Annotated in this window: 30 protein-coding genes and 3 pseudogenes; 20 read left to right on the plus strand and 13 right to left on the minus strand. The window is 45.9% G+C overall.

Annotated elements, in window-relative coordinates; translation table 11 throughout:
• Window positions 1-281: 281 nt before the first annotated feature.
• Window positions 282-1,649, minus strand: coding sequence for a TldD/PmbA family protein (locus tag QUB25_RS25165; RefSeq protein ID WP_333187358.1), 1,368 nt, complete (start codon window positions 1,647-1,649; stop codon window positions 282-284).
• 460 nt (window positions 1,650-2,109) lie between these two features.
• Between QUB25_RS25165 and QUB25_RS25170 the strand changes: the two genes are divergently transcribed.
• The 4 genes from QUB25_RS25170 (at window position 2,110) to QUB25_RS25185 (ending at window position 11,656) form a co-directional block, all read left to right on the plus strand.
• Complete coding sequence (locus QUB25_RS25170; RefSeq protein WP_333187361.1) at window positions 2,110-6,372, plus strand: PAS domain S-box protein; 4,263 nt, start codon at window positions 2,110-2,112, stop codon at window positions 6,370-6,372.
• 188 nt (window positions 6,373-6,560) lie between these two features.
• A complete protein-coding gene (locus tag QUB25_RS25175) occupies window positions 6,561-7,418 on the plus strand; it encodes a DUF1361 domain-containing protein (protein ID WP_333141213.1) in 858 nt (285 codons plus the stop codon).
• A gap of 210 nt (window positions 7,419-7,628) precedes the next feature.
• Window positions 7,629-9,593: an ABC transporter ATP-binding protein/permease gene (locus QUB25_RS25180; protein ID WP_333187364.1), complete on the plus strand. Its 1,965-nt coding sequence runs from the start codon at window positions 7,629-7,631 to the stop codon at window positions 9,591-9,593.
• A gap of 419 nt (window positions 9,594-10,012) precedes the next feature.
• Window positions 10,013-11,656 carry an NB-ARC domain-containing protein gene (locus QUB25_RS25185; RefSeq protein ID WP_333187367.1) on the plus strand — a complete coding sequence of 548 codons (1,644 nt, stop codon included), beginning with the start codon at window positions 10,013-10,015 and terminating at the stop codon, window positions 11,654-11,656.
• 67 nt (window positions 11,657-11,723) lie between these two features.
• On the opposite strand, the gene QUB25_RS25190 is transcribed toward QUB25_RS25185, so the two are convergent.
• Together QUB25_RS25190 and QUB25_RS25195 are read right to left on the minus strand one after the other, a co-directional pair.
• Window positions 11,724-13,454: an NAD(P)H-quinone oxidoreductase subunit 4 gene (locus QUB25_RS25190; RefSeq protein WP_333187369.1), complete on the minus strand. Its 1,731-nt coding sequence runs from the start codon at window positions 13,452-13,454 to the stop codon at window positions 11,724-11,726.
• Between the two features lie 247 nt (window positions 13,455-13,701).
• A complete protein-coding gene (locus tag QUB25_RS25195; RefSeq protein WP_333187372.1) occupies window positions 13,702-14,631 on the minus strand; it encodes an ADP-ribosylglycohydrolase family protein in 930 nt (309 codons plus the stop codon).
• A gap of 210 nt (window positions 14,632-14,841) precedes the next feature.
• On the opposite strand from QUB25_RS25195, the pseudogene QUB25_RS25200 reads away from it, so the two are divergent.
• The 8 genes and pseudogenes from QUB25_RS25200 to QUB25_RS25235 all read left to right on the plus strand — a co-directional run bounded on the left by QUB25_RS25200 (window position 14,842) and on the right by QUB25_RS25235 (window position 22,965).
• Window positions 14,842-15,798, plus strand: a pseudogene (locus QUB25_RS25200) (IS630 family transposase).
• Window positions 15,799-16,229: 431 nt separating this feature from the next.
• A complete protein-coding gene (minC, locus tag QUB25_RS25205) occupies window positions 16,230-17,033 on the plus strand; it encodes a septum site-determining protein MinC (RefSeq protein WP_333187375.1) in 804 nt (267 codons plus the stop codon).
• 424 nt (window positions 17,034-17,457) lie between these two features.
• Entirely contained in the window at window positions 17,458-18,264 is an 807-nt protein-coding gene (gene minD / locus QUB25_RS25210; protein WP_190737982.1) for a septum site-determining protein MinD, read from the plus strand.
• Window positions 18,265-18,480: 216 nt separating this feature from the next.
• Window positions 18,481-18,852 carry a cell division topological specificity factor MinE gene (minE, locus tag QUB25_RS25215; RefSeq protein ID WP_333187378.1) on the plus strand — a complete coding sequence of 124 codons (372 nt, stop codon included), beginning with the start codon at window positions 18,481-18,483 and terminating at the stop codon, window positions 18,850-18,852.
• 616 nt (window positions 18,853-19,468) lie between these two features.
• Complete coding sequence (locus QUB25_RS25220) at window positions 19,469-20,044, plus strand: TerD family protein (protein WP_333083448.1); 576 nt, start codon at window positions 19,469-19,471, stop codon at window positions 20,042-20,044.
• Between the two features lie 12 nt (window positions 20,045-20,056).
• A complete protein-coding gene (locus tag QUB25_RS25225; protein ID WP_333041586.1) occupies window positions 20,057-20,659 on the plus strand; it encodes a TerD family protein in 603 nt (200 codons plus the stop codon).
• A 123-nt stretch (window positions 20,660-20,782) separates the two neighbouring features.
• Window positions 20,783-22,147, plus strand: a pseudogene (locus QUB25_RS25230) (TerD family protein).
• Window positions 22,148-22,263: 116 nt separating this feature from the next.
• Entirely contained in the window at window positions 22,264-22,965 is a 702-nt protein-coding gene (locus QUB25_RS25235; protein WP_333187382.1) for a zinc-dependent metalloprotease family protein, read from the plus strand.
• Window positions 22,966-22,992: 27 nt separating this feature from the next.
• Here QUB25_RS25235 and QUB25_RS25240 read toward each other — a convergent pair whose 3' ends face one another.
• A complete protein-coding gene (locus tag QUB25_RS25240) occupies window positions 22,993-23,448 on the minus strand; it encodes a TerB family tellurite resistance protein (RefSeq protein ID WP_333141511.1) in 456 nt (151 codons plus the stop codon).
• Between the two features lie 218 nt (window positions 23,449-23,666).
• Complete coding sequence (locus QUB25_RS25245) at window positions 23,667-24,836, minus strand: DUF58 domain-containing protein (RefSeq protein WP_333187384.1); 1,170 nt, start codon at window positions 24,834-24,836, stop codon at window positions 23,667-23,669.
• Between the two features lie 147 nt (window positions 24,837-24,983).
• On the opposite strand from QUB25_RS25245, the gene QUB25_RS25250 reads away from it, so the two are divergent.
• The 3 genes from QUB25_RS25250 to QUB25_RS25260 all read left to right on the plus strand — a co-directional run bounded on the left by QUB25_RS25250 (window position 24,984) and on the right by QUB25_RS25260 (window position 30,256).
• Window positions 24,984-26,264 carry a PilT/PilU family type 4a pilus ATPase gene (locus QUB25_RS25250; RefSeq protein WP_333041576.1) on the plus strand — a complete coding sequence of 427 codons (1,281 nt, stop codon included), beginning with the start codon at window positions 24,984-24,986 and terminating at the stop codon, window positions 26,262-26,264.
• A gap of 564 nt (window positions 26,265-26,828) precedes the next feature.
• Window positions 26,829-28,460: a polysaccharide biosynthesis protein gene (locus QUB25_RS25255; protein WP_333187387.1), complete on the plus strand. Its 1,632-nt coding sequence runs from the start codon at window positions 26,829-26,831 to the stop codon at window positions 28,458-28,460.
• Between the two features lie 590 nt (window positions 28,461-29,050).
• Complete coding sequence (locus QUB25_RS25260; RefSeq protein ID WP_333187390.1) at window positions 29,051-30,256, plus strand: glycosyltransferase; 1,206 nt, start codon at window positions 29,051-29,053, stop codon at window positions 30,254-30,256.
• A 408-nt stretch (window positions 30,257-30,664) separates the two neighbouring features.
• Here the strand turns inward: QUB25_RS25260 and QUB25_RS25265 are convergent, their stop codons facing one another.
• From QUB25_RS25265 to infC, 6 genes are all read right to left on the minus strand, one after another.
• Window positions 30,665-30,961, minus strand: a complete 297-nt coding sequence (locus tag QUB25_RS25265; RefSeq protein ID WP_333187392.1) for an IS66 family transposase — start codon at window positions 30,959-30,961, stop codon at window positions 30,665-30,667.
• A 34-nt stretch (window positions 30,962-30,995) separates the two neighbouring features.
• Window positions 30,996-31,331, minus strand: a complete 336-nt coding sequence (locus QUB25_RS25270) for an IS66 family transposase (protein WP_333187394.1) — start codon at window positions 31,329-31,331, stop codon at window positions 30,996-30,998.
• Window positions 31,328-32,050: a hypothetical protein gene (locus QUB25_RS25275; protein ID WP_333187396.1), complete on the minus strand. Its 723-nt coding sequence runs from the start codon at window positions 32,048-32,050 to the stop codon at window positions 31,328-31,330. Before QUB25_RS25275 ends, QUB25_RS25270 begins: the two co-directional genes overlap by 4 nt.
• A 170-nt stretch (window positions 32,051-32,220) precedes the next feature.
• Window positions 32,221-32,697, minus strand: coding sequence for a Crp/Fnr family transcriptional regulator (locus QUB25_RS25280; RefSeq protein WP_333042796.1), 477 nt, complete (start codon window positions 32,695-32,697; stop codon window positions 32,221-32,223).
• A 122-nt stretch (window positions 32,698-32,819) separates the two neighbouring features.
• A complete protein-coding gene (locus QUB25_RS25285; protein WP_333187400.1) occupies window positions 32,820-35,864 on the minus strand; it encodes a HEAT repeat domain-containing protein in 3,045 nt (1,014 codons plus the stop codon).
• 107 nt (window positions 35,865-35,971) lie between these two features.
• Complete coding sequence (infC, locus tag QUB25_RS25290) at window positions 35,972-36,508, minus strand: translation initiation factor IF-3 (RefSeq protein ID WP_006635262.1); 537 nt, start codon at window positions 36,506-36,508, stop codon at window positions 35,972-35,974.
• 417 nt (window positions 36,509-36,925) lie between these two features.
• Between infC and QUB25_RS25295 the strand changes: the two genes are divergently transcribed.
• From QUB25_RS25295 to QUB25_RS25315, 5 genes are all read left to right on the plus strand, one after another.
• Window positions 36,926-37,948 (plus strand): alpha/beta fold hydrolase, encoded by a 1,023-nt coding sequence (locus tag QUB25_RS25295; protein WP_333064755.1) that lies wholly within the window; start codon window positions 36,926-36,928, stop codon window positions 37,946-37,948.
• 478 nt (window positions 37,949-38,426) lie between these two features.
• Window positions 38,427-38,921 carry a hypothetical protein gene (locus QUB25_RS25300; RefSeq protein ID WP_333187403.1) on the plus strand — a complete coding sequence of 165 codons (495 nt, stop codon included), beginning with the start codon at window positions 38,427-38,429 and terminating at the stop codon, window positions 38,919-38,921.
• A gap of 441 nt (window positions 38,922-39,362) precedes the next feature.
• On the plus strand, window positions 39,363-41,159 hold the full coding sequence (locus QUB25_RS25305; protein ID WP_333187406.1) for an N-acetylmuramoyl-L-alanine amidase: 1,797 nt from the start codon (window positions 39,363-39,365) through the stop codon (window positions 41,157-41,159).
• A 145-nt stretch (window positions 41,160-41,304) separates the two neighbouring features.
• Window positions 41,305-42,144 (plus strand): glutamate racemase, encoded by an 840-nt coding sequence (gene murI / locus QUB25_RS25310; protein WP_333187409.1) that lies wholly within the window; start codon window positions 41,305-41,307, stop codon window positions 42,142-42,144.
• A 180-nt stretch (window positions 42,145-42,324) separates the two neighbouring features.
• Window positions 42,325-42,879 carry an NYN domain-containing protein gene (locus QUB25_RS25315; protein WP_242722119.1) on the plus strand — a complete coding sequence of 185 codons (555 nt, stop codon included), beginning with the start codon at window positions 42,325-42,327 and terminating at the stop codon, window positions 42,877-42,879.
• Window positions 42,880-43,580: 701 nt separating this feature from the next.
• Here the strand turns inward: QUB25_RS25315 and QUB25_RS25320 are convergent.
• Window positions 43,581-44,303, minus strand: a pseudogene (locus QUB25_RS25320) (transposase); the annotation flags it as partial.
• A 23-nt stretch (window positions 44,304-44,326) separates the two neighbouring features.
• Window positions 44,327-44,605, minus strand: a complete 279-nt coding sequence (locus QUB25_RS25325; RefSeq protein WP_333187411.1) for a hypothetical protein — start codon at window positions 44,603-44,605, stop codon at window positions 44,327-44,329.
• Between the last annotated feature and the right edge of the window lie 82 nt (window positions 44,606-44,687).

Consider the following 44,687-nt stretch of genomic DNA (forward strand, 5'->3'; position numbering starts at 1 on the left):
GATTTTAAATCACCCTAACCTTCCTTCAGTCTTGTCTTATGGTACTTTGGCTGCTTAAAAACTGTCCGGAGTATTGTGGTAAAGTCTATAATCCCGATCGCACTTCCCCAATTTCTCTGTAATTTCTGAAGTCCCCCAAACACCGAACGACCTAGCTGAAGCCCTCAATAGTAGATTTTGAGTGGTTTGTCAACTTGTCAGTGTCCCGGACTGGTTAAGGTGAGGGCGCCCTCACCTTAACCAGTTGCGTAACTCTTGAACTAATAACTAATCACTAATGATTACCTTCCTCCGACTACAACATTTTTAATCCGCAGATGGGGGCCACCGACGCTTACGGGCAAACCACTCTGGCCATTTTTACCGCAACCGCCGTAGGCATAAACCGAGTCGTTTCCTATAGACTCAATATCCTTTAAAGTCTGAAATACATTGCCGCTTAAAGTGACATCGCTCACCGGTTCGGCTAATTTGCCGTCGCGAATCATGAACCCTTGAGCCGCCGCAAAGGTAAACATTTCGCCGTTGGTTTGTCCTCCCAACATCCGGACTGCATAAACTCCTTCGTCAATGTCGGCAACCATTTCGTCAAAAGAATTTTCCCCAGACTCGATCGCAGTATTAGTCATCCGCACCAAAGGCATAAAAGTAGCACTCAGAGCCCGGGCATTTCCCGTCGGACTTTCGCCCATTTTGCCCGCAGTCTCGCGATTGTGCATTCGAGCCGCTAAAACTCCATTTTTAATTAAATGCTTGCACTGAGCCGGCACGCCTTCGTCGTCGTATTTCAACGTTCCCGGCAATCCCGGCACAGTTGCGTCGTCTATTACATTCAATTGTTCGATCGCCACAGGCTTGCCCAAAGTCAACAATTCCTGCATTTTCGGGTTTTCGTAAATGCCGTCTGCTTCCGACAAATGACCGAAAGCTTCGTGAATAAACACCCCCGACAAATAAGGGTCTAAAATCACCGGATACTGACCGCCTTTCACCGATTTTGCCTCTAGTTGCCCCACAGCTCGAACGGCCGCACTCTTAACACGATCTTCAATATTTGTCAAAACATCGTAATCCGATCGCGAGTGAATCGACTCAAACCCTTGGCGGACGACACCGCCCTCGCCGCGAGCGATCGCTCCGAAACGGCCGGTCACGTCCAAGCGCTCTTGAGCGATGCAAGTACCTTGAGAATTCACAAAATAAGTAATCCCAAATCTGTCGCTGTAACCTGCCATTGTCGTCTGAATTCGCGGGTCATAATCTAACAGCAACTGATTGTAAGATTCGAGCAATTTCCGCTTTTCGGCTAGAGTAATAGAGCGCGGGTCGCGGCCCAATTCCACCGCTACATAATCTTGAATCGGGGTGACATCTGCTAGTTGAGTTTTTTCGCTGCCAACCAAACGAGACTGCACTACAGCTTCTTCAATGCGGTCTTTTAACTCATCTAAACCGTTAAAAGTTACAAAACTCCAGCCGCCTTTGTGACAGGCGCGGATGCCACCGGCGAGACTAAAACTGCGGTTGACAGCATCTAACTGAGGACCGCGAAAACTAATCGCAGTTGACTCGCTTTGTTCGAGGCGAACTTCCAGATAATCCACGCGATCGCGGTAAGGTGCGATCGCTTCCATCAACTGTTCTTGCATCAAATTGCCCCTATAAATGATTAGCCGTAGCGCTGAAAAAAATTATTGCTAAACCTATTTTAGCTAATAACTCCCGTCTTTCGGGTGCGCCTTCCCCCACCGCTGTGGTGCGGGAGCATGGCGCGCCCTACCCGATTAAGGGGGAGTCAGTCGATTTGAGATTTGAGATTTGAGATTGATCCGTCCTGAGCCTGCGAAGGAATGAATCCGGGGGCTTATGACCACATTACTTTCGGTCAGTCGATTTGAGATTTAAAACTTTTTCCATAGAATTGATGATGAGAGGCTTGGCGATCGCCGACGCTCGGCGGGCGTCCTAGAACACAAGAAACTCGCGCTCGCTTGTGAAAAGCCCGGTATGCCGAAAATCTGGCATTGGCTTAGAGAAATCAAACTAAACTAAATCTATCTAAAGCTCTAAAAAATATACCTTAACCGCCGGCAAATGGAATACTTTAAGGTGAAAAAATTCCAAATTTCACCGTATTTAGCAGCAATTTCGGCATCAATAGCAATTTTGGTCGGAGTTGGCATTTTAGATCGCTCAGAACAGCGGCGATTTTTTCACTACAACCGCGCTAGCACCCTCGAGCGCCTCAGCACAGTCCGTTCTAAGCTCGAAGGCGCTTTGAATTCCCGCGTGTTTTTGACGCGGGGTTTGGGGGCTTACCTTTCCAACAACCCAAACATCACTGAAGCCGAGTTTACAGCGACGGCGAGAATTCTGGTGGCACAGCAACCGGGCATTCGCGCCATAACTTTAGTTAAAGGCACGACGATCGCTTACATTTACCCACGGGAGGGAAATGAAGCGCTGATCGGGGTTGACTTGACGGCGCTACCCGCACAGCGGCAAATGGTCAAAGAGGTTATCTACACCAGAAAAACTTTGCTAGCCGGGCCCGTGAAATTATTGGAGGGGGACGAGACGTTTATCAGCCGATCGCCGATTTTTCTCACACCTTCGGGCGCTGAGCCTGAAACAGGAGTTTACTGGGGCTTGACAGGTTTGATCATCGACAAAAATTCCCTGATTGAGGAAGCAGGACTCAACGACTCCTCAGCGAAGCTGCAATACGCTCTGCGGGGCAAAGACGGGAAGGGAGCAGCCGGCCCTGTGTTTTTCGGTGACGGGTCAATTTTTCAGCACAATCCCGTGCTGCAGGAAGTGACTTTGCCGCACGGTTCCTGGCAGTTGGCAGCAATTCCGGCGGGAGGATGGCCTGCGAATTCGCCGTTTCGGGGGTGGCTGATCTTTGGAGGCGGCTTGCTGGCTGTTTTCAGCGGGGTCGTGGCGTTTAGCTGGGTGTATGGCCCTGTGAAGCTGCAGGCAAGCGAAGCTAAGTACCGACAATTGGTTGAGAATGCTAAGAGCATAATTGTGCAGTTAGACAGTGAAGGCAAAATTACTTTTTTTAACGAGTTTGCTGAAACTTTTTTCGGGTATTCAGAAGCAGAAATCATCGGCAAAAGTGCGATCGGCACAATTATACCGAAAACAGATTTATTTGAAAGTGACCTCGCGACAAAGATTCGAGACTGTTTGGCACAGCCGGAAAAATACTTCCAAAACGAAAACGAAAACATCCGCAGCAATGGAGAAAGGGTGTGGATAGCGTGGACAAATAAACCTTTACTAGATGCCAAGGGAAATGTGGCAGGACTGCTTTGTATCGGGACGGATATTAGCGATCGCAAACAAGCTGAAATCGCCCTCCAAGCTTCTGAATCGGAACTTCGAGCTTTGTTCGCTGCCATGAACGACGTAATTTTTGTGATTGATCTTGAGGGACGTTATCTGAAAATTGCGCCCACAAATCCCGAACTTTTATACAAACCGTCGGCGGAACTTATAGACAAAACTCTGCACGATATCCTGCCACAAGAAACAGCAGATTTTTTCCTCAGTCAAATTCAATTTACCGCCGACACAAAACAGACCCATTCCATAGAATACAGCTTGCAAATAGACCACCAAGAAGTTTGGTTTGTCGCTAACATTTCTCCAATGCAGGAAAACACTTTTATTTGGATAGCCCGCGACATTACGCAGCGCAAGCAAGCTGAAAGTTGGTTGACCGGTCAGAAACAAATTTTAGAAATGATTGCTAAGGGCGCAACTCTTGGCGAGACTTTAAATACTTTAGTTAAAATTATCGAGCAGCAATCTAGAGATGTCATCGGTTCGATATTGCTTCTAGCTCCAGACGGCAAACATTTGCTGCACGGAGCCGCGCCCAGTTTGCCCGACAGTTACAATGCTGCTATTCATGGCATAGCCATCGGCCCGGATGTCGGTTCCTGTGGCACTGCTGCTTTTAGTCGCAAACAGGTGATCGTTACAGATATTGCCAGCGATCCTTTGTGGAAAAATTTTCGAGATTTAGCCTTGAGTTTTGGACTGAGAGCTTGCTTGTCTACTCCTATTTTCTCATCTCAGGGTCAAGTTTTGGGAACTTTTGGAATGTATTATTCCCAACCGCGCCACCCCCATATTTTTGAGCTGCAATTGATAGAGGCGATCGTAAACTTAGCAGGAATTGCGATCGAACGCAAACAGGCAGAAGACAGTCTCCAACAACTCAATCAAGAACTAGAAAATAGAGTCAAAGATAGAACTGAGCAATTGATGCAAACTGAAGAACGCTGGCAGTTAGCACTCAAAGGCAACAATGACGGCATTTGGGACTGGAACTTGCAAACAGGGGAACTTTTTGTCTCCGAGCGCTTTAAGGAAATCACTGGTTACGAAGATAGTGACATTCGCGATTACAATAACAAATGGAATAGGAGTTTACATCCAGATGATTTAGCGATTTCTCAGCAACTCCTTCAAGAACACTTGCAGAGAAAAACGCCGCATTACATCACCGAATACCGCTTGTGGTGCTACAACAGCACCTACAAATGGATATTGAGCCGGGGACAAGCTTTGTGGGACGCATCTGGAAAAGCAGTCCGCATGGTTGGTTCAATTACTGACATTACGGAGCGCAAACAAGCAGAGGAAGCACTGCGGGAAAGCGAGGCAAGATTCCAAAAGCTCTCTGCTAATGTGCCGGGAATCATTTATCAATTTTTGTTGTGTCCAGATGGCTCTTTCAGTTTTCCTTACATAAGTGCTGCTTGCCGAGAACTTTTTGAGTTAGAACCAGAAGATGTTCTGAAAAATGCAGCTTTGGTAACAGATTTGATTCATCCCGAAGACCGCCAAAATTATGAAGACTCTGTTGCTATTTCAGCCCTAAATCTGCAACCTTGGCAGTGGGAAGGACGGATGGTGCTACCTTCCGGCAACATTCGTTGGTTTCAGATAAATTCGCGTCCTGAAGCTAAAAAAAACTGCGATATTCTTTGGGACGGCATCGTCGTTGATGTTACCGATCGCAAACAAGCTGAGTTAGCTTTGCAAGAAAGCCAGCAGTTCATTCAAAAAATAGCCGATGGTACTCCCGGTATTTTGTATCTCTACGACTTGGAAGAACAGCGAAATATCTACGCTAATACTTCACTTTTCGGACTTTTGGGCTATACATCTGACGACATTAAAGCGATGGATTCGTCACTGATGCCTCAGTTAATACACCCCGAAGATTTGCCGAAAATTATACAACATCACGCGAGCTTTGTAGGAGTTGAAGATGGCGAAATTAGAGAAATTGAGTACCGGATGCGGGCAATAAAGGGTGAATTTTTGTGGCTGCAAAGTCGGGATAGTGTTTTTAGCAGGAATGCTGACGGTCAGGCTAAGGTAATAATTGGATTTTGCCAGGATATTACGACTCGCAAGCAAGCAGAAGAAGCACTGCAGCAAAGCGAGGGACGAGAAAGAGAAAAAGCTCAAGATTTAGAGTCAGCGCTGCGGGAATTGCGCTCTACTCAAACTCAGCTCATCCAAACTGAAAAAATGTCTTCTTTAGGGCAATTAGTTGCAGGCATCGCTCACGAGATTAATAATCCCGTTAACTTCATTCACGCTAACATTGATTATCTCAACCAGTATACAAAACAGTTGCTGGATTTGGTGACTCTTTACGAACAGGAGTATCCCGAACCCAATTCAAAAATTGTCGATCGCATTCAAGAGATTGATTTGGACTTCATGGCTGACGATTTAAGAAAACTTGTGGGTTCAATGCAGGTAGGAACCGAGCGCATCCGGCAAATTGTGTTGTCCCTCAGAAATTTCTCCCGGCTGGATGAATCCGCAATGAAGCCGGTCGATATTCACGTGGGAATTGAAAGCACTTTGTTAATTTTGCAGCACCGCTTGAAGAGTCGGGACAGCCGCCCGGAAATTGAAGTAATTAAGGAGTTTGGAAAACTGCCACTGGTGGAGTGCTATGCCAGCCAACTGAATCAGGTGTTTATGAATATTATTGCTAATGGAATTGATGCTATTGAAGAACGATATCAACAGTTATCAGTTCCACAATCAGAGACAAAGAGTGGACGGATTGCTATTTCCACGGGTGTAACCCCCCAGAACACTGTTAGGGTAGAAATTTCGGACAACGGTACGGGCATTCCCGAGGGGATAGTCGATCGAATTTTTAACCCGTTTTTTACTACCAAAGCTGTAGGGAAAGGTACGGGGTTGGGAATGTCTATCGCGCACTCAATTGTGGTGGAAAAGCACAAGGGTAAGATTGAGTGTATTTCGTCCATAGGATGCGGAACAACTTTTAAGATTGAGATTCCGATCCACCAAGTGTATAAATAGTATGGTGCGTCACTCGATCTGAAATTTTAGATTAGAGATTGACTCCACAGTGGTAGGGGGGGTTAGCAATTCTTAATTTTCAGGCGCGGAGCGATAAGCTGACGCACCCTACAAGTTAACTACTAAAATAGACTGAAGCTGCTAAGGCAGCGGTGCTGCATCAAACCTTTAATTGTATAAAAATTGACATGATGGGATTAATCCTGGAAGCGCTGCAAGCAATGGGACACAATGTCCGTTGGATGTCTTGGAATTTGTTTTTGAGTTTAGTACCGCTGGGCCTGAGTTTTTGGCTGTTCCGCAAACCTCGATCGCGCTGGCTGCTGTGGGGTACGGGCATTCTCCTGGGCGCTACTTTTTTGCCCAGTACGCGCCATGTTTTTAACTATCTGAAGCACATTGTGCAAGATGTAGGAAAAACTTACCTTTTGGGCGCGATCGCGATTACGCTGGCACTGATGGCTTTAGACATCTGGGTACTGCGGCAGCGCGGAGTTCGCTCTCTCCGCTGGTGGGGCGGTTTTTTCTGGTTTATCGCATTTTTGCCCAATGCGCCCTACGTTTTAACTGATATCATTCACCTGATTGAGCAGATTAAAGAGGGGAACTCGGTATGGACTGTGACTCTAGCTTTGATCCCGCAGTATCTGGCGTTTATGCTGGTCGGGTTTGGGGCTTACGTGCTGTCGGTGATGAATTTGGGTTACTATTTGAAGCAACAGGGTTGGAGTAAATTTATCCTGGCAACAGAGATAACTATACACGCACTTTCGGCGATCGGAATTTATTTAGGGCGATTTATCCGCTTCAACACTTGGGATATTCTTACTAACCCCGATGCGCTAGTTAACACAGTAATGAACGATTTGATAGGTAAGCGTCCGGTTTTAGTAATGGCTGTAACTTTTGTAGTAATTGCTGTTTTGTATTGGGTAATGAAACAAGTAATTTTAGGAATTAGCCAGCGATTTTACAGCAGTAAATTGCAGTCGGCGTTGTCCGGCGAAAGCGCCACTGCTTCTGATCCCATCGATTTGAGATTTTAGATTTGAGATTAAAGGATTGACTCCACAGATGAATCTAAGAGCTTGAACTAAGATCCCAACTTTTTTCTCTCCACCAGTGCACTCGGAAAACAAGTTTCCGCCTGGGGGTGAGACAAATTTTTTCGCGAAACTCCGAAATAAATTACTGCTGCGGTTTGTCACAAGACTTGATATGTTAAAAAAGTCAAAGTAGTTTTGTAAACAGCAAAGATGAATCGATTTGACCGTCAGTTGTGGCAGAGATTTATTGCGATCGCTCAACCTTACTTTTATCCTTTAGAGCCTGGGGGTAGCAGAATCTTTTTAGGATTAGTAGCGCTGTTGTTGATATTTCTCTTCGCTGCGATGTTTGTGTTCGTCAGCGCTGTATGTTTGGGTACTCAAGTTTTATTTCCAGAGGCTTTTAACGGGGTTGCGGCTGGCTTAGCTACTTTGATAAAAGGAATTATCTACTCACCGATAATTGCGATCATTGGTTTAATGTTAATTCTCCCGCTGGCTACTTTTGTCTTTTTCAGAAGCAAGTTGATACCGCGCTGGAAGCAGTGGGTAATGTTAGCTCTGCTGCTATTTTTGTCACTGTGTGTTAGCGGAATTAACGTAGTGATTAGCTATATTAGTAATTTTTTCACGACAGCACTGGCTGAAAAAGATCAGATTACTTTTTGGCGGTTTATGTGGGTTTATGCTGGAGTTTTTATTATCGGTACCCCGATAGTTGTTATTTACGGCTATACCCAAGATAAACTGGGATTGTACTGGCGAGAGTGGATGAGTGAGAGTTTCCTGGGTAGTTATTTTCAAAACCGCGCTTATTACGAAATCAATTCTCAGAAGGAAATCGACAATCCCGACCAGCGGATTGCTGAAGATATCAAATCTTTCACTAGCACAAGTTTAGAGTTTTTGCTGCTGATATTGGGGGCAGTGATCGATATTATTTCTTTTACAGGCATTCTGTGGTCTATTTCCAAAGGTCTTTCGATCGGACTAATTATTTATGCTGTCTTTGGCACGACAGTTATGGTAATTTTTGGCAAAAGGTTGATATTTTTGAACTTCAATCAGCTCTCCAAAGAGGCTGACTTTCGCTATGGATTGGTTCACATTCGGGACAATGCAGAATTAATTGCTTTTTACCGAGGAGAAGCACAGGAATCTGTTCAGGTGAAACACCGATTTTTAAAAGCAGTTAGGAATTTTCATTTACTAATTGGTTGGCAGCGTAATTTGGGATATTTTAGAGTTGGCTATAGATATGCAACTTATATTATTCCCTCCTTATTCCTGGCTTCTATCTACTTTGCAGGTGAGATCAGATACGGCGATATTACTCAAGCTGAATTTGCTTTTCGTCAGGTTTCAGAAGCCTTTTCTTTGGTTGTATATAGGATTGAAAGCTTGAGTTTATTTGCAGCGGGAATTAATCGTTTAGCCACGTTTAATGAGTTTTTAAGAGATAAAAAAAGTGCTGTTAAACTAGAATTAAGAACAATCGATACAGTTATAAGTTCGCAATTGACACTGGAACACGTTACTTTAGATACTCCGCAGCATCAAAAAACTTTAATTAGAGATTTGTCGGTAGCCGTGTCGCCCGGTGAAGGACTGTTAATTGTCGGTCAAAGCGGTGCCGGGAAGAGTTCTTTGCTGCGGGCAATTGCGGGCTTGTGGCAATCGGGAACCGGCCGTTTGGCGCGGCCGGAATTGGAGGAAATGCTGTTTTTGCCGCAGCGTCCTTATATGATTTTGGGTAGTTTGCGATCGCAACTTCTCTATCCCAACAGCAGCAGCGAGGTTGATGAGGAAAAATTGCGCCGCGTTTTGGCATCAGTAAACTTAGCCGATTTGCCGGACAGATTGGGCGGTTTTGATGCGGATTTAGATTGGGGTGAGATTTTGTCACTGGGAGAACAGCAACGTTTAGGTTTTGCTAGATTGTTATTGACTGAACCGAGATACACTATTTTGGATGAGGCGACAAGTGCTTTGGATTTGAAGAACGAGCAACATTTATACGAGCAGTTGCAAGCCACTAAAACTACGTTTGTGAGTGTCGGCCACCGATTGAGTTTAGTGAAATATCACCAGCAGGTTTTGGAACTTCTGGGCGATGGGAGTTGGCGGCTGCTTTCGGCTCAAGAATACCGCGCTAGTGCGACAAATTTTGGCTGATACAGCGCTGCTTTCAAAAATTGTAAATTTACCCGGTTTTTGGTTCGCCGTCGGTTGTGGTGCGGTTGGAGATTTATGGTTTGGGGCCATAAATTAAGCGCCGCGCCTCCACTCTACAATAGGTTTTACGGGTAGGAAATAGCAACAATTAATGCAGATTAACTCCCCGTTTCTCATACCATCTTAGATTAAAGAATTAAAGAATTGGGAATGACTGATTGTGTATTGGTTTGGAGTATGGGCCTAGAGTTGCATTTTTTTAAACTGATATCACAATAGATAATTGGGTATAAATATCTAAAACTGCCCAAACAACAAAAAGCAAGCTGAACTTTGGTAGATTCGATTCAATTGCTCGCCCGCGAGAACTCACACAATATAATAGAAGATAGATTTTTAGTATAGACGAGATTCCTACCTTGACTACTCCGATTCCTCAAAACTTTGTGCAAACGATCGCCAAACAGCGCGGTGTCACAGATGCCGAGTTAGAAACTGTGTTTATGGCTCTCGACGGTCAATCTACAGCGACGATCGCCACAAAGCTTGGCATTAGCGACATCGCCGTTCGCAAAAGACTTGGCGAAGTTTACAAAAAGTTTCAGATCGGGGGGAACGGCCCTGGAAAGCTTTCGGAATTGAGGCATCAGTTGCTGTTTTCATACCACATCGATCAGGGAACGAGCGATTTTAGTGGAGGTAAAGGCTCTCTATTGAAGATGGCGATTGGACACCGACAGGAAGATTGGGGTCAAGCACCGGATGTTTCGGTTTTTTACGGACGGACTGAAGAATTAACTACTTTAAAGCAGTGGATTGTATCAGATAATTGTCGCCTAATAGCGCTGCTTGGTTTGGCTGGTAGCGGCAAAACAACTCTGTCGGTGCAGTTGGCAAAACAGGTACAGAATGAGTTTGATTTTGTGATTTGGCGATCGCTGCGATCGACACCCGCACCATCCGACTTCCTAGGGAGCTTAATTCAACTTTTTTCTAACCAACAAAAACCCGATGTGCCGTTAGCGGAACCCTCGAAGAGGATCGACCTCAACAGCAAAATTTCGCGTTTGGTCGAGTATTTGCGAAAACACCGCTGTCTGGTAATTTTAGACGATTTTGAAGCGGTTCTCCGACCCGAAGAATTAGCGGGACACTACCGCGAAGGCTACGAAGGATATCGAGATTTAATTGTGCGGCTCTGTGAGGTCAATCATAATAGCTGTTTACTGCTAGTTAGTTCGGAAGAGCCTACGGAACTGGCTTTGCTGGCGGGAGAAAAAGTGCGGTCTTTAAAACCTGCTATTTCCTCGGAAATAGCGCGGGGAATTTTTCAAGAAAAAGGTTTGTCGGCTCAAGATCAAGAGTTGAAAATCTTGTTATCCCGGTACGGAGGCAATCTGTTAGCATTAAAGATTGTAGCGACAACAATTAACGAGTTTTTCGAGGGAAATGTTTTAAAGCTTTTGGAAGCAACGGCGTTATTTATTGAAGAACATATCAGCAATTTGCTGGCGCAGCAGTTCGATAGAATGTCGAGTTCAGAACAAGAGATTGCCAACTGGATTGCTATTGCTCAAATCCCGATTTCCCTGGCGACTTTACGAGAGCAGATGTTGGTCAATTCATCGCTTTCAGATTTGCTGAAAAATCTCGATTCTCTGGGTCGTCGCTCGCTGATTGACAAAATTAGTGAGGGCGGGGAAACTGTTTTTATTCTTCAGCCTTTGATCGTGCAATATGTGACCGACCGATTAGTCGATCAGATTCGAGCGGAGGTTTTGGAGACGGTTAAGACGCAAGGAATAGAAAGAATGGGGCTGTTGAAAACTCACAAATTGAGCATCAATATTGCTAAACGGAAAGGGGATAAAGGCGAGGGAAGTCGCTCTATTTTAGCATTAGTAAAAACTCGGTTGCAAGTGTTGTTTGTGAAAACGACAGGCTCTGAAGAACCGCTAAATATCTTGAATAAAGTTGCCTCTGAGCTGGAGGATAAATCCATTCTTGAGGTGGGATATGCTAGGGAGAATCTGGCGCAGATTATTTCAGAAATTCAGCGATAACAAAAAAGCGATCGCCCTTTGACAAAAGCGATCGCCCAATTTTCAACACAAACAGAGTTCGATAAAATTATTTGACAATGCCAAAAACCGATGCAGATTCAGACCGTGTAATTTTGTCCAAAGCAGGCGATTTTTGAGCTTGGGCAATCTTGGGAACCAAAAGTTGATTCGCATAAATCCGAGGATTTTGTTGAGCAATTTGGATGTAAGATTGGCGGACTTCTGCGTTGACTGCGACAGTCTTGGCATCGTAGACTTGCATCGCCATGTTGGGATAAAAACCAATGCCGACAATCGGTATCAAAAAGCAAAATGCGATCGCCACTTCCCGAGGTTTAGCATCAATAAACGGTGCATCACCAGGCAAAACGCAACTATTACCAAAACAAACCGCTTCATCCAGATTGTTTCTCTGATTCTGCAAATTTAGATCCTCAAGGTCGCAAGCCGCTAGTGTCCCACAGTTGTAAAATAACTGTCGCAGCATCGAGAGCAAATAAATCGGCGTCAAAATCAGTCCCACAGCAGCCAGGAACACTGTCACCGCGCGGAAAGAACCGCTGTACATATCGCTAGTGGCGACGCCCACAAACACTGACAATTCGCTAGCAAAACCGCTCATTCCGGGGAGTGCCAAGGATGCCATGGCGCCTGCGGTAAACAAGGCAAACACTTTCGGCATGGCTTTCCCAATCTCGCCCATCTCGTCCATGATCATTGTATGGGTGCGATCGTAAGTAACGCCAGCCAGGAAAAACAATACTGAGGCGATTAAACCGTGGGAAATCATTTGCAACAGCGCCCCGTTGATTCCCAAATCCGTGAAGGAAGCAATACCCAACAACACGAATCCCATGTGAGAAATCGACGAATTCGCTAGGCGGCGCTTCATGTTCGATTGGCCGAAGGAATTCAGCGCGCCGTAGATAATGTTGACCACGCCGAGCACCGCCATAATCGGTGCAAAGTAAACGTGTGCTTGGGGAAGAAGTTCCAAATTCAGACGAATCAGTCCGTATCCGCCCATTTTCAGCAATACGCCGGCCAGAATCATCGACACGGGAGAAGATGCTTCACCGTGGGCATCAGGTAGCCAAGTGTGGAAGGGGAAAATCGCCAGTTTCACACCGAAGGCAATTAACAATCCCGCATAAAGCAGTAATTCTAAACCCAGTGGGTAGTCCTTCAAGCCTAGTTCTACCATGTCGAAGGTGGGGGTGCCTCCGCCGTAGAATGCCATTGCTAAGGCAGCTATCAAAATAAAGATGGAAGCGCCTGCGGTGTAAATCAAGAATTTGGTAGCTGCGTAGCGGCGGTTTTGTCCGCCCCAAATCGAGATTAGCAGGTATACCGGAATTAATTCTAGTTCCCAGACAATGAACAGCAGCATGATGTCTTGGGCGACGAAAACTCCTATTTGTGCGGAGTACATCACCAGCATCAGGAAATAAAAGAGTCGTGGCTTGCGATCGACTTCCCAGGCAGCAAAAATAGATAGAGTCGTCACCAATCCCGCCAACAGTACCAGCGGAACTGACAGTCCGTCAACGGAAACAGACCAGTTGAGACCTAAAGAAGGTATCCAGGAATATTGTTCTACGATTTGGAAACTAGAGATGCTTGGATCGTAATGAGTCCAAAACACCCAGCACATTAATACAAAATCTGCAATGCCTACGCCTAGGGCATACCAGCGCACTGTTTTGCCGTCTGTATCGGGCAGAAAAGGGATGGCGAGGGAAGCTAGGAGGGGTAGGATGACAATTGCGGTCAGCCAAGGAAATTGATCCGCTATCATGATAGTGAGAAAAAATACTTAGTTGGAAGTTACCAAGATTATAATACTAAATTTAATCAAAAATTAAGATTTGTAAATTAATCTTTTTTTTAGAAAGATGGGGAGTACATCAGCTACACACAATTTGCTGCAAAAGTCAAGAAGTTTTGCAGTTATTAGTCAGTAATCATTAGTGGCACTTTAGCGGTTGACAATTACCGATGACCGATTACTCTGTTGTCATGCAGTGGCAAACTGTGGTAAATATTCAACTCGATCGAGATAAAGTCCAGAGTTGTTCGGCCAAAGCTTCAATTAAAGGGAGATACGCCAATTGCGATCGCCATTTTTCCGGTATACCAGATTCTCCGTAAAAAGCCCCCGCCAACTGTCCGTAAACCGCACCAGTGGTATCCGCGTCGTCGCCCAAATTCACAGCCAACAAACAGCCTTCAGCAAAAGAAGAACTGTTGTAAAACGCCCACAGTGCCGCCTCCAAAGACTTGACAACATAACCAGTACCTTTGATTTCAGGAGGTTGTCGCCGTTTAAAAGAACCCGCCGCAATCTCATCAATCTCTGCTACCAGGGGATTTTCTGCCCAATATCCCGAAATCGGACAATATCTTTCCGAAAGCAACACATCTTTAGCAACTCCATTCACAGCCCCCGCAATTAAAGCACCAAAATAACGGCAAGCATCCACACAAGTAGCAGCAGCGTGAGTAGTTCTCGAACTTTCGCCAGATTTTTCTATGACTTCCAAAGGATTTGTAGCATACAACAAAGGCACGGGAGCCAAGCGCATAATCGAACCATTTCCAGCAGTCCCAGCATCGGTAGAACCGCAGTAAGGTTTTCTTGTATCTTCAAACTTCCAAAGTGCTTGTTGAACCGTATTGCCAATATCAAAACATTCACCAGTGCTGCTCAAATGTCCCTCTCGCTTCCACCGCAAATATGTTTCTAACTGATGGACTGGATCGAAACCTTCTTTCTCAATCAAACTTTCAGCCAAACAAAGTGCCATCGAAGTATCGTCCGTCCACTCGCCCGGTTGCAGTCGAAACGGGCCGCCGCCAACCATATCGTTAATAGGCGCAAACGTTCCAGGGCGACAAAACTCTAAAGTTGTTCCGAGAGCATCGCCAACTGCTAAGCCGAGAAGACTGCCGCGATAATGTTCTATTTGCTGCATAACGTATAGCCTTTCTCGGAAAGATGAGGTATAATGTTACTGACCCTCACTCAGGAGGATAAAGCAGAGAATATCAGATCAAACGAACTATAATTACATGGCTCAGTAAAGCCTCGCTTGCGATAGCATACATAAGAGCATTTTTTTGACAGCACGCTCTGCTTGACTCACAAAAAGTAAATTTGTACTCCTCTTCATATATTGTTAAAAATGAAAGCTTATTCGATTGATTTTAGGCAAAAAATCCTTGATACTTATCATACTGAACCGATTTCACAAAAAGCAATAGCTAAGCGCTTTTCTGTAGCCCTGAGTTTTGTACAAAAATTGCTTATACAATATCGTGAAACAAAAAACATTACTCCGAGAACTGACCGATGTGGAGTCAAAGGTAAACTGAATGCAGAGCAACTACTCATATTGGCTCAATTGATTGAAGTAAACAATGATGCAACTCTTGAAGAACTTCGTTATTTACTTTATGAGAAAATTGGATTTTCCGTTAGTAGAGCAACAATAGCAAGAATGATAAAACTCTTAGATATTACCGCCTGTAAAAAACTCTGTTCCCTTCAGGCAAAGGCACCGACCGAGTTCAACTCCTACGGTGTGAGTTCTGGGAAAAAATTAAAGAGATTAGTTTAAAAGACTTAATATTCATTGACGAATCGGGAGTTAATTTGGCAAGGGTTAGGTTATATGCCAGAGCTTTAAAAGGTCAAAGAGCCTAGGGGCCAAAACCAACTAAACGTGGCAAAAATGTCTCAATAATTGGAGCGATGTCAGTCAAGGAAATTTTGACATCGGTTAATTTAATAGGCGGAACTGATGCAATTACATTTGAAGCTTTTATGATCAGGAAACTTGTGCCAAAACTCTGGAAAGGGGCTTGTGTAGTGATGGATAATTGTCCCATTCACTTGGGAGAAGAAGTGAAAAAAGTTATCGAAAAAAAAGGGGCAAGATTAATATACTTATCACCTTATTCACCAGATTTTTCACCCATTGAAAATCTGTGGTCAAAACTTAAAATCATTCTCCGTTCTATCAAGACTACTAATTATCAAGAATTAGCAAAAGCACTCTTAGTTTGCGTTCAGTCAAGTTACATCGTCCAATATTTTTAACTGGTTTACACACTGCTATTATTGTACCTCATCTTTCTGAGAAAGGCTATAATTGACAATTAATAATTAGTAAGCGCTAGAGAATTCAAAATTATTTCTATCTGCATCTTATCTGCGTGTGTAACAATAGATCCCCAACTTGTCAAGTTCTTTCTTTATCTCTTCTCTTAATTTTCTTTCTCTGTGTCAACAGCGCCTTCTGCGGTTCATTAAAACAAAATCTTGTTCACAATCGATACCAAATTTGTGAACTTCTCTCATTCTCTCTTCGGAGCTCTTAATTCTCTTTCTCTGTCCCCTCTGCGCTCTCTGCGGTTCATTAAAACAAAATCTTGTTGACAAACGAAAGAGAATTGCCCTAGCTGTCGTTAAAAATAAAAAAACAAGACTTTTCCTCCCAAATGCTGAGGCAAAAGACGAGTCAGGCTAATATTGATGTTAACCTGTCCCTACCCGATATCAAACTGTCCCATGACACCCGATGCCTCCGCCGCAGCCGCTGCTGCCGCCCCTCAATCAACACCCGAAGTCAGCTTGGATCTGCAAGTCCGACTCAAAACCGAAGATGGACAGCTACTGTTGCTACTCCCCCCCGAAACCAATAACGAACCCGCAACAGCCTCCGCCTCGACTTGGACTGAACTTTGGCAGCAGCTAAAAGTCAGGCTGAATGCAGGAGAACGCTTTTGGCAGCCAAACGCAGAAGTACAATTGATGGGGAGCGATCGACTTTTAGATATCCGCCAACTGCAAGAAATCGCCGATGCCCTCTCCGAAGTGGAACTGCAACTCAAACGAGTCCACACCAGTCGCCGCCAAACCGCCGTAGCAGCAGCTACGGCAGGTTATTGTGTAGAACAGCAGCCTCCGGTTTCTTCCCTGAATAAAGCCGCCTCTGAAAAACCGCAATCGCTGGCGGAACCTTTATATTTGCAGATGACAGTGCGATCGGGCGTAGAAATTCGCCATCCGGGCACCGTCGTACTTTTGGGAGACGTAAATCCAGGCGGATCAGTCATCGCCGGAGGCGATATCCTAGTTTGGGGCCGTTTGCGGGGAGTCGTGCACGCCGGTGCCGGTGGCAATACCAAAAGCGTGATTATGACCTTGCAGATGGAACCGATGGTGATTAGGATTGCTAAGTATGTTGCCAGAGGCCCAGAAAACTCACCCGCTCAGTTTTTCCCGGAAGTCGCCTATGTGACGCCTCAAGGGATTCGGATCGGTAGAGCCTCTGATTTTGACAAATCGCAGTTAGTCGGGGGTAATGAGTAATCGATAATGGGTAATTGGTAATGGGTAATTAGGAATTAGTAATGAGTAATTGGTAATACTATTTCTCTTTAAGCCTGCACTTGATAATTTTTGCCGAGGCTAAATCAGTCACTAAAAGACGATTTAAAATTTAAGTGCAAATTTATAGAGAATTAGTAAAACAATGAGAGTTGCGAGTTTATGAAGTAGGGGCAAAGGCTTTCGCCGTGCCACTACAGCGGGGGATCGATAAGCGGGTGTCCTTCATAAACGTGGAATCTGCTGTTATTCAGTGAATTACAGATTGCTGCCTAATTACCAAAAAATAATTGCTAATTATCAACCAAGAAAAAGATCAATTACCCATTACCAATTACCCATTGCCATTCCCAATTACCAATTACTAATTCCCAATCACCAATTCCAAATAAATCTAAAATCGCTTATGGCTCGCATTATTGTTGTTACATCAGGGAAAGGCGGGGTAGGAAAAACCACCTCCACAGCCAATCTCGGCATGGCTTTAGCTAAGCGGGGGCGGAACGTTGCCGTAATTGATGCCGATTTCGGTCTCAGAAATTTAGACTTGCTGCTGGGCTTAGAAAATCGGATTGTTTACACGGCATTAGAAGTTCTCGCTGGAGAGTGCCGATTAGAGCAAGCTTTGGTGAAAGACAAGCGGCAGCCGCGCTTGGTGCTGTTGCCGGCTGCCCAAACTCGGATGAAAGATGCCATCAGCGCTGAGCAAATGAAGCAGCTTGTGGGGATGTTGGGAGCAAAATACGACTATATTTTGATCGACTCTCCTGCTGGAATTGAACAAGGTTTTCAAAATGCGATCGCGCCGGCTCAAGAAGGAATAATTGTCACTACTCCCGAAATCGCTGCTGTCCGCGATGCCGATCGAGTCATCGGTCTGCTGGAAGCCAACAACGTCAAGAAAATCAACCTAATCGTCAACCGGATCAGACCCGCAATGGTGCTGGCAAATGATATGATGTCGGTGCAAGACGTGCGGGAAATCCTCGCCATTTCGCTGTTAGGCGTCGTTCCCGACGACGAGCGCGTCATCGTTTCCACCAACCGAGGCGAACCATTAGTATTGTCGGAAACGGCCTCTTTAGCTGGAACTGCCTTCGACAATATTGCCCGCCGCTTAGAAGGCGAAAAAGTTGATTTTCTAGATCTCAATCCCCGTCGGGAAAACTTCTTTACTCGCCTCCGCAAGTTCTTAAATACTAAAATTATGTGATGTGCTCATTGGCGATCGATCTTTAAAAGCAGCGACCGCATCACAAAAACTACCCCAAATTTTCCCCCAGTGACACCAGTTCCCAAAAAGAATGAAACTGTAGACCCGCTCCAAACCAGACGGGAATCAGTGGTTTCCCAATCGAAAATCGAAAATCGAAAATCGAAAATGGTATGACCTTTTCTATGCCTAACCCTTGACAAACCAGCCGTACCCATGATATACACACTTCTCGAACGACTTTTCCCGCGCACCCCTGACAACAGCCGCGACGAGGTAAAACGGCGCCTCAAACTGGTTCTAGCCCACGACCGCTCAGAACTCAGCCCAGAAATGGTTGAGTCGATGCGCCGAGAAATTCTAGAGGTGGTATCTCGCTACGTGGAAATCGATACCACCGGGTCTGAGTTCTCGCTGGAGAGCGACCAGCGGGCCACAGCACTAATTGCAAATCTCCCGATCCGGCGAGTCAGGCACGAACATCCACCGGAGAAGGTGTCCCAGAATGTGCCCCCGAATCGATCCGAAAATCGACCCGAATATGTACCGGAGTATGTAGTCGAAATTCTCCCCGACACTATAGAGTGATAGGGATTGAGATTTTATTGTCAGGCAAAGAGTTCGATTCGAGCCGATCGCCATTTAAATTAAACTATAGCAACCGCTTTCCTCGGTTAGAAAATAGACTACAATTAGTCGCCAGTTTTGCAGATCGATCGCGCCGACTTTTGGCTCGAAACTGTACATTTATACCTCCTTCATCAGGTCATCCCAGCGATCGAGTTAAATGGCATGAAGAAAATCGAAGTTGCTCAAGTGTTGGGAATCCGTCGCAACACCATCGACGCCACAAGTCGATGGTATTGCAACACAGGAGACTTCCAAGCGGAGGGCCTTGTGGAAACGCCCTGGTAAGGGTCACTTGCATCACAAAACACGGTCAAGTTCCGAGAGTTTGTCAAAATACACAAGCACAATAACCCAAGCTGAGATTACACAACTGTGGGAGGCAGGGCATGATTGCTTTGTACTCACACCCAAAAAATAATTAAGAGTTGTAATCCCTATTGACATCGGCACAGTTAGCTAATATTCTTTTATTTAAGATTAAAAATTCTACAACTATTTCCAGCAAAAACTTAATAAAGTTTTCCAGTCCGCGCCTCCCTCCATAACCACTTCTAATAAAGAGGAAGATTGAATCATGGCCGTATCTCTGACCAAAGGACAACGGGTATCGCTTGAGAAAGTTTCACCCGGTCTCTCAGAAGTATTCATAGGACTGGGATGGGACGTTAAAGCTACAGACACGGGTTCTGACTTTGACCTAGACTCATCATTGTTCCTATTAGGTGCTAATGAAAAATTAATTTCTGACAATCACTTCATTTTTTATAACAATCTCACAAGTCCAGATCCAGACAAATCCGTGCAGCACATGGGAGATAATCTCACGGGGGCCGGCGAGGGGGATGATGAAGTTATCAAAATCAACCTCAAAAAAGTGCCTAATGATGTCCAAAAAATTCTTGTAACTGTAACCATCCATGAAGCACAGCAACGCCGTCAAAATTTTGGTCAGGTGCAAAATGCCTTCGTGCGGATCGTTAATGCCCAAACACAACAGGAAGCTGTTCGCTATGACCTTGTAGAAGATTATTCCATAGAGACAGCACTGATCATGGCTGAACTTTACCGGAAAGACGGTGAGTGGCGTCTCAATGCAGTGGGAGCCGGCTATCAAGGTGGTTTACAAGCATTACTCGATCGCTATAGCTAAAAGGTAAAACACATGGGAATTAACCTACAAAAAGGACAGCGCATCTCGCTTTCCAAAGAAGCGCCAGGGCTAACAAAACTGATCTGCGGATTAGGCTGGGATGTGGCGAAACGCTCCGGTGGAGGTTTGTTTGGGGCTTTTAGCAGTGCTCCAGATTATGACTTGGATGCCTCAGTGATTTGTTTAGATCGAAATGACAAAGTGAATGATATGACCAATATCGTTTATTTTGGCAATCTCTCCCACCGTTCAGGAGCTATTACGCATCTAGGTGATAATCTGACTGGAGCGGGAGAGGGAGATGACGAGCAAATTCTCGTCGATTTATCTCGAATTCCCTCGCAAATTGTCAAACTGGTTTTTACAGTTAACATTTACGATTGCATTGCACGCAAGCAAGACTTCGGACAAGTTCAAAATGCGTTTGTGCGTTTGGTTAATACGTCTAATAATCAAGAACTCGCAAAATATAACCTATCAGGTTCTGAATACAAAGGCATGACGGGGATGCTCATGGCAGAAATCTACAAGCATAATGATGAGTGGAAAATGGCGGCGATCGGTAACGGTGTGAAGGTTAATGGGTTGCAGGAACTTGTGAAAACCTATGCTTAACAACTCCTTCGGTACATAGATGCTCCTTACTTCCTGGAATCCGAAGTGGGCTACAACGATCGAAACCTTTTTTTGTTGAGAACAGCTAATCAGCCGAATTTACATTGAAGGAAAACCAATAGAATGGGAATCCAATTAACCAAAGGTGAAAGATTAAGTCTTTCTAAAGCTGCTCCCGATTTAAAACAGGTGGCGATTGGCTTAGGTTGGGAGGTGAGCCAGGTTGGTCAGAGCTATGATATTGATGCTTCTGTGTTTATGTTAGGCGCTGCCGGCAAAATAATTCATGAAAAATACTTTGTATTCTATAATAATCTGAAATCACTGGATGGTTCTTTAAGACATTCAGGAGATAACAGAACTGGGCAAGGCGAAGATGATGATGAGACGATCTACGTAGATTTGACAAAAGTCAAGATTGCTATTGAGCAAATAGTTTTTGTTGTCACTATTCACGAAGGGCTGGAAAAAAATCAAAATTTCAGCCAAGTTAAAAATGCGTTTATCAGGCTTTACAACCAGGAAACAGGAGTCGAGTTAGCTCGGTACGATTTAAAAGAAGCTTTTTCTCAAGAGACAGCTTTGGAGTTTGGCAGATTGTATAGAAAAGATTTGGCATGGAGATTTCAAGCAGTAGGAGAAGGCTATAATGCCGGCTTGCAAAGTTTTGTAGATCGGTATTTTGTTGATGCTAAACAGGAAGAGAAGAAAGTAGACAAGCCTGTCTTAACTCCTGAACCTGAAAAAGAGACCAAACAGCAACCTATTGATATTACAAAAAAAGCAGATATAATCCTTTTAAAAGCAAAAGTAGATATTTGTCTTAAAAAGAAAGGGATTGAGGGTATCCTAGCAAGAGTCGCTTTGGTTTTGGATATTTCTGGCTCTATGAGCCATCAATATAGTTCTGGTGCAGTGCAAGCGTTCCTTGAAAGAATAGTTCCAGTAGCTAGTAGACTGGATGATGATGCCACTTTAGATGTTTGGTTTTTTGGCTCAACATTCAAAAGAACAAGATCGGTGACGGAGACAAATGTTGATGGCTATATCACAAAAGAAGCCGGCGAAATGAAGAGAGCTTTACTTTTTTTTAAAATGCCTTCTCTGATGCTGGAATTAGGCGGGGGAAACAATGAAAGTTTGGTAATACAAGATGTCATAAAGAAGTATACTCAGGAAAAGGCTAGTAAACTGCCTACATTTATTGTTTTCCTCAGTGATGGAGGCGTTACTAATGAGCAAGAAATTAAAAAATCTATAGTTGAAGCTGCAAAATATCCGATTTTTTGGCAATTTGTGGGATTGGCTGGTTTTAACTAGGGAATTCTGGAAAGACTAGACAGTATGGGTTGCCGGCTGGTTGATAACGCTAACTTTTTTCATTTAGACGATTTGGGAAAAATCACTGATGAACAATTGTATGAAAGACTGCTGAATGAATTTCCCGCTTGGATTAAGCAGGCCAGATTGAAAGGAATATTAAAATAGGGAAATCGGAGCATTTTGTTGCAGACTGTGGCAACTATCAACTCAACCCATAGCCCTAGCTGAAATTAGCTCAAATTAACAAGAATATTACGATAAAAAATTCCTACAATCAGTCAATGTCTCTGTACGATCGCCTAGACCTAACCAAACACAATCGCAAGCTAAAACTCCCCCTTTCTCAACGGCTAAACCTGACTAAACCCCCCAAACTCCGCTGTCAGAGCTGTCGTTCCCGTATCCAGCCTCAGTGGGAGTTTTGCCCTTCCTGTGGAAGAGTTCTAATTGATAATGATAGCGATTTTCGCCGTTGCATTTGGGTAGATGTATCAGGAATGGATGTCGCACCCGAAAATAGAGAAGCGATCTTTTCCCTGCTGATGGACGCTTTCTCCAAACTCTACGGCGCATTTAGAAGCATCAAAATATTTTTGACATCTGATCCCCCCGATCCCAAAGAGTGGGGAAAAGATTTTACCCATGTTTATATATTCGTGGACAGCCAGCCGGTTGACTATCTCGGCGTGGCTAGCTTCAAGTCGGGAATGGTTACAGATAGGGCGATTATTCGGATTGACCAAGTATTCTATGCTTCCTACAATGCCAGCCTTAATCTCAATCAACTATCTAACTTAATTGCAAATACCATTGCCCATGAAATAGGACATACACTAGGACTCGATCATTCTGCACTTCCGACCGATGTCATGCACAATGGACTCCTTCATACTGTTCATAGCTTAATGCCTCCCTCATTTCATGCAGAGCAAATAAACTCAATGAACAATGCTATTCGCAGATATAAAGCCTTAAAGAATTGAGTAGCATGAACCAGGAAATAGCTAAATTTAGAGGTCGAACTCCCCTGGATTAATTCCCACAGCATGGCAAGCTTCTTTGACAACCTTCTTTTCATCTTTGTCAAAATTACCATCCGCACCACCGATAATAATGCCAATTTGGATGACTGCACGACCTTGATCTAGTTTTTTATTGAGTTTGGCTATGGCTTGGATAGCCTCCACTTTACCAAAATCGAAGTCTTGTGATAGCTTCTCACAATAAAAATCAAATTTTTGCTTCAACTCCGAAGCCGAAAAAATTTTTAGTGTTTCATTGGAAATTATTAGAGCCGCCGTTTTTTGTCTTTCATCGGTATTGATAGTGCCATCAGCAGCAGCAATCAATGCACATATTGCCATTGAGGCATCAGCAAAATCATTATTTTTAAACTTGGAAATATTGGTTTGCAGAGAATCATTGATTTGTGATACGTTCTGCTTTAATTTCTCCCAGAAAGTCATTTTTTCTCCTGTTTGGTGAATGAGATATGATGTTTATGACCGGAGTCACAGTAATCTAAGCTGCTCTTAACTTGCCAAGCAATTGCCAGACCCCGTAAGACCCTTAACTTTATCAATTACACTATTGTAGTGTATCATGGTTCTTGAGGTTTTAGATTAATCAAGTCAATCTTCATAACTAATCGCTCTTTCACAGGTTTTTTCGTGACCTATCTTACTTAATAGCTAATAGCTCTTTCCAGAGGATCTTGTAACTGAAGTTCTAAGGGTCTGCCGGAGCGAATTTCTAAACCAGGTAACTCATGTTTCACTAACATTTTTTCGCCTGTTTCAGCATTGGCCAACGGCCAGAGTACCCAGCGGCTGCCTAGGGAAAGAGTGCTTAAAGTTGCAGAGTTTTGAGTCAGCCAAATTACCGGCAGTTTCGGCCGATTCTCAACCGCATCTTCCCCAGCATTAACCGCCGCTAAAGTTTCCAAAACTACCCGGTTCCCCGATACGAGTCCCGTCCCGGCAGTCCAAAGTTTGACGTTTAACAGGCGCTTGCTAGCATAGAAGTAAAGAGACGCAGCTACTGTCACGGCTCGTTCAAATTCTTCTGGCTTCCACGCCGCAGCGCTGTCGAGAGCAATAATAATTTCTTGACCGCCTGCTGCAACTTCTAACTCTCTCACCCGCAGTTCTCCGTAGCGGGCGCTGGTGCGCCAGTGAATTAGGCGGGTGGGGTCTCCGTGGCGGTAAGGTCTGAGATTGCGGGTGAGGCCTTCGGTAGCAGTTTGCGATCGACTGCGATTGTAAAATTGCGGGCTGTCTTCTTGACCGATGCGATCGATCAAAGGACAAGTGCTCAACGGCAAAACTTGTGGATACACAACCGCCACCGCTTTGACTGGGCGGCTGCGCCGGCACCAAAACAACCCTAAAGGTGCCGCCGTCCTCAAGTTTACCTCTTGCCACCGATAGACCCCGCGCTGCCGCACTTCTAAATAGTATGTATCCCTGTATATACTGTTAGGCTCTATGACTTCGATCGGGCGGACGATAGGTTCTCCCAATACAAACGGCAAGATGTCTACCACTTGCAACAGAGTCTTAGGTTGGCGGGCGCTATTTTCGATTTCTAGTTCGACGGTGATTTGATCGCCCGCACTCACCGGTTCGATCGGGCGGCGACGGACTTCCAAGGAACGGAGCGATTTTCCCGGCAAAACGGCCGCTACTCCCAACAGCGCCAAACCCCCACCGCTGAGCACGTACAGCCACCCAGACATTGTATTAGTCGCCGACCCAAAAAAGAAAACCGTCATCCCCGACAGCAGCCAACCCGCGTAGGCGGGGGTAACAGCGCGATTTTCGAGCCAGTCGGCGATTTTGTGACCGATGTTCATAGGAGTTTAAATTGTTAATTACTCGATCGCCCCATCAAGTCTAATTGTAAAATATTCTCAGCATTTAACACCGAATTAGCTGCGAGCGATAAGATTAGAAATCGGGCATTTTTTCGCAATAAATCTACATTGACTGGAGACAAAAAAATGAACCCATTAAACAATCCTACACCCCTTCGACCAGAGGCTCAAGCCCGCCGAACACCGCCCCCGCCCCCGCCTTTGGCTGCAACTCCCGCGCCTCCTGCACCCGCGCCGAGTGCGCCCCCTCCGGCCCAGCAGCGGTCTTCTGTTGAGACACCCGTCAGTACGATCGAACAAATGGTCCGAGATGCCCATAGTGCCTCGGCTTCTGACATTCACATTCGAGTAGGCCAAGTACCTCGATTTCGGATTCGTGGCGTGATGCAAGTAGCAACCACCCACCCCAAAGTAACGCCAGAAATTTTTGAACAGTACCTAGCCGAAATTCTCACCCCCGAACAGCGAAAACAGTTTGCAACTACCAAGGAATTAGATTCAGCAATTTTTTACCCTGGCTTCGTGCGGTGTCGGCTAAACTGTTTTGAGTCCCTCAGTGGCGGTGCCATAGTATTGCGGTTGATCAGTTTGGAAATACCTACTATCGATTCCTTGAGGTTGCCAGAAGTTTTCAAAAGTATCATTTTGCGATCGCAGGGATTAATATTAGTTACCGGGCCTACCGGTTCGGGGAAATCGACAACCGTAGCTGCGATGATCGACCATCTCAATCAGATGGAGCAAAAGCACGTAGTTACCATTGAAGACCCGATCGAATTCATTCACCCTTCTAAAAAATGCTTGGTTAGCCAGCGGGAAGTCGGCTTGCATACCCACGAGTTTCAACAGGCTTTGCGGGCTGTTTTGCGGGAAGACCCCGATGTGATTCTGATCGGGGAAATGCGCGATCGCGTTACAATCAATACAGCGTTGCAAGCAGCTCAAACTGGTCACTTAGTATTGGGAACTCTCCACACTCGCAGCGCCATTAACGCTATTAATCGGTTGTTGAACCTCTACCCACCCGAAGAACAACAGGCGATGCGGATTCAAATTTGCGATTCTTTAGTAGCGGTAATTGCCCAACTTTTGCTGCCAACTGTTGACAACCGTCGAGTAGCAGTTCACGATATTTTGGTGAATACACCTGCCATGCACGATTACTTGATGAAAGGTGCTGATGATGAAGCTTTCCGATTAATGGAACATGATACTTACGAAGGAATGCAGATTATCAACCAGGGTCTTTACAAACTGGTGCTTGAAGGCAGAGTGACGATCGAAGAAGCAGCAAAAACTTCTCCCGAAGCTAGCGATTTAGACCGCCGCTTGCGGACAGGAGGCTACGATGTTGGGGATGCTCGTGGCTTTGAAGGCAGCAAAAAAGAACGCATCGTTCGCGCCTAGTAGCAGCACACATACAGGGGTAGCCACAGCACTACCCCACCCATCAAGTAGCAATCTTTTCAGCAGACGCAAATATTTGATGTGGGCTTTTGTGCGTATTTTTACTTAAAATTAAACTATAGTTAGTAACCAAAAATACATTTTACTTAAAAAGTAAAATGCTATAATCAAGGTCGAGTGTATTGTTAAGTTTTTTAAACCTAGACCCTACTTTACATAAACTTTAAAATTGCGTGAAAACTCGTAGGTTATTGCAAAGAAACAGTAAAGATATGTTCGGAGTATTGCCAACACTCAGCAATTTAAGTATATAGTGGTATTGACAAATTTTGGAGAGAGCACATTCCGACTTTGCCGATATTTGCCGATGGCAGAAGTAAGCAGGTTAAAAAAGCGCTTAATAAAACTACAAGCATAGCAGATCGCGTGTCTTTCCGATTAAGTAGCTTTAAGTCTAAAAAATCCTAAAACCAAGCAGACTTTTAAAGATTCTGTCCCTCGAAAATTTGTTTAACAAGTCGCTTATCAGTAACGGTATTTCTAGAATTTAAAGGAGCAAAAAAAGTGAAGAGTGCATTTAACCAAAGAGAAGTTTTTGAAGGTGCCAGCAAAGCGGAAATAATTGAGCGCATCCAGCAGCTAGTTCCGCCCGGTTCGCCGGAGCCCCAAGATCCTGAAATCCTCGCGTCTTTACAAACTCTGACCGCACAGCTAATCGCAGCCTATCAAGCCGACGGACAATTAGAAAGCGAACCTTTTAGCGACGTGCGCGATCGCACTATTCACCTCTACGCATCCGCAGTCAGTCGCAAAATCAAAGGCAAAACCATCCTCATCACTGGCGGAGAAGGATGTGTCGGTCGTTTCTTAATTGAAAAACTCCTCGAACTAGGCGCAACTAACATCATTTCCGCAGACAACGCCCGATGTCAAAACCCCGAAGAAAATCTGCCGCTTTTTACCAAAGAAGGTGCTGTAACTTTCTATGCCGTTGACATTCGCAACCTCGACGCGCTCAAACACATATTTGAGGTAGAAAAACCAGAAATTGTTTTTCACCTAGCCGCCCAACGCCAACCCGGACTAGCTGAAATCAAAATCCGAGAAACAGTTACAACCAGCCTGTTAGGATGTAAACACGTCATCCAACTCTGCGAAGAATACGGCGTAGAACACTGCGTATTCTCTTCTACAGGCAAAACATCTCGATATTTTACAACCGAAGTTTACGCCGCCTCGAAGAAGTTTGCCGAATGGCAATTTGCCAAAGCAGCTCAAGAAGGAAATGTCACTTACGGGATGGTTCGCTTTACTCATATGTTGGAAAATAGCTTGTTCTGCGAGCAAATGTCCAAAAAAGTAGAGCAAGGTAAAACTGTCAACGTTCACGCTCCCCACCGGTACGTAACTGCTCAAAATCTTTTTGAAGCCGTACATTTATTGCTGAATTCTCTGGTTGTGTCCGTTCCGGGAAAACTGAAATTTGTCGCCGTGAGTAATCTCGGTTGGCCGACAGAAACCTTGGAAGTAGCTCTTTATAAAATTCTTGAATCAGGCAAAAATCTGCCGATTTATTTTCAAGGACTTTTGCCGGGATACGAAGAACCTTTTTTCCTTGGACAATTTGACTGGAAAAAGCCTACAGACATTCACCTCCTAATTAATGTTTTGGAAGATCCTTTTAGAAGTGTTAACGATGCTGGCGACATGGTGAGTGTAGAATTAGCTCCTTTTTCTTTGCGCGTCTTAGATAAACAAGTGTCGAAGCTCGAAAGCCTAATCATCGATCCAGATTTCCCCGAAGTGCAAATCAAGTACGCTCTGATCGCAGCGGAAAAAGAAGTGATTGCTTCCTCTTTTGCGTGGAGTGCCCCTGAAGAGTTGTTGAAGATTTTGCAGTGGGGAATCAATCCGAAGAAATTGCAAGGTTACGGAACGGAAATCGCTGACTATCGCGAGATTATCGAACTCCTTCTGCAAGGAATCTGCGGACGGCTTAACCAAGAAGTCTTGCACAGTGCTGGAGTTACTGCAGATGAGTTTGATGACTTAGTTCAGAGTCTTTCTACGCTGGATGTGATTCAAGCAGAAGTGGGATATTTGCGATCGGTGTCGAGATATCTCAGAGAATTTGCACCCCCCGCACAGTTCACCACCATAAAATCTGAACCTGTTGCTATGCCCGATGCAGCGTAGCTTGAACATAGTGTTGAGTTTGGAGATAGCTTCCTGAGTGCCCACCCACAGGAGATGAATGAGTTATATCAATTCCGGTTGCACGAGCGAAATGATTCTTGACTGTTGACTGTTGACGGGCGGGTAGAAAAACTGCATGATTGACTGTTAACTGTTGACTCGATTTTATTATTCCGATGCAACCGGATTTGATGTTAAACATTGATTAAGTGTTTAGTTGATAAAAAATAGAATAGCCAGAAACCTGGTTTCTTTTAGAAACCGGGTTTATCAAGTCTGGGCTTGTTTGAGGTTTAATTAAATTGAGTGACTTAACCTTGTCAGAAGTGACATGATATGATAATATTTGCGACTGCACAACCGCCATCCAATTAATTTGTAGTGAAGACCCTAGTCCTAGTAATTTGACGCTAGTCCTAGTAGTTTGACGAGGACTGAAGTTATCACAACAAATGTAAGAATGGTGATTTTTTGCGCGCATGATATAATGATACTTTAGATAGCGTGGCGCAGTAAGTTAACAAAGGTGCAATAAGATTAAATAAACTCAATGAACGCAAGAAATAAAATTAAATTAAGGTACTAGAATTGTGGAAATTAATCAGCTACTGTTCCTATTGATTGATGTTGTGCTATTGGCGATCGCCCTGATCCTTCTAATTCCCGTTGCAGTTCTATTTCTAGAATGCAGTGCAGCTTTCTTGTCCGGCCAGGGCGAGACAGCGGAAACTAAAGCGCCCCGCCCCAAAGTAGCAGTTTTAATTCCCGCTTACAACGAAGCAGCAGGAATTGCCGCGACAATCTCCACCATCTTGCCACAGCTAACACCTCAAGACCGCCTGTTAGTGATTGCTGACAACTGCACGGACGCCACGGCAGAAATCGCCCGTAACTGCGGTGCAAGTGCGATCGAGCGACAAGACACAGAACGCAAGGGCAAAGGATACGCACTGGATTTCGGCTTGCAGTCGATCGAATCCGACCCCCCCGAAGTAGTCATCATGGTTGACGCTGACTGCATCTGTCAGCCCGACTCTATAGAAAAATTAGCCCTGGTTGCAGTTGCCGAACAAAGACCAGTGCAAGCAACTTATCTCATGGAACAGCCACCAAATCCTACTCCTAAAGATTCCATTTCTGCTTTAGCATTTCTTGTGAAAAACTTAGTCCGTCCCAGCGGCTTAAAAAATTTAGGATTCCCATCATTACTAACAGGTACTGGCATGGCTTTTCCCTGGTCGATAATTCGATCGGTTTCCCTAGCTAGCAGCAATATTGTTGAAGATATGCAGATGAGTTTGGATTTGGCGATCGCCGGACATCCAACAGTATTCTGCCCCGAAGCAAACGTCACCGGGTGTTTGCCACAGCAGCAGCAAGCAGCTAAAAGTCAAAGAACGAGATGGGAACACGGTCACATACAGACATTGTTAACTCAAACTCCCAGGCTGACAGCAGCTTCAGTCGAGCAAAAACGTTTTGACTTATTGGCGATCGCCCTCGACTTATCCGTCCCTCCTCTATCGCTTTTAGTCGCTATCTGGCTAGCTGCTTTTGCCACCTCTTTACTAGCAGCAATTTTGGGAACATCCCCAATTCCCGCCGTCTTGTTAGCAGTACAAGGATTGCTGATTTTAGTTTCCATTGTCAGCGCTTGGGTAAAATTCGGGCGTGCCGATATTTCTGGCTCAACTCTGTTATCTGTACCTTTTTACATTCTTTGGAAAATACCTTTGTATCTTGGTTTTCTCCTGAAGCGGCAAACCAAATGGGTACGAACAGAACGCGATGTTTAGTATTCGGTAGGGTGCGTCAGCCAGATTCTCGATCAAACTCAAAAATCTCGTTTCTGACGCACCCTACGATGAATAAATCGGTAATTGACATGATATCCTACAATTACACATCGTCGCTAAATAACAGTTCGCTGCAACTGACAGCAAAAGCAGCCAGAAGAGTTAACCGTGCAACGTAGCGGCTGCGGTTTAGCGAGATAGTTAGATAGCCGTTCTTAGGTGGTGGCAGTTTTTGTCAACTGTTGAGTGTTCGAGTCTGTTTAGCTTAACAGTTGGGGTAGTTGAGAGCCGGAGTTGTTGGCTACGGTGCGATCGCCTCCAAGTTCCCCTTCTGCGTTTTTTTCGAGAGTTCCATGAGAATCGGTCAGAGTGCTTTCACCCGAAAGACATTAATATCTTGGTAATTGCTCAACTAGGGGAAAAAAGGGAGCCATGAATAGAGAGGGCTTGTTGAATAGCTTGATAAGCAGTTAAGCCCTGCCTTTTACCAGTATTGACAACTGAACGAACCGCCGCAAATAAATCTCGTCCCCATTCGGAACGAAAGCAATTAGTCACGCGAGGAAATATCACGCTCATCCGAATCGCTTGTTCGCTAGAATTATTTGTCGGTGGAATTGCAGCATCTTCCAGAAATAAAAACAAATTATCCATCAGCTCGCCATAGCGTTTTCGCAACCGAACACCATCCGGTTGATATGGCATTAAACTCAAAATTGTGATTAATCTTTCTCGTAAATTACTGCGATATCGCTCCAGTCTTCCCTCGTCCATCCTGTCGCGTCGTCGATGGATGACAAAAGCTCTTAATAATAACCTCTTCATCGCCCTTGGCAAAAATCTTGTCTCCTGCATCAATGGCATATTGACAATCCCGCAGTTGATGGGCTAAACACACCTGCCATTGTGCTGCTGGGTGATTTTTTTGAGCACTAAAAAGGTCTGATACCCACAGTTGCGGGCGATGTTCTCCGAGAACTTCACTAATTACTCCAGCCCCTCGACTGGGACGGATGACATGCAGGCAAATATCTTGGTTCTGAAACACCCATTCCCATTGGTTTTGTCCGTTCACTCTGGCACTGGTTTCATCGCTTGCAAATTAATTTTGCCTGCCGCAAACGTTGCAGTATTTGATTTACAAAGGTCATCTAAACTGGTTTTGACGGTACTTAAGAGGTTGGCGATCGCTCCTTCGGATATCTTGAGTCCAAAAACTTCCGCCAAGATTCCCGACAGCCGTTCTTCGCCGATCGCATGAGTGTAGCGCAGATATGTAACCAAGCTTTGAATTGAGCTGCCAAATGGTGAGCCTGGTTCCATTCCAGCAGGTACCCGGGCCAGATACTCGGTTTGACAACAGAGGCAGCGACCGCCATAGAGCTCGATGCGGGTGACTATCGGACGAATTGGTGGTAGTGCAATTTTGTCATAGACCGCTTGCAATTTTTGGGACGTGGCAGTGACTGTTTCTGAACACTGGGGGCAACTTTTGATTTGAGCGACAATGATTTGGTCGGGTTCGGGATGTAGATCTCTTCCCCCTCCTGCTCTGCCGATGCTTTTTTGTCTTTTGACTCCTTCTATTTTCGATGGCTTCGGCTTGAGGTTGGGCTTGAATCCTTTTGATGGTGGAGTGCTTGAATTCGAGCTGGTTTTGGCGGGAGATGAGTTGGGTTTTGATTCGTCAGTGTCTAATGCTGCCCGCAGTTTTTGGATTTCCTGCCATAGCTCTACTATCAAGGCGTTTTTGGCCTCATCCGATAGTTGTTTTAGGTCAGGGAGTTTTTTCATTCCTTTATCTAATCTTTATCTCGTTCTCTTGTCAAGGGGGTTGAGCAATTACGTGTAATCTAATCTACCAGAAAAATTGTGCGTATTCGTAATCGCTATTGGCACCTTACAGAAGATAAATTGTGCAGAATTACCGATCGACTAAAAACACAATTCCCACTTCCCCAATTTCATCGCATCTCAGGAACTCTCACAGTCTCTGTAGGAGGCATAATTGCCTCTTTAGCATTCAACTTTTGATTCAACTCCCGAATCCGGCGCGAGAGCAAGCGAATAATATTCACCGCAATTCCCGGCGTTTCATCAATCGCATCGTATAGCTGCATTTGAGTCAGCATCAAACACTCGGATTGTTCGACAGTAGAAATAGAAGCCGATCGAGGTTCGGCATCAAAAAGCGACATTTCCCCGAAACAAGCCCCCGCTTTCAACTGTGCTAAATCCCGATCGCCTATATGCACCCGCACCGTTCCCGATACCAAAATATAGAGAGATCGACCTTCTTGTCCTTCCGTAAAAATCCTGTGCTTGGAAGGAAACGAAAGTTCATCCATTACCGATGCTAGACGCACGAGAAAATCATCCCGCAGTTCCTTAAAAATCGGAACCTCCCTCACAAACAATAGGCGTTCGACGCTTGTTAACATAATGAGATGCAGTGATTAATTGAAACTTAAAAACGGGAAGGAGAAGGGGAATAAAAACCGTTGACGGTTGACGGTTAACTGTTGACTGACAATCACAACTGCCAACTGACAACTGACTAATGTTACCTTTTTCCCCCAGCACCGAACTCTGCCATCATCTCTTCAACTTGAGCGGATACCAAATTATCGGGGTCATTTTGCAGCCTGGGCAACAATTCGCCCAAAGCCCGCGGCGAAGCTATTTTCAAATAGGCTAACACTGCTTCGCGGACAAAACCCGTCGGGTGCTGCAGACAGACGAGAGTTTGTTGAGCCGTAAGACTCCAGCGCGCTTCTCTCGCCAAGTGAAAGCAGCAGGCCAAGGCCCAATCCGAAAGGAAGTGGCGTAATTCTAGCAAGCGGCGCAAACGATCGCTAGGGGCTAGAGGTTTGTAAACCATCAATTCCGAGAGGTTGCTCAATTTTTCTCTTTCCGAGTGTTGATCTAACAAATTGATGAGCGATCGCTTCCTAGCTATATCCACAGTATTATCGAGAATTTCCAATCCCCTAGCAACCAAAGAAGGTTGGCCGGAAGCGATGTTGAAAGCAGCCGCTTGTACCGTTTCCAGCGGATAAAGAAACTTCATCAGCAAAAAACAGCGCTCTTTAGCATCAGCTTCCAACCCCGCCAGAGCACGCTGCAACAATTGAGCCGTATCGTTCCCAGCTTCCCGGGCGCTGTTGCCCTCTCGCTCTGAGAAATTGCCGTAGCTTGTTACCCCAGACAAATCTACCAGACCTGCATAAATTTGACCGATAAACATTAACTCCTGTTCGATAAGAGTTTCCAAGCCGCTACGGCCGATGCGGTCTAGAACCCCTTCTATCCCCGCTTCCGAAGGCATTTTTAACAGGATGCGGAGGATATTGCGCCTTGTCGTTCCCCAAGCCGTCATCAAATTGCTCACCAAAATGTCGATCGCCTCCGGAGTCCCAATTTGACCCAGAGCCGTCCAAGCTTGCAACCTGACCAAATCCGACTTGTGGATATCCTCAGCCAAATACACGAGCAAAGGAATGGCGTCGTTGTGAAGTTTGACTATAGCCTGCAAAGCAGCTTCCCTAGTCGATTTGTAACCAAGTCCGCGCAGCAGCGAAGGATAATATTCTTCCGAATGAGTAGACGAAATCACGTCTAACAGAGCGCAGCGCACTCGCAGAGATTCATCTTGCAACAGATTGGGGATATGCAGCCGCAGTCCTTGCAAATAATCAGCTTCTCCCAGAGCCCGCGTCCCCATAACACGTTCCCGCTCTTGCTTGTGTGTCAGCATTTGCCGCAGCGTATTAGTAGCCTCTGCCTTTTGCTGGCGATCGCCCCTTCTCATAATTAAAGCAGCCGCCGTACCCCGCACCACCGGATCGACCGTCGGCTGCAAGTAAGGCCGCAAGCTCTCAATATTCGGTTCAGCTTCCGTCAGCCAGATGTAACGCAAAGCCAAGGCCAGCACCTCCGGCGGCAAGGATTGCTGCGAGAGTGCGCGGACAGATTCTAAATATGCGGGGTTCGGGTGTTGCAGCATCGTTTCCAAGCTCTGGCGCTGCAAACCAGGGGAGAGCGAATCCAGGAGGGGAGCCAGAACTTCTCCGACATTTTTGGGGTCAATTTGCGTCAGGAGTTCTATGCAAGAGCGCTTTTCATCTTCGCCCCCCGGCTTTTGTAGAGTTTCCACCACTGCCCGCTTGAGAGCTTTGAGGTCAACGTCTGTGACGCCCAAGCGTCCCCGCTCCGCACTTTTGACCAACAAACCCACGTATTGAGAGCGGATCAGCCATACCACAAACACCCACAACAGTGCCAATATGACGATCACGCCAATAAATATCAAGCTTTGCTGGTCGTGAAATACATTTTCGTCTTGCTGGGGGAGTATCTTGCCTGTCACCCACAGCATAATCAGGATGCCTACTCCTGTAGCTCCGCAGGACAAAGGTTCGCCCACACCGTTGACCAAAGTTTGAATTCCCGATCGAATATTGTCGGGAATCGGTTGAAATAATACCGGGCTAACAGTTTCCAAAAGCGTGTAGTGAAGCAGTTCGTCTAAAAATCTCAGCAATATTAGCCCGATAAACACAGATACTAGCTGGCCCAGAGATGCTCCTATGGTCAGCACCCCGAGTATAGCGATGCCCGCCGGCAAAATCATCGCCGTCACGAATACACCGATTCTTTCCACTAACCGGCTCGAAGCGAACCACTGAGTTGCCACTTGAAACAGGCCTTGTATGCCTTCATAAATGCCCAGGAAGCTAGCGATCCAGCTAGCTCCGTCCCCCGGGTTTTGGTATTCTAGCTGGCTGTAGAATTGGAAATCTACCAGCACGTAGACGACTTCTGCGAGGATGAAGAAACTGACTAGAGGTACGGCGTATTTTTGAAGTGGGCCTGTAACTTTGCGGGCGGTAAATTCTTCTTGGTCGTCGTCTTCGTCGTCATCCGTCCAGTGAGCCGTTTCCGGGAAGGCTTGGCTGTATTTTTCCGTGAGGTAGTAGAGCAACACCGAGCCTGTCGCCACCATCAACCCCGATATGAGGGTAACGTTTTTGAGTCCGACTACGTACAGCAAAACAGGCAGAGAAAATCCGCTGACTACTCCAGCTACTAGATAGCCGCTACTGACTAGCGGATAGGTGCGCTTGATTTCTCTAATATTAAACAGTTGGTTGGAAGTGATAGAAGTGTTGAGGTCATTGAGGACATAGCAAGCTTCCACCCACAGCCACATCAAAAAAATAGTAATAAAAGCTATGCTGACGCCAGCTATCTGAGTATTTTCGTAGCCGATGCCGAATCGAAACAAAAATAGCGGTATCGACATCATTGCCAGAACAACCACTACGGTGCGCCTTAGCGGCAGGATTTTTTGCAGCCACGAGTAGACAAATCCCAAGCCAGAACCGATAAACGCGCTGGCTATGTAAATCCAGGGCATTTTATCTGCACCAAATTCATCTAGAAAAAGACCTACTGTGCTGAGTTCCAGCCAGATCAGCCCGACGGAGGTTAGAGTGTAGACGACGAACATGAGTACGGTTCGCTCTACTTCTTCCGATCGCAGGTTGAGCGATCGTAGCACTCCTTGTCTTACTCCCGCCGAACCGCTGATTTGAAAATTTTCCATGCAGCGTTGATTTCCCTGTGTGGTAGCTTATTCCTGACTAACTTCGGAAGTCATCAGCTATCAGTCACCAGTTTATGACTGATGACTGCTTACTAATGACTATCTATTTATACTTTCTTCGGCGATAGCAGCATCATCATACTGCGTCCTTCTTTTTTGGGGGCTTGCTGCACTTCTGCGATTTCCTGCAAATCTGTCGCCATGCGCTTAAGCAAGTCCTCTGCTAGGTTGCTGTGTTGGATTTCCCGACCTCTGAACATGATCGTGGCTTTTACTTTGTCCCCAGATTTGATAAAGCGGTCTGCTAGTTTGAGGCGCACTTGGTAGTCGTGTTCTTCAATTTTGTAGCGCATCTTCACTTCTTTAACATCGGCAGTGTGCTGCTTCCGCTTTGCTTCTCGCGCTTTCTTTTCCTGCTCGAATTTGTACTTCCCATAGTCCATTACCCGGCATACGGGCGGGTCAGCTTTGTCGCTGACAAGTACGAGATCGAGTTCTTTTTCTTCTGCCAGGCGCAGCGCTTCTGCAGGCGTCAATATCCCTAGTTGCGCGCCGTCGGTATCGATTACCCGGATTTTGGGGTATCGAATATTTTCGTTGATCTGGGGTAGGTTGCGATTTTGTCTTCTTTCAATCACAGGCATGAATGGTTTTACAAGCAGTAGTTTAATAGCGAAGCTTCTTGATAGTTACAGGTTTGATCGGTCAATTTTTCACGATTGACGATCGAACTGTTTTATAAGGTGTTACCCTTACCGGACGTACTACCGCGCCCTGTGTCCCCTCCGCTAAAGCCTTGGGGAATATTTGGACGATCGTAAATGAATTCTTACAATACTTGCTATTCTACTCAGTCTGGCTGAGTTTCTGCTTAGTTTTATTTTAACTTCACACACGATCGCCCGCCCCCTTGCCCGATTGATGACAAAACCGTCAAAAATTCAGGGTAAAAGCTTAAGGATGAGGTAAAGTCGCTTTTCCTAGCCCATCTCGCCGGGTCGGACAAGTCCCCCAACTCGCCTGATTTGCCTTGTAGAATAGGTATAAGCAAGTGTAAATTTATGTTGCGAGCTGAGGCAAAATTGACAAATTCTCTGCTGTGGCACCAACGGGTGGGAACTCAACGAGACTGGATGTGGCGGGGTTGGCAAACTCGCTACACTTATTTGCGGCCCGATGGGGTACGAAATCAAGACGCGCTGGAATTTCAAGATTCTGCGGCAAAACCAATGGCCCCGCGCGCATCGGGAACGCCGATTATTTTACTGCACGGGTTTGGAGCTTCGATCGGTCACTGGCGACAAAATCTCGCCCAACTCGCCGAAAACCAAATGGTTTACGCCTTGGATTTGTTAGGGTTTGGCGCTTCGCAAAAAGCTCCGGTCAACTACTCTGTGTCTTTGTGGGTCGATCAAGTTTATGATTTTTGGCTAACTTTTATCAGAGAGCCAGTAATATTGGCAGGAAACTCGATCGGGTCGCTAATTTGTCTGGCCGTAGCCGCAGCTCACCCGGACATGGTGGCAGGCACGGTGATGATTAGCCTCCCAGACCCCTCTGTGCGAGCCGAGGCGGTGCCCGGATGGCTGCTTCCGGCGATCGAAGCGGTTGAAAGTTTGTTTGTTTCTCCGATCGTACTCAGGCCTCTGTTTTATTTGGCCCGCAAGCCTTCCTTTGTCCGCCGCTGGGTTGGCTTTGCCTACGCCAGCCCCGAAGCTGTTACCGACGAATTAGTAGAAATTCTAGCAGGGCCAGCAGGCGATCGGGGAGCAGCCCGCGCCTTCTGCGCTTTATTTAAAGCTGTAGGCAGTTCAAAATTTTGCCCCAGTGTCAAGATTGTGATGCGAAATTTAACAATCCCCATGCTGTTAATTTGGGGCAAACAAGACCGGATGATTCCCCCTCGGTTTGCCCGACCCCATCAATTTGTCGAATGCAATCCCAATTATGTAGAGCTAGTGGAATTAGACAATGCGGGCCACTGTCCCCAGGATGAATGCCCGGAACAAGTAAATCAAGCAATTTTGAACTGGATGAGCCGGAATTTTGCACCTATGGGCGAGAGCGAATTGCAGCACTGTTGATTAGACATGGGGTCGTTGATTACTAAGGGAAAAAAACAACTTGCAGGTATCGATCCCGCTCAAAAATAAATTTGCTAGAACTCGATCGCACCGGTGGTATGGTATAGCAGATGTTGAAGGCTGTAGCGACGAAGCGGAGCGGGTAAAAAGAAGTCATGCAAGAAGGCGCAATCGAGCGATTAGGTTTCAAAAATTAAGAACGTCCTCACCGTCAGGGCGGTTGCTATATTACAAAACTTCCCTATCTTGAGAGTCAGTCGATTTGAGGTTCGAGATTGACTCCCCAGCCGCTATCTAGAGGCTTGAACTAACCTAAACCACTTGTTTGCTGTGGACGACTCCTGCAGAAAAGTAAGTCTCCGTCTTTCTGTGATGTCATCTATCTACTGTTATTGATTGCCCTTTTTTTAGAAGGTCAGAGATTGACACAATCACCAAGATAGTGTATCTTCTCTAACTGGTAGTACACATCCAAGTTATGCAGTTAGTCGAAAGGCAAGTCATTAAACCAAATCACAGGTTTTACCCAGAAGCCGATCGATTGTCTTTGCTGTCCAACAAACTTTACAACTGCAATAACTACTATATCTACGGTCAAAACTTTTTCTCAGGTCAACTAACTAATTCTCTGGGTGTCGTTCGATCACTCAAAAAGAGTCTAAATTACAAAGCATTGCCGGCCCAAGTAACACACAAAACTCTCCCGTTACTGCTGAAAACATGGACTAGCTATCATAGTGTTAAATTGGCGGGCGCGATCGCGATCGCCCCACTAAGTTTCAAGCAGCACCGAAAATCCCTGATTAAAAAAATCCGAAAAAAAGAGAGCAGGGGCGATATGTATTTGTATTTAACTGTCAATGTGTTAGCAAAAAAGCTTTTCCCAAAGAATATGTCATTTTGTCTGGGACTAACATTTGGCGGCTTGGAAAAGTTACCTAAATCTTGGAAATCCGGATTGTTCCCCAGGTAAGTTGTTAAGTTATTGAGGTAGTTTAGGAAAAGTTAGAACAAAACGCAAGTGTAAAGCGGATTATAACCCTTGCCACAACGAGCTTCGCCAACATTAAAGAGCTATGAAACCTCTCCCTGGAAGAACGGTAAAATTCTACCTTCTAACTTGTACCTTCTAACTTCAAGAAGCACCTTGTTTCTTGCTCCTAAAAATAAATACCTTCCTTTGTGCCCACAATCTTTCAGTCTGCTTATAACCGATCGCCCCCAAGTATACGGGAAAGTTCAAAAATGCCGGGATCTGGCATTTTGGAGCCTGTTAACTCATAAAAAAGTCAATTTAGCCAACAACTGACGGCCCCCGTGCCCCCGGTCTGCTGGCGGCTAACTGCTGAAAGCCGATCGGGCAAGCAGCGCCCTTCCAGCTTTTGGCAGTAACGCAAACGAGGAAAAAACTGTCGTGAAATTCCACTGGCTACTACCGAGTTTCTTAAGTGTATTTTTGCTCGCCGGAGCCGCCGAAGCAGCTAGACTGCAATCTTGGCGGTTTGATGCTTCAGAGAACCGGCTTTACATTACAACAGACGGGGGAGTACAACCCAAGGCTCAACTGATTTTCAATCCGATGCGGTTGGTAATCGACTTGCCGGGGACGAGTCTGGGTCGTCCCTCGGTCAGCAAACCGCTCTCAGGCGCGATCGAATCGGTGCGGGTAGGACAGTTTGACAACGATACGACCAGAATTGTGGTCGAGATCAAAGACGGGTTTACTATAGACCCTCAGCAAGTAAAATTCCGGGGGATTTCTCCGAGCGAGTGGACAGTGGATTTGCCAACGCCGGTGCCGGGAGAAACTCAAAATCCGATTTCAGAGCCAGGGGGAGAAAGGTTATCGGTTGAATCTTCAGCACCCCAAGCCGAGTCAGCCCAGGCGACTGTAGTTCAGAACGTTCAGGCGACGGCGGACGGTTTTTTAGTCCGCACTGCGGGCGGTCGCCCCCAAATTAATTTTCAACAAAGTCGGGCTGGGGACATCGCTACCCTCGATATTGAAGGAGCTAGTGTAGCTCCGGGCCTAAGCAGCCAACAGCCTCAAACGAACGGTCAGCACGGGGTTGACAAGATTGAAGTCCGGCAACTGCCAACAGACCCGCCCGTTACCCGCGTGACTTTGCGGATGAAGAATTCTAATACTCAGTGGCGGGCATCTGTGAGCAATTTGGGCGGGGTTGTGCTATTGCCTGGAAGTGTAGTACGACAGCCCTCGGTTTCCCGCCGCCTGACTGTAGATCCTCCGGCTAGACAAGCTCAAGGAAATTTAGCGAGAGTTCAGTCAATTGATTTAGCCAGTAACGGGACGCAACTGGTGGTGAGAACTGACCGCCAAGTCTCCTATACCAGCGGGTGGGACCAGGGGTCGAAAGCTTACTGGATCAGGATCGCCTCTGGTGTCCTAACGGGGGAAATTCCTCAGCTCGATGCCAACAGTCCTGTATCCTTTACTGCCAGCCAAGAAGACTCGGAGACTGTGGTGATTTGGGTGCAGCCGCGATCGGGGGTAGAGGTAGGCAGGGTGACGAGACCGAGCCCGCAGTTGCTGTCTTTGCAGTTGCGATCGAATGCAAGCGCGCAGCAGCCTTTCACTCGCACTCCCAGCCAGCAGCAGCCTTTGCCGAGAAGGACTTTCGGAAGCGACGATTTGCCCCAAGCTTCTAACCGCCGCGCCGTAGTAGCGATCGATCCTGGTCACGGTGGCCGCGATCCGGGGGCAGTCGGGATTCAGGGCATTCAGGAGAAGGAGATTGTTTTGGATATCTCGTTTCAGGTGGCGAGGCTGCTGGAACAGCAGGGCGTGCAGGTGGTGATGACTCGGACTGACGACAGCGAAATCGACCTGGAACCGAGAGTTTCTTTGGCGGAACGGGTGAATGCTAGTTTGTTTGTCAGCATTCACGCTAATGCGATTAATATGAGTCGGCCGGATATTAGCGGGATTGAGACTTATTATTTCAATAACGGCCAAGATCTGGCGAGGGTGATTCACGCCAGTATTTTGGAGGGTACGGGGGCGACTGACCGCCGAGTGCGGCAGGCGAGATTTTACGTTTTGAGGAAGACTTCTATGCCTTCTGTTTTGCTGGAGGTGGGTTTTGTCACGGGTGCTGAAGATGCTGCTAGGCTTTCTGACCCAGCTTACCGCAGTCAAATGGCGGCTTCGATCGCTCGCGGCATTTTAGTTTATCTTCAACAAAGATAATATATTGCCGCAGGGATTGGTAATGGGTAATTGGTTATTTGTTATTTGTTATTGCTAGCAACTGACAACTGACCACTGCCAACTGACCACTGCCAACTGACCACTGCCCAGTGCCAAGTGACAACCGACTATTGACAATTAACAAATGACTACAGACTCTGGACAACAAAGAATTGGTATTTTTGACAGCGGCGTGGGCGGTTTGACTGTTTTGACCCAGTTGTACCGACAATTGCCTAACGAATCGATACTTTATTTTGGAGATACGGCGAGGCTGCCTTACGGCACTCGCACGCCGTCAGAAATTGTGGAGTTTGTCCGCGAAATTATGGCCTGGTTGGTGGAACAGGATGTGAAAATGGTCATTATGGCCTGCAACACCAGTTCTGCTTTGGCGATGGAGATGGTGCAGGCTGAGTTTGATATCCCTGTGCTGGGAGTAATTCTGCCGGGGGCGCAGGCTGCGGTGCAGCAAGGCAAGCGGATCGGGGTCATCGCAACTCCTGCTACGGCTGCTAGCAATGCTTATCGAAATGCGATTTTGGAGATGGACGATTCTTGCCTGGTGTGGCAGGTTAGCTGTCCGGCTTTTGTGCCGCTGGTGGAGCAAAACCGGATTCACGACCCTTATACTTGTGAAGTGGCTCGGGAATATTTGGCTCCTTTGATTCAGCAGCGCATTGATACGCTGATTTACGGCTGCACTCATTATCCGCTGTTGGCTCCTGTGCTTCGCTCGCTTTTGCCTGCTGGGGTGACATTGATCGATCCTGCGGTACGGGTGGTGGGTGCTGCTGCCAGAGAATTGGAGCTTTTAGGGCTGCGGAATCCTGGTACTGCGCTACCGACTCGTTTTTGCGTGAGCGGCCCCCCGCAGCAGTTTGCGGAGTTGTCGGTGCAGTGGCTCGGTTGTACTCCTGCTGTTGAGAAAATATCCCTGCCGACAGTTGTACGATCGCCCGTATCGCTGGAATCTGGCGAATAAGCTGGAAAATTTATAGGTTAATCTAACCCCCCAAAACTCAGGTAAAGCTGGCTCTGGGGGGTTTAATTATTGGGATGTAACCTAGCAATTACACATCAATAGGTAATATTATTGAACAAAAGCTTTGATGAAGAATGCAAATAATGTCCTATACGTGCTGGATCTCTTCAGCCTTGAACCATGTCACCCTATGTATCACAAGCAGTTTTACTTGTAGACGGCTATAACATTATTGGACTTTGGCCTCGACTCCGAGAGAAGCGCGATCGCGACGAACTCGAAACAGCTCGCCGCGAGTTAATAGAGGTTTTAGTTAACTACAGCGCTGTTCAAGATTTTGAGGCTCGACTGGTGTTTGACGCGCACTATCGAGATACTCCCGGCGTTAAAGAAATTATTACTAAAAATTTATCGGTGCACTACACTGACTTCGGTCAGACAGCAGATACTTATATTGAAAAATCTTGTGCTAGTTTGCGCTACGAGTTGCGATCGGTCAAAGGCAAAGGCCGCATGATTGTCGCCACCTCAGACCGAGCGCAGCAATTGACCGTAGTCGGGTACGGTGCCGAATGGATGTCCGCCGAACAACTAGCGGCTGACGTAGAATCCACTGCCCGCCGCAGTGAGCGCCAGCACAAATCGCGCAAACACAACTCCAGTCGCTTTCTCGCCAATTCCCTCGATCCCGAATCCCAGCAGCGCCTCGCCAAGTTGAGAATGGGGCTGCATTAGCTGCTGAAACCCCCTTGCTGTATGACAAAAAAAAAGTTTGTCAAAGGCCTTGCCAAATCGAGTAAGTTCAGCTATTGTTAGTAATTGTGGGTAACAAAAACCCCCAATCCTCGGTAGCTCAGTGGCAGAGCGGTCGGCTGTAATGAATGCAAGCCTTTGGCATCAACCAAAAGCCCTAGTGACATAGCAGCTCTATCCGGTAACGGGTACTGAAAAATCGGGTGAATTCAAGGAAACCGCAGCACTTTGGGTGGCGGCAATCTTGAGCCAAGTCTGGCGAAAGGCAGCGGTTACGATCGCAAGTAGCCGGAAAGGTGCAGAGACTAGAGATGAGGAGCCTAACCAATACATCTCATAGCGCCCGACATCCGACGACAGATCAAAAACATGATTTGTAGGGATGATGAAATAGTCCGCCCCCTTCGGAAACGTTGGGATAAGTGTAACCGATTGGTCGTAGGTTCAAATCCTACCCGGGGAGTTAGTAAAACTCTGAAGTTGGAATTTTCCAGCTTCAGATTTTTTGTTTTTATTTTCAGATATGTTTTTCTATAATACTGGAGTTTAGACTAAGCAAGCGCTGATGGGATAAAAAAGAGGGAGTCTGACTTGCGTCAGAAGTCCTTTTGACAGAAGCTAAGAGTAGTACTACCCACCCTTAGGTAGGGCTTGCTGAATAAGTAAAGTTTGGCTCCCCAAGCTCAAGCTCGCTGATTGAAGGAAGCAGATAAGTTAAGTTTTTGTTTGAATTCCTGGTCGAGAACATAAGCTTTGATAATCACCGCTCGCTCGTCGGTGGTTATTGATGAAAATTGACACAAAAAAAGCCACAATAACCTTTTGAATCCTGCGACAAGGTTCATGACTAAAAAAGTAATCGCAATAGTTGTTTGGGATGTATTATCAAGTTTAGTCATCACTTGATCGAGATGAAATCTGCGTTTCGCTTGCCCGAACTTGCCCTCGATAGCTTGACGAACTCTCTCATCTTCTAGCGCTTGCTTCTTTTTGTCTTTACTTACATGAGCTGGGCGTCTTCCCAAAGCCGGGCCACTCATCCTAATTCCTCTTTCTTTACACCACGCTCGGTTAGATCGAGTGCGATAAATCTGGTCAACATGAACCGATTCTGGATAATACCCTGTGAATTCTTTAAAAGCTTCCACTTGGGCGATTAAGTCTCCTGATTCATTAAAGTTGTCCCAGCTAATTCGAGCTAAAAATACATACCCCTCAAAGCTACTCGCTGATAATTTGGCTCCGAATTCTGTATGTTTTCCTGCTTTTCCTCTAACTATGGGGCGGATGTGGGGTTGGGTTAAACTTACAATTCTATCGTCAATACTATTTGTCTTGTGTTGGTACATCCAGTCTTGTTGTCGGTAAACTTCATGACAGACTAGCAGCAGCTTATATTGCCGCTTACCTGGGGGGGTGACAAAGAGGCCTAGGAGATAGACCGAATAAGGGTTGCAGCCCGCATACCTTGTTGATAAAAGCGGCGTTTATTGGGAGTTAACTTCATTAACTGTTCCACCTCTAATGAAAATTGTTCGAGGTAATCAACCCACTTTTCTCCATCTAAACCAACACCAAATGTACTCCGTCTGCGATATCTTTTCTTGGGTTCTTTTCGGCGACCTACATATTTTTGTACCTGCTTTTTCCTCAATTGAGTACCTTGAAATGTTGCCTCCAGGTAAGCGAGCGTCATCAGCAGAATCATGTTAATAATACCAATTTCCTAAAGTTCTGCTACAGATAAGGCATCTAAAATGAATTGCCATCCCGTCAAAGAAGCAATGACT

The organism is Microcoleus sp. B3-D7 (assembly GCF_036705305.1).
GTDB lineage: Bacteria > Cyanobacteriota > Cyanobacteriia > Cyanobacteriales > Microcoleaceae > Microcoleus.

What these genes read in the sequence shown, in the direction of transcription:
- QUB25_RS25165 (WP_333187358.1), bottom strand. Translation starts at nt 1,649, where the DNA reads ATGCAAGAACAGTTGATGGAAGCGATCGCACCTTACCGCGATCGCGTG.
- QUB25_RS25175 (WP_333141213.1), top strand. Translation starts at nt 6,561, where the DNA reads ATGATGGGATTAATCCTGGAAGCGCTGCAAGCAATGGGACACAATGTC.
- QUB25_RS25180 (WP_333187364.1), top strand. Translation starts at nt 7,629, where the DNA reads ATGAATCGATTTGACCGTCAGTTGTGGCAGAGATTTATTGCGATCGCT.
- QUB25_RS25190 (WP_333187369.1), bottom strand. Translation starts at nt 13,454, where the DNA reads ATGATAGCGGATCAATTTCCTTGGCTGACCGCAATTGTCATCCTACCC.
- QUB25_RS25195 (WP_333187372.1), bottom strand. Translation starts at nt 14,631, where the DNA reads ATGCAGCAAATAGAACATTATCGCGGCAGTCTTCTCGGCTTAGCAGTT.
- minC (WP_333187375.1), top strand. Translation starts at nt 16,230, where the DNA reads ATGACACCCGATGCCTCCGCCGCAGCCGCTGCTGCCGCCCCTCAATCA.
- minD (WP_190737982.1), top strand. Translation starts at nt 17,458, where the DNA reads ATGGCTCGCATTATTGTTGTTACATCAGGGAAAGGCGGGGTAGGAAAA.
- minE (WP_333187378.1), top strand. Translation starts at nt 18,481, where the DNA reads ATGATATACACACTTCTCGAACGACTTTTCCCGCGCACCCCTGACAAC.
- QUB25_RS25220 (WP_333083448.1), top strand. Translation starts at nt 19,469, where the DNA reads ATGGCCGTATCTCTGACCAAAGGACAACGGGTATCGCTTGAGAAAGTT.
- QUB25_RS25225 (WP_333041586.1), top strand. Translation starts at nt 20,057, where the DNA reads ATGGGAATTAACCTACAAAAAGGACAGCGCATCTCGCTTTCCAAAGAA.
- QUB25_RS25235 (WP_333187382.1), top strand. Translation starts at nt 22,264, where the DNA reads ATGTCTCTGTACGATCGCCTAGACCTAACCAAACACAATCGCAAGCTA.
- QUB25_RS25240 (WP_333141511.1), bottom strand. Translation starts at nt 23,448, where the DNA reads ATGACTTTCTGGGAGAAATTAAAGCAGAACGTATCACAAATCAATGAT.
- QUB25_RS25245 (WP_333187384.1), bottom strand. Translation starts at nt 24,836, where the DNA reads ATGAACATCGGTCACAAAATCGCCGACTGGCTCGAAAATCGCGCTGTT.
- QUB25_RS25250 (WP_333041576.1), top strand. Translation starts at nt 24,984, where the DNA reads ATGAACCCATTAAACAATCCTACACCCCTTCGACCAGAGGCTCAAGCC.
- QUB25_RS25265 (WP_333187392.1), bottom strand. Translation starts at nt 30,961, where the DNA reads ATGCCATATCAACCGGATGGTGTTCGGTTGCGAAAACGCTATGGCGAG.
- QUB25_RS25275 (WP_333187396.1), bottom strand. Translation starts at nt 32,050, where the DNA reads ATGAAAAAACTCCCTGACCTAAAACAACTATCGGATGAGGCCAAAAAC.
- QUB25_RS25280 (WP_333042796.1), bottom strand. Translation starts at nt 32,697, where the DNA reads ATGTTAACAAGCGTCGAACGCCTATTGTTTGTGAGGGAGGTTCCGATT.
- QUB25_RS25285 (WP_333187400.1), bottom strand. Translation starts at nt 35,864, where the DNA reads ATGGAAAATTTTCAAATCAGCGGTTCGGCGGGAGTAAGACAAGGAGTG.
- infC (WP_006635262.1), bottom strand. Translation starts at nt 36,508, where the DNA reads ATGCCTGTGATTGAAAGAAGACAAAATCGCAACCTACCCCAGATCAAC.
- QUB25_RS25295 (WP_333064755.1), top strand. Translation starts at nt 36,926, where the DNA reads ATGTTGCGAGCTGAGGCAAAATTGACAAATTCTCTGCTGTGGCACCAA.
- QUB25_RS25300 (WP_333187403.1), top strand. Translation starts at nt 38,427, where the DNA reads ATGCAGTTAGTCGAAAGGCAAGTCATTAAACCAAATCACAGGTTTTAC.
- murI (WP_333187409.1), top strand. Translation starts at nt 41,305, where the DNA reads ATGACTACAGACTCTGGACAACAAAGAATTGGTATTTTTGACAGCGGC.
- QUB25_RS25315 (WP_242722119.1), top strand. Translation starts at nt 42,325, where the DNA reads ATGTCACCCTATGTATCACAAGCAGTTTTACTTGTAGACGGCTATAAC.
- QUB25_RS25325 (WP_333187411.1), bottom strand. Translation starts at nt 44,605, where the DNA reads ATGATTCTGCTGATGACGCTCGCTTACCTGGAGGCAACATTTCAAGGT.